At 73.8% G+C, this 57,671-nt stretch carries 51 protein-coding genes (2 of these 51 only partly in view); 20 read left to right on the plus strand and 31 right to left on the minus strand.

Going from position 1 to position 57,671, the window contains the following annotated elements; genetic code table 11:
- Both ehuB and ligD read right to left on the minus strand, forming a co-directional pair.
- A protein-coding gene (gene ehuB, locus O7602_RS20460) for an ectoine/hydroxyectoine ABC transporter substrate-binding protein EhuB (protein WP_281584238.1) crosses the window boundary here: on the minus strand, positions 1–704 show its 5' portion. 208 nt of this gene lie to the left of the window's left edge; only the first 704 of its 912 coding nucleotides appear in the window; it begins with the start codon at positions 702–704; the stop codon falls past the left edge of the window.
- Positions 705–1,254: 550 nt separating this feature from the next.
- On the minus strand, positions 1,255–2,286 hold the full coding sequence (gene ligD, locus O7602_RS20465) for a non-homologous end-joining DNA ligase (protein ID WP_281584239.1): 1,032 nt from the start codon (positions 2,284–2,286) through the stop codon (positions 1,255–1,257).
- Positions 2,287–2,333: 47 nt separating this feature from the next.
- Here ligD and msrB point away from each other — a divergent pair, with 47 nt between their 5' ends.
- The 4 genes from msrB to O7602_RS20485 all read left to right on the plus strand — a co-directional run bounded on the left by msrB (position 2,334) and on the right by O7602_RS20485 (position 4,935).
- On the plus strand, positions 2,334–2,744 hold the full coding sequence (gene msrB / locus O7602_RS20470; protein ID WP_281584240.1) for a peptide-methionine (R)-S-oxide reductase MsrB: 411 nt from the start codon (positions 2,334–2,336) through the stop codon (positions 2,742–2,744).
- A 177-nt stretch (positions 2,745–2,921) separates the two neighbouring features.
- Positions 2,922–3,182 (plus strand): Prokaryotic metallothionein, encoded by a 261-nt coding sequence (locus tag O7602_RS20475; protein WP_281584241.1) that lies wholly within the window; start codon positions 2,922–2,924, stop codon positions 3,180–3,182.
- Between the two features lie 73 nt (positions 3,183–3,255).
- A complete protein-coding gene (locus tag O7602_RS20480) occupies positions 3,256–3,699 on the plus strand; it encodes a GNAT family N-acetyltransferase (RefSeq protein WP_281584242.1) in 444 nt (147 codons plus the stop codon).
- Positions 3,700–3,804: 105 nt separating this feature from the next.
- Positions 3,805–4,935 (plus strand): lytic polysaccharide monooxygenase, encoded by a 1,131-nt coding sequence (locus tag O7602_RS20485; protein WP_281584243.1) that lies wholly within the window; start codon positions 3,805–3,807, stop codon positions 4,933–4,935.
- 99 nt (positions 4,936–5,034) lie between these two features.
- Here O7602_RS20485 and hemQ read toward each other — a convergent pair whose 3' ends face one another.
- Genes hemQ through hemE form a run of 3 tightly spaced genes read right to left on the minus strand, consistent with a single transcriptional unit; the run spans position 5,035 to position 8,242 of the window.
- A complete protein-coding gene (gene hemQ / locus O7602_RS20490) occupies positions 5,035–5,736 on the minus strand; it encodes a hydrogen peroxide-dependent heme synthase (RefSeq protein WP_281584244.1) in 702 nt (233 codons plus the stop codon).
- Entirely contained in the window at positions 5,733–7,142 is a 1,410-nt protein-coding gene (gene hemG / locus O7602_RS20495) for a protoporphyrinogen oxidase (RefSeq protein WP_281590429.1), read from the minus strand. The genes hemQ and hemG overlap by 4 nt, the downstream gene beginning before the upstream one ends.
- 8 nt (positions 7,143–7,150) lie before the next feature.
- Positions 7,151–8,242 (minus strand): uroporphyrinogen decarboxylase, encoded by a 1,092-nt coding sequence (gene hemE / locus O7602_RS20500; protein WP_281584245.1) that lies wholly within the window; start codon positions 8,240–8,242, stop codon positions 7,151–7,153.
- A 184-nt stretch (positions 8,243–8,426) separates the two neighbouring features.
- Between hemE and O7602_RS20505 the strand changes: the two genes are divergently transcribed.
- Positions 8,427–8,999: a DUF3000 domain-containing protein gene (locus tag O7602_RS20505; protein ID WP_281584246.1), complete on the plus strand. Its 573-nt coding sequence runs from the start codon at positions 8,427–8,429 to the stop codon at positions 8,997–8,999.
- Between the two features lie 199 nt (positions 9,000–9,198).
- Here O7602_RS20505 and O7602_RS20510 read toward each other — a convergent pair whose 3' ends face one another.
- Together O7602_RS20510 and O7602_RS20515 are read right to left on the minus strand one after the other, a co-directional pair.
- Positions 9,199–9,735 (minus strand): hypothetical protein, encoded by a 537-nt coding sequence (locus O7602_RS20510; RefSeq protein ID WP_281584247.1) that lies wholly within the window; start codon positions 9,733–9,735, stop codon positions 9,199–9,201.
- A gap of 473 nt (positions 9,736–10,208) precedes the next feature.
- Positions 10,209–11,621 carry a trypsin-like peptidase domain-containing protein gene (locus O7602_RS20515; protein ID WP_281584248.1) on the minus strand — a complete coding sequence of 471 codons (1,413 nt, stop codon included), beginning with the start codon at positions 11,619–11,621 and terminating at the stop codon, positions 10,209–10,211.
- A 233-nt stretch (positions 11,622–11,854) separates the two neighbouring features.
- Between O7602_RS20515 and O7602_RS20520 the strand changes: the two genes are divergently transcribed.
- From O7602_RS20520 to O7602_RS20535, 4 genes are all read left to right on the plus strand, one after another.
- The gene (locus tag O7602_RS20520; protein ID WP_281584249.1) at positions 11,855–13,171 is read left to right on the plus strand and encodes a ribonuclease D; all 1,317 of its coding nucleotides are present in this window, start codon (positions 11,855–11,857) and stop codon (positions 13,169–13,171) included.
- Positions 13,172–13,273: 102 nt separating this feature from the next.
- The gene (locus tag O7602_RS20525; protein WP_281584250.1) at positions 13,274–14,467 is read left to right on the plus strand and encodes a thiolase family protein; all 1,194 of its coding nucleotides are present in this window, start codon (positions 13,274–13,276) and stop codon (positions 14,465–14,467) included.
- On the plus strand, positions 14,464–16,521 hold the full coding sequence (locus O7602_RS20530) for a 3-hydroxyacyl-CoA dehydrogenase NAD-binding domain-containing protein (RefSeq protein ID WP_281584251.1): 2,058 nt from the start codon (positions 14,464–14,466) through the stop codon (positions 16,519–16,521). The genes O7602_RS20525 and O7602_RS20530 overlap by 4 nt, the downstream gene beginning before the upstream one ends.
- Positions 16,522–16,702: 181 nt before the next feature.
- Positions 16,703–17,431 (plus strand): hypothetical protein, encoded by a 729-nt coding sequence (locus O7602_RS20535; RefSeq protein ID WP_281584252.1) that lies wholly within the window; start codon positions 16,703–16,705, stop codon positions 17,429–17,431.
- Between the two features lie 56 nt (positions 17,432–17,487).
- Here O7602_RS20535 and O7602_RS20540 read toward each other — a convergent pair whose 3' ends face one another.
- The 4 genes from O7602_RS20540 to O7602_RS20555 form a co-directional block, all read right to left on the minus strand.
- Positions 17,488–17,874: a VOC family protein gene (locus O7602_RS20540; RefSeq protein ID WP_281584253.1), complete on the minus strand. Its 387-nt coding sequence runs from the start codon at positions 17,872–17,874 to the stop codon at positions 17,488–17,490.
- Positions 17,875–18,112: 238 nt separating this feature from the next.
- On the minus strand, positions 18,113–20,650 hold the full coding sequence (locus tag O7602_RS20545) for a malectin domain-containing carbohydrate-binding protein (protein WP_281584254.1): 2,538 nt from the start codon (positions 20,648–20,650) through the stop codon (positions 18,113–18,115).
- Positions 20,651–20,855: 205 nt separating this feature from the next.
- Positions 20,856–22,013 (minus strand): HAMP domain-containing sensor histidine kinase, encoded by a 1,158-nt coding sequence (locus tag O7602_RS20550; RefSeq protein WP_281584255.1) that lies wholly within the window; start codon positions 22,011–22,013, stop codon positions 20,856–20,858.
- Positions 22,010–22,675, minus strand: coding sequence for a response regulator transcription factor (locus O7602_RS20555; RefSeq protein WP_281584256.1), 666 nt, complete (start codon positions 22,673–22,675; stop codon positions 22,010–22,012). The genes O7602_RS20550 and O7602_RS20555 overlap by 4 nt, the downstream gene beginning before the upstream one ends.
- 160 nt (positions 22,676–22,835) lie before the next feature.
- Here O7602_RS20555 and O7602_RS20560 point away from each other — a divergent pair, with 160 nt between their 5' ends.
- Positions 22,836–24,008, plus strand: a complete 1,173-nt coding sequence (locus O7602_RS20560) for a C39 family peptidase (RefSeq protein WP_281584257.1) — start codon at positions 22,836–22,838, stop codon at positions 24,006–24,008.
- Here the strand turns inward: O7602_RS20560 and O7602_RS20565 are convergent, their stop codons facing one another.
- The 3 genes from O7602_RS20565 to O7602_RS20575 all read right to left on the minus strand — a co-directional run bounded on the left by O7602_RS20565 (position 24,009) and on the right by O7602_RS20575 (position 27,807).
- Entirely contained in the window at positions 24,009–25,298 is a 1,290-nt protein-coding gene (locus tag O7602_RS20565; protein WP_281584258.1) for a PQQ-binding-like beta-propeller repeat protein, read from the minus strand.
- The gene (locus tag O7602_RS20570; RefSeq protein WP_281584259.1) at positions 25,295–26,479 is read right to left on the minus strand and encodes a PQQ-binding-like beta-propeller repeat protein; all 1,185 of its coding nucleotides are present in this window, start codon (positions 26,477–26,479) and stop codon (positions 25,295–25,297) included. The genes O7602_RS20565 and O7602_RS20570 overlap by 4 nt, the downstream gene beginning before the upstream one ends.
- 71 nt (positions 26,480–26,550) lie before the next feature.
- On the minus strand, positions 26,551–27,807 hold the full coding sequence (locus O7602_RS20575) for a PQQ-binding-like beta-propeller repeat protein (protein ID WP_281584260.1): 1,257 nt from the start codon (positions 27,805–27,807) through the stop codon (positions 26,551–26,553).
- A gap of 140 nt (positions 27,808–27,947) precedes the next feature.
- Between O7602_RS20575 and O7602_RS20580 the strand changes: the two genes are divergently transcribed.
- Positions 27,948–29,756, plus strand: coding sequence for a hypothetical protein (locus O7602_RS20580; RefSeq protein WP_281590431.1), 1,809 nt, complete (start codon positions 27,948–27,950; stop codon positions 29,754–29,756).
- Between the two features lie 94 nt (positions 29,757–29,850).
- Here the strand turns inward: O7602_RS20580 and O7602_RS20585 are convergent, their stop codons facing one another.
- Together O7602_RS20585 and O7602_RS20590 are read right to left on the minus strand one after the other, a co-directional pair.
- A complete protein-coding gene (locus tag O7602_RS20585; protein ID WP_348651291.1) occupies positions 29,851–31,638 on the minus strand; it encodes a hypothetical protein in 1,788 nt (595 codons plus the stop codon).
- On the minus strand, positions 31,596–33,632 hold the full coding sequence (locus tag O7602_RS20590) for a hypothetical protein (protein ID WP_281584262.1): 2,037 nt from the start codon (positions 33,630–33,632) through the stop codon (positions 31,596–31,598). The genes O7602_RS20585 and O7602_RS20590 overlap by 43 nt, the downstream gene beginning before the upstream one ends.
- Before the next feature lie 159 nt (positions 33,633–33,791).
- Between O7602_RS20590 and O7602_RS20595 the strand changes: the two genes are divergently transcribed.
- Positions 33,792–34,985 (plus strand): hypothetical protein, encoded by a 1,194-nt coding sequence (locus tag O7602_RS20595; protein WP_281584263.1) that lies wholly within the window; start codon positions 33,792–33,794, stop codon positions 34,983–34,985.
- A 96-nt stretch (positions 34,986–35,081) separates the two neighbouring features.
- Here O7602_RS20595 and O7602_RS20600 read toward each other — a convergent pair whose 3' ends face one another.
- The 5 genes from O7602_RS20600 to O7602_RS20620 form a co-directional block, all read right to left on the minus strand.
- Positions 35,082–36,125 (minus strand): IS30 family transposase, encoded by a 1,044-nt coding sequence (locus O7602_RS20600; protein ID WP_281584264.1) that lies wholly within the window; start codon positions 36,123–36,125, stop codon positions 35,082–35,084.
- 239 nt (positions 36,126–36,364) lie between these two features.
- On the minus strand, positions 36,365–38,311 hold the full coding sequence (gene dxs, locus O7602_RS20605) for a 1-deoxy-D-xylulose-5-phosphate synthase (RefSeq protein WP_281584265.1): 1,947 nt from the start codon (positions 38,309–38,311) through the stop codon (positions 36,365–36,367).
- Positions 38,312–38,359: 48 nt separating this feature from the next.
- Positions 38,360–39,502, minus strand: coding sequence for an anhydro-N-acetylmuramic acid kinase (locus O7602_RS20610; protein WP_281584266.1), 1,143 nt, complete (start codon positions 39,500–39,502; stop codon positions 38,360–38,362).
- A gap of 63 nt (positions 39,503–39,565) precedes the next feature.
- Positions 39,566–40,804 carry a TRAM domain-containing protein gene (locus tag O7602_RS20615; protein ID WP_281584267.1) on the minus strand — a complete coding sequence of 413 codons (1,239 nt, stop codon included), beginning with the start codon at positions 40,802–40,804 and terminating at the stop codon, positions 39,566–39,568.
- 56 nt (positions 40,805–40,860) lie between these two features.
- A complete protein-coding gene (locus tag O7602_RS20620) occupies positions 40,861–42,909 on the minus strand; it encodes an APC family permease (RefSeq protein ID WP_281584268.1) in 2,049 nt (682 codons plus the stop codon).
- Positions 42,910–43,066: 157 nt separating this feature from the next.
- On the opposite strand from O7602_RS20620, the gene O7602_RS20625 reads away from it, so the two are divergent.
- Positions 43,067–43,732, plus strand: a complete 666-nt coding sequence (locus tag O7602_RS20625; protein WP_281584269.1) for a TrkA family potassium uptake protein — start codon at positions 43,067–43,069, stop codon at positions 43,730–43,732.
- 3 nt (positions 43,733–43,735) lie between these two features.
- Positions 43,736–44,425, plus strand: a complete 690-nt coding sequence (locus O7602_RS20630; RefSeq protein ID WP_281584270.1) for a TrkA family potassium uptake protein — start codon at positions 43,736–43,738, stop codon at positions 44,423–44,425.
- Between the two features lie 13 nt (positions 44,426–44,438).
- Here the strand turns inward: O7602_RS20630 and O7602_RS20635 are convergent, their stop codons facing one another.
- From O7602_RS20635 to dut, 4 genes are all read right to left on the minus strand, one after another.
- Positions 44,439–45,125, minus strand: coding sequence for a DUF3159 domain-containing protein (locus tag O7602_RS20635; protein ID WP_281584271.1), 687 nt, complete (start codon positions 45,123–45,125; stop codon positions 44,439–44,441).
- Positions 45,122–45,502, minus strand: coding sequence for an OB-fold nucleic acid binding domain-containing protein (locus tag O7602_RS20640; protein ID WP_281584272.1), 381 nt, complete (start codon positions 45,500–45,502; stop codon positions 45,122–45,124). The genes O7602_RS20635 and O7602_RS20640 overlap by 4 nt, the downstream gene beginning before the upstream one ends.
- Before the next feature lie 172 nt (positions 45,503–45,674).
- A complete protein-coding gene (locus tag O7602_RS20645) occupies positions 45,675–46,295 on the minus strand; it encodes a DUF3710 domain-containing protein (RefSeq protein ID WP_281584273.1) in 621 nt (206 codons plus the stop codon).
- Positions 46,296–46,320: 25 nt separating this feature from the next.
- Positions 46,321–46,818, minus strand: coding sequence for a dUTP diphosphatase (dut, locus tag O7602_RS20650; protein WP_281590432.1), 498 nt, complete (start codon positions 46,816–46,818; stop codon positions 46,321–46,323).
- Positions 46,819–46,903: 85 nt separating this feature from the next.
- Here dut and O7602_RS20655 point away from each other — a divergent pair, with 85 nt between their 5' ends.
- Positions 46,904–47,395 (plus strand): DUF3093 domain-containing protein, encoded by a 492-nt coding sequence (locus tag O7602_RS20655; RefSeq protein WP_281584274.1) that lies wholly within the window; start codon positions 46,904–46,906, stop codon positions 47,393–47,395.
- 108 nt (positions 47,396–47,503) lie between these two features.
- Here O7602_RS20655 and O7602_RS20660 read toward each other — a convergent pair whose 3' ends face one another.
- Together O7602_RS20660 and O7602_RS20665 are read right to left on the minus strand one after the other, a co-directional pair.
- Entirely contained in the window at positions 47,504–48,232 is a 729-nt protein-coding gene (locus tag O7602_RS20660; protein WP_281590433.1) for a hypothetical protein, read from the minus strand.
- 210 nt (positions 48,233–48,442) lie between these two features.
- Positions 48,443–48,739 carry a DUF4193 domain-containing protein gene (locus O7602_RS20665; protein ID WP_013284790.1) on the minus strand — a complete coding sequence of 99 codons (297 nt, stop codon included), beginning with the start codon at positions 48,737–48,739 and terminating at the stop codon, positions 48,443–48,445.
- A 437-nt stretch (positions 48,740–49,176) separates the two neighbouring features.
- Here O7602_RS20665 and O7602_RS20670 point away from each other — a divergent pair, with 437 nt between their 5' ends.
- Positions 49,177–49,692, plus strand: coding sequence for a LytR C-terminal domain-containing protein (locus O7602_RS20670; RefSeq protein ID WP_281590435.1), 516 nt, complete (start codon positions 49,177–49,179; stop codon positions 49,690–49,692).
- A gap of 79 nt (positions 49,693–49,771) precedes the next feature.
- Here the strand turns inward: O7602_RS20670 and O7602_RS20675 are convergent, their stop codons facing one another.
- Complete coding sequence (locus O7602_RS20675; protein ID WP_281584275.1) at positions 49,772–50,593, minus strand: inositol monophosphatase family protein; 822 nt, start codon at positions 50,591–50,593, stop codon at positions 49,772–49,774.
- Positions 50,594–50,879: 286 nt separating this feature from the next.
- On the opposite strand from O7602_RS20675, the gene O7602_RS20680 reads away from it, so the two are divergent.
- Both O7602_RS20680 and O7602_RS20685 read left to right on the plus strand, forming a co-directional pair.
- Entirely contained in the window at positions 50,880–52,490 is a 1,611-nt protein-coding gene (locus O7602_RS20680; RefSeq protein WP_281584276.1) for an RNA polymerase sigma factor, read from the plus strand.
- Positions 52,491–52,737: 247 nt separating this feature from the next.
- Positions 52,738–52,971: a hypothetical protein gene (locus tag O7602_RS20685; protein WP_278175105.1), complete on the plus strand. Its 234-nt coding sequence runs from the start codon at positions 52,738–52,740 to the stop codon at positions 52,969–52,971.
- A gap of 146 nt (positions 52,972–53,117) precedes the next feature.
- Here O7602_RS20685 and O7602_RS20690 read toward each other — a convergent pair whose 3' ends face one another.
- The 3 genes from O7602_RS20690 to O7602_RS20700 all read right to left on the minus strand — a co-directional run bounded on the left by O7602_RS20690 (position 53,118) and on the right by O7602_RS20700 (position 55,942).
- Positions 53,118–54,788, minus strand: coding sequence for a DEAD/DEAH box helicase (locus tag O7602_RS20690; RefSeq protein WP_281590437.1), 1,671 nt, complete (start codon positions 54,786–54,788; stop codon positions 53,118–53,120).
- A 244-nt stretch (positions 54,789–55,032) separates the two neighbouring features.
- The gene (locus O7602_RS20695; RefSeq protein WP_281584277.1) at positions 55,033–55,683 is read right to left on the minus strand and encodes a TRIC cation channel family protein; all 651 of its coding nucleotides are present in this window, start codon (positions 55,681–55,683) and stop codon (positions 55,033–55,035) included.
- A gap of 40 nt (positions 55,684–55,723) precedes the next feature.
- Positions 55,724–55,942 carry a DUF3039 domain-containing protein gene (locus O7602_RS20700; RefSeq protein WP_091070524.1) on the minus strand — a complete coding sequence of 73 codons (219 nt, stop codon included), beginning with the start codon at positions 55,940–55,942 and terminating at the stop codon, positions 55,724–55,726.
- Between the two features lie 88 nt (positions 55,943–56,030).
- Between O7602_RS20700 and O7602_RS20705 the strand changes: the two genes are divergently transcribed.
- Together O7602_RS20705 and O7602_RS20710 are read left to right on the plus strand one after the other, a co-directional pair.
- On the plus strand, positions 56,031–56,951 hold the full coding sequence (locus O7602_RS20705) for a pseudouridine-5'-phosphate glycosidase (protein ID WP_281584278.1): 921 nt from the start codon (positions 56,031–56,033) through the stop codon (positions 56,949–56,951).
- Positions 56,948–57,671 carry the 5' portion of a PfkB family carbohydrate kinase gene (locus O7602_RS20710; protein WP_281584279.1) on the plus strand. The gene runs 218 nt beyond the window's last position, so 724 of the gene's 942 nt are visible here — the first part of the coding sequence; its start codon is at positions 56,948–56,950; its stop codon lies beyond the right edge, outside the window. Before O7602_RS20705 ends, O7602_RS20710 begins: the two co-directional genes overlap by 4 nt.

The raw sequence follows: 57,671 nt of genomic DNA on the forward strand, positions 1-57,671 counted from the left end.
AATGGTTCGGTGAGCGTCAGCTTGGCGCCCTGCTCCTGCTCCAGCATGTTGCGCAGCGAGATGCTGGTCAGTGCGAAGGCCTTGATCCGGCCGGCCTTCAGGGCCGACAGCGCGTCGCGCTGGCTGGAGACCTCGACGAGCTCGGTCACCCCCTGCTTGCGGGCGTGGATGCCCTCCACCGCACCGGGCAGCACACCGAGCGGGACGCCGGCGCTCGCCACCGACTTGTAGTCGGTGATCTTCTCCGGGTTGCCGTCCGGCACCAGGAACGCTTGTGGTGCCACGTAGACGGGCTCGGAGAACTGCGCCTGTGCACACCGCTCAGGCAGGATGAACATGCCGGCGGCCACGGCGTCGAAGCGCTTCGCGTTCAGGCCGGGGATCAGCTGCCCGAAGCCGACCTGGACACCGCGGAGTTCCTCGATGCCGAGCGCCTTCCAGATCTTGCCGTGTACGGCGGGCGCCTGGCCGGTGAGGTCACCGCCGTCCTTGAAGGCGTACGGCGCCTCGCCGGCGAACCCGACGGTGAGGTAGCCGCGCTCCTTCGCCTGCGCCAGCAGGCTGCCACCGGTGTCGGTGCCGCCACCGCTCGTGTTCGTCTCCGTGCGCGAGCAGCCGAGCAGGGTGGCCGAGGTCGCCGCGACTCCCGCCGCGGCGGCGAGCTTGAACAGTCCTCGTCTCGATGTTCCTTGACTCAGAGTCACAGCTTCTTCCTTCCAGGTGATCGCCGGCGATCCGTTGGCGCCCGACGGTAACCACGTTCGAGGAAATACGCGAAAATATTTCGTGTTTTGTCATAGGATCTTCATCTCGACCCACCGGTCATGCCTCAACCGCGCACAACTCGGCGAACAGTCGAAGAGCCGCAGGTGGGCACAGGACGCCTCGGCCGTTCGCCGAAGGATTGCGCCGCGGAGCGTGTTCCCGCTCGGTCACGGACGGGTACAGCCGGGGGCGGATCCCGGCACGGTCATGGACGCTCGCGGCACACGTTCGGCACCGCGCGGCACGCAAGCGGCACGAGCCCCGCCGGGGCGGAATGTGCCGCGTCGACACGGGTGGCCCGCGTGCCTCTCACCGACCATACCGAGGTGACTGTCGTGCACCGCCGCGGCTCTGCCGGGGCGCGTCCCGCGCCAGTCCGTCCTGCCGGTCTACGTGGCCACCGCCGCCGGCCCGTCCCGGCCGAACCGACCCACACGCCGGGTTACCCCCGCCGGAGCTCGCCCCTCTGGGTGGCGGTGGCCAGCCCGCCTAGACCGTTTTCGGGCGGTCACGGTCCTTCGACGGCTGGACGCGCTTCGGCTCGCCCGGCATCTTCGGGTATTCCGGCGGGTAGGGCAGGTCGCCGAGGCCGTCTGCGGCGTCCCGCTCGGCCCACTCCAGCAGCGGCGTGATGTCCCACGGGGCGTCGTCGATCGCGGCGTGCGGGTCGCCCCGCTCGGCGAACCGGGCCGGCACGGTGCCCAGGTGGAAGTCGTCCGGGTCGACCCGGGGCAACTCGTCCCAGTCGACCGGGGTGGAGACGGTGGCGCGTGGGTTGGCCCGCAGCGACCAGGCGCAGGCGATGGTGCGGTCCCGCGCCGTCTGGTTGAAGTCGACGAAGACCCGGCGCCCCCGCTCCTCCTTCCACCAGGCGGTGGTGACCAGCTCGGGCCGGCGCCGTTCCAGCTCCCGGGCCAGCGCGATGGTGGCCCGGCGCACCTCGACGAACGTCCAGCGCGGCTGGATCCGCAGGTAGACGTGCACGCCCCGGCCGCCGGAGGTCTTCGGCCAGCCGGGCACGCCCAGCTCGTCCAGCAGCCCGCGCAGCTCGCCGGCGGCGGTAACCGCGTCGGCGAAGTCGGTGCCGGGCTGCGGGTCGAGGTCGACGCGCAACTCGTCCGGGCGGTCGGTGTCGGCGGCGCGCACCGGCCACGGGTGGAAGACCACGGTGCCCATCTGCGCCGCCCAGGCCACGTGGGCCAGGTCGGCCGGGCAGAGCTCGTGCGCCTTCCGGCCGCTGGGAAAGCTGATCTCCGCGGTCTGGACCCACGGGGGTACGCCGCGCGCCGGCACGCGTTTCTGGAAGAACATCTCCCCCTCGATGCCCTCGGGGAAGCGTTGCAGGGTGGTCGGCCGGTCCCGCAGGGCGCGGGTGATCCCCTCGCCCACCGCGAGGTAGTAACGGAACACGTCCGCCTTCGTGAAGCCGCGCTGCGGGAAGATCACCCGATCCGGGCTGCTGAGCCGCACGGCCCGCCCGGCGACCTCGATCTCCTCGACGGCGCTTCTGCTGCCCGCCATCAGGCGACCATATGCGATCCCCCCGACACCCGACGTACCGTGGAGGGGTGAGTCTTTCCGACAACGAACTGCCCCGCACCGAGGACGAGTGGCGGGTCCGGCTGAGCCCCGAGGAGTTCCGGGTGCTCCGCGAGGCCGGCACCGAGGCGCCCTGGACCGGCGAGTACGTCGACACCAAGACCCCCGGCATCTACCACTGTCGGGCCTGCGGGTTGGAGCTGTTCCGCAGCGACGCCAAGTTCGACTCGCACTGCGGCTGGCCCAGCTTCGACGACGCCATCCCCGGCGCGGTCAAGGAGATCCCCGACAACACGCTCGGCATGCGGCGTACGGAGATCCGCTGCGCGCGCTGCGACAGCCACCTCGGGCACGTGTTCGAGGGTGAGGGCTTCACCCCGAAGGACACCCGGCACTGCGTCAACTCGATCTCGGTGCGGCTGGAGCCGAGCGCCGGCTGACCCCGTCCCGCCCGCGCCACTCGCGGAGGGCTCCGGCGATCGGCGGTCACCAGGGTCGACGTACGACACGCCGGGAGCGACTCGCCGTCGGGCCGGACCAGGTTCGCCGGTTTCGGTTGCTCCCACGTGTCCGCTGCCCGACCCTGGGATGACGAGTCCGTTTTCGGGGGGTTTTGCATGGCTACCTGTGAGGTTTGCGGCAACGACTACTGGATGGCGTTCGAGGTACGCACGGTGGACGGCGCCCGGCACACGTTCGACTGCTTCGAGTGCGCGGTGCACAAGATGGCACCGGTCTGCGAGCACTGCCAGATCAAGATCGTCGGGCACGGGGTGGAGGTGTCCGGCCGCTTCTTCTGTTGCGCCCACTGCGCCCGCGCGGTCGAGGGCGACCAGGGCGCCGAGATCCGCGACGCGGTCGGTGCCCGCCCGGCCTGACCGACGCCACTCCGCCGAGGTCGCGGCTCCCACCGGTGGCGGCCACCCCGCGGTCGCGGCCTAGCCTGGTGGGATGCCCGTCGAGTCCCACCAGGCCGGTTTCGCCGAACTGGACGCCCGCACCTTCCACGACCTGCTCCGGCTGCGCATCGACGTGTTCGTGGTGGAGCAGTCCTGCCCGTACCCGGAACTCGACGGCCGGGACGTCGAGCCCGGCACCCGCCACCTGTGGCTGACCCGCGACGGCGCCGTCGTGGCGTACCTGCGGATCCTGGCCGACCCCGACGGCCTGGCCCGGATCGGGCGGGTGGTGGTGGCGCCGGCGGCCCGCGGCGCGGGCCTGGCCGGCGCGCTGATGACCGAGGCGCTGGCCGTGGTGGGCGACCGGCCGTGCGTGCTGGAGGCGCAGACCCACCTGGTGGGCTTCTACGCCGGCCACGGCTTCACGGTGAGCGGCCCCGGCTACCTGGATGACGGCATCCCGCACACACCGATGCGCCGGAAACCAACTAATTGACGTTTGTCACTTTCTGTGGCAGCGTGCGGACCGAGCCGCCACGCGGGAGAGGGCAACTCCCGACAGTCCGGGCGTCGTGCACCGACCCCCACCCGGAGGCTTCACATGTCCACTCCGTACCGCCGTCGGATCCCGCTCGGCGCGGCGATCCTCGGCGTCTGCGCGGTCGTCGCCGCGCTGCTCACCACCGCGTTCTCCGGCCCGGCCTCGGCGCACGGGTCCGTGATCGACCCGGCCTCGCGCAACTACAGTTGCTGGCAGCGTTGGGGCGCCGACTTCCAGAACCCGGCGATGGCCACCCAGGACCCGATGTGCTGGCAGGCCTGGCAGGCGGACCCCTCCGCCATGTGGAACTGGAACGCCCTGTTCCGCGAGGGCGTCGCCGGCAACCACCAGGGCGCCATCCCGGACGGCCAACTGTGCAGCGCCGGGCACACCTCCGCCGGCCGCTACAACGCGCTCGACACGGTCGGCGCCTGGAAGACCACGCCGATCTCCACCAACTTCAAGATCAAGCTGGCCGACCAGGCCAGCCATGGCGCCGACTACATCCGGGTGTACGTGACGAAGCAGGGTTTCAACGCGCTGACCACGCCGCTGCGCTGGAGTGACCTGGAGCAGGTCGGCCAGATCGGCAACACCCCGGCCAGCCAGTGGACGCCGGAGGCGTCGGGCGTGTCGATCCAGGTGCCGGCGAACGCGCCGGGCCGCACCGGGCGGCACATCGTCTACACCATCTGGCAGGCCAGCCACCTGGACCAGTCCTACTACCTGTGCAGCGACGTGGACTTCGGTGGCAGCGGCCCGTCGCCGACCGCGTCCCCGACCACCTCCCCGACCACGTCGCCGACGACCCGCCCGACGACGTCGCCCACGACCAGCCCCACCACGTCGCCCACCGGCGGCCCGACGACGCCGAACCCGGCCGGCGGCTGCACCGCGACCTACCAGATCACCGGCCAGTGGGGCGGCGGCTTCCAGGCCGAGGTGAAGGTGACGAACGGCAGCGGCTCCCCGATCCGCGGCTGGTCGGTGAGCTGGAACTACCAGAACGGCCAGCAGGTCAGCTCGGCGTGGAACGCCACGGTGAGCACGAGCGGAACGCTCGTCACCGCGCGCAACGTCGCCTACAACGGGGCGTTGTCGCCGGGCGCGAGCACCTCCTTCGGCTTCACCGGCACGTCGACCGGCACCAACCCGGTGCCCGGCATCCTCTCCTGCACCACCACCGCCTGACCCGCTCCCTCCCGCCGGTTAGGCGGGGGCCCCGCTTAACACGTGTTGTTAAGCGGGGCCCCCGCCTCTACCAAAAGCGTTAAGCGGGGCCCCCGCCTTTCACGCCAGGCAGGTGACGATGTCGGCGATCGGACGACGGCGGCCGGTGTAGAAGGGGACCTCCTCGCGGACGTGCCGACGGGCCCCGGAGGCACGCAGGTCGCGCATCAGGTCAACGATCCGGTGCAGCTCGTCGGCCTCGAACGCCAGCATCCACTCGTAGTCGCCGAGCGCGAACGAGGCGACCGTGTTGGCCCGCACGTCCGGGTAGCCCCGTGCCATCTTCCCGTGCTCGGCCAGCAACTCCCGCCGCTCGGCGTCCGGCAGCAGATACCACTCGTAGGAGCGGACGAACGGATAGACGCAGAGGTAGCCGCGCGGCTGTTCGTCGGCCAGGAACGCCGGGATGTGACTGCGGTTGAACTCCGCCGGCCGGTGCAGCGCCATCTGCGACCAGACCGGGGTGAGCGCCCGGCCCAGCGTGGTCCGGCGGAACCGCAGGTACGCGTCCTGGAGCGCGTCGCTCGACGACGAGTGCCACCAGATCATCAGGTCGGCGTCGGCGCGCAGCCCGGCCACGTCGTACGTGCCCCGCACGGTCACGTCCTTGCCGGCCAGCTCCGCGAAGAGCGACTCGACCTCCTGGCCGACGTTCTCCCGCAGCGACGGCAGCGGGCTGGTGGCCCGGTACACCGACCACATGGTGTAGCGGATGGTCTCGTTGAGTTCCCGCAGCCGCGCCGCGTTGGTCTGCTCGGTCATGCCGCCGATCCTCCCAGTGCCGTGATGATCTCTTCGGCCGCCGTCTCGCCGGAGCGGACGCAGACCGGTATGCCGACGCCGTCGTAACCGGCCCCGGCCAGCGCCAGCGTCGGGTGGGCGGCGCGCAACGCCGTCCGGGCCGCCGCCACCCGGTCGGCATGCCCCGGCCGGTACTGCGGCAACGCGCCACCCCACCGCTGCACGTGCCGGGCCACCGGTGCGGGCAGCGCCGGGCCCAGCACCGCCGACAGCTCCCGGTGCACGGCGGCGGCCAGGTCGTCGTCGGTGAGCTGGAGGGACGTCTCATCGCCGTACCGGCCCACCGAGGCGCGGACCAGCGCGATCCCGTCGGGCCGGCGCAGATGCCCCCACTTGGTGGTGAAGAACGTGGCCGCCTTGATCAGCAGACCCTCGCCGGCCGGCGCCAGGAAACCGGACAGCTCCGGCAGCTCCGGCCCGGGCAGGGCGAGCGTGACGAGCGCGACGCTCGCGTAGTCGAGCACGCCCACCGTCCCCGCCACCTCGGGTGCCGCGCCGGCGAGCAGCCGGGCCGCCGGCCGGGCCGGCACCGCCAGCAGCACCGCGTCGGCGTCGACGTGCTCGGGGTCCCGGGTCGGGCCGACGGTCAGCCGCCAGCCGGCCGGGGTGCGGCGCAGCTCGCGGACCGCCGCGCCCCGGCGGATCGTCGCGCCACTGGCCCGGGCCGCCGCGTCGACGAGCGTGGTCAGCCCGCCGGCCAGGGTGCCGAAGACCGGCGCGCCGGGCGCGCGCGGCGCGGCGGCCTGCGCGGCGCGTACCGCACCGACGAGCGTGTGCTCGGCGCGGGCCGCGCGGGCCAACGCCGGCATGGTGGTCACCAGGGAGAGATCGTCGGCCCGGCCCGCGTACACGCCGCCGAGCATCGGGTCGACGAGCCGGTCCACCACCGCGTCACCGAACCGCTCCCGGACCAGCCGGCCGACCGCGAGGTCCTCGCCGGGGGCCAGCAGCGGGCGGCCCGCGTCCCGGTCGGCGTCCGCCGCCGGCCGCGCCACCGCCGCCACCTTCGCCAGATCCCCGGGTACGCCGACGAGCGTGCCGCCCGGCACCTGGCGCAACCCGCCGTCGACGAGCAGGGCGGCCTGCCCGACGCTCGGGTGCACGATCTGCCCGGCCAGGTCGAGCCGGCGGGCGAGGGCCACCACCGCCGACTCCCCGCCGGCCGGGTCGCGCATCAGGAACGACTCCGCCCCGAACTCGACCGGGCCACCGGCCAGCGCACCGGTGCGCAGCTTGCCACCGAGGCGGCCGGACTGCTCGTACACGGTGATCTCGGTGCCGGCGGGGGCGCGGTCGCGCAACCGGACGGCGGCGGCCAACCCGGTGATCCCGCCGCCGACGACCGCCACCCGCCACGGACCCGCCACCACGCCCCCTAGCGGGCCGGGCGCGCGGACAGCTCGTGCACCAGCGCGACCACCCGGGTCAGCACGTCGGGGTCGGTCTCCGGCAGGACGCCGTGGCCGAGGTTGAACACGTGGCCGGGGGCCGCCCGGCCCTGCTCGACGATGCGCCGCACCTCGGCCTCCACCACCGGCCAGGGCGCGAGCAGCACGGCCGGGTCGAGGTTGCCCTGCACCGCCTTGTCCGGCCCGATCCGGCCGGTGGCGACGTCGAGCGGGGTACGCCAGTCGACGCCGACCACGTCGGCGCCGGCCTCGCCCATCGCGGTGAGCAGCTCGCCGGTGCCGACCCCGAAGTGGATGCGCGGCACACCGGCGTCCTGGAGCCCGCCGAGCACGTAGGTGGAGTGCGGCAGCACGAAACGGCGGTAGTCGGCCTCGGAGAGCGCGCCGGCCCACGAGTCGAAGAGCTGCACCGCGGAGACGCCGGCGTCGATCTGCACCCGCAGGAACGACAGCGTGACCTCGGCCAGCCGGGCGCAGAGCGCGTGCCACAGCTCCTCGTCGCCGTGCATCAGCGCCTTGGTCCGCGCGTGGGTCCGCGACGGCCCGCCCTCGACCAGATAACTCGCGAGCGTGAACGGCGCGCCGGCGAAGCCGATCAGCGGGGTGTCGCCCAGCTCGGCGACGAGCAGCCGGACCGCCTCGTCCACGTAGGACACGTCGTCGCGGCCGATCAGGGCGATCCGCTCCACGTCGGCGGCGGTACGCACCGGCTCGGCCACCACCGGCCCGGTCCCGGGCACGATGTCCAGGTCGATCCCGGCGGCGGCCACCGGCACCACGATGTCGCTGAACAGGATCGCCGCGTCCACCCCGTGCCGGCGGACCGGCTGAAGGGTGATCTCGGTGACCAGCTCGGGCCGGCGGCAGGACTCCAGCATCGGCACGCTGGCCCGGATCTCCCGGTATTCCGGCAGCGACCGGCCGGCCTGGCGCATGAACCAGACCGGGGTGCGCGGGACCGGCTCACGCCGGCAGGCGCGCACGAACGGCGAATCGGCCGGCCCGCCACGGCGGGGTTCTCCGTCTCGGGCGGCAGTGCCCGTGGTGTCGGTGGTCATCGCGGCAATCGTGCCACGCCCCCCACCGCCCCCCGCGCCCGCCGCCCGCATTTGTGACGTAGAAGGAGGGGGCCCCGCTTAACGCATTCGGTATAGGCGGGGCCCCCGCTTAACACCCCGGGCCGTGCGACGCGCCCGGCGCGCCGTCACCCACGGCGCGCCGGAGGCGGCATAGGCTGCCGGCATGGCCCCCCCGATCGCGCTCCCGGAAACGTTCGCTCGCGCGGTCGCGGGGTTGCGATCGGTCACACCCCGGCCGGAGATCGAGCTGGAGGAGGTCGGCGCGCCACAGCGGCTGGCCCCGTACGCGTTCGCCCTGTCCGCCGCGGTCATGCGCGACGACGACGAGGTGGCCACCGGCCGGCTGATCCTGCTGCACGATCCGGTCGGGCACGAGGCCTGGCAGGGCACCCTGCGGCTGGTCACCTACGTGACCGCCGAGCTGGAGGTCGACCTGGCCAGCGACCCGCTGCTGCCGGGCGTGGGCTGGACCTGGCTGACCGACGCGCTGAACGCGCAGGGCGCCGGGCACCGGGCGATCGGCGGCACGGTCACGCAGACGCTCTCCACCCGGTTCGGCGAGCTGGCCGGGCCGCCCGCCGCCGGCGACATCGAGATCCGCGCCTCCTGGACGCCGCTGCGGGCGGACCTGGGCCCGCACCTGCTCGGCTGGTGCACGCTGCTCGCTTCGACGGCTGGCCTGCCGCCACCCGGCGTCACCGCGCTGCCCACCCGCCGCTCCGCCGGCGCCGCCTGACCACCCCCACCCCCACCCACCCGCACCCCGGCGCCCCCGCACCCCGGCGCCCCGGCGCCCCGGCGCCCCGGCGCCCCGGCGCCCCGGCACCCCGGCACCCCGGCGATCATGAAGTTGACGGCTGTTTCGAAGATCCAGGTCGCCGCCAACCTCATGATCGACCGGGGTCGGGGATGAGGTGAGGGGTTCGGGGGGACAGTCAGAGGTAGTTCTCGGCCTCGTTGCAGACCTTGTCGAGGCCCTTGTTGGCCGCCTCGAATGCCGCCTTGTCGTTGCGCGACGCCGCGGCGAGGGCGGCGGTCAACTTGTTCAGGCAGTCCCCGATGACCTTCTTCTGCCGGGCCTGCTCGTCCCGATCGTTCTTGGTGCCGGTCAGGTCCTGCTCGGTGTCGGCCAGCCGCTCCTGGACCGTCTTCATCTCACCCTTGAGCCGGTCGATCTCCCGCTGGTTCGCCGATATCGTGCCGTCACGCTGGCTGACCTGCTGTTCCGCCTTGGTCAACTTGCTGTTGGTGGTGACGTAGAGAGTGGTCATCACACCGCTGAGGACGACGAGCATTCCGGCGACGAGGCCGAGGACAAGCGCGGTCCGGCCCCGCCCACCGCCGGCCGGCGTACCCGCCGGCGGCCCGTACCCGCCCGGCCCGTATGGGGGCACCACCCCGGGCGGCCCGGACATCGGCTGCGGGTGACCGGCGCCGGAAACCGGGGGTACGGAGACCGGTGGCGCCGACATCGGCTGTCCCGGCATGAGGACCGGGGCCGCGCCGTAGCTCCCCGATCCGGGTCCACCCGGCGCGTAGCCGCCCGACCCGACCGAGCCCGGCACGTAGCCGCCCGACCCGACCGAGCCCGGCACGTCGCTGCCCGATCCGACAGAGCCCGGCACGTAACCACCCGACCCGGGAGCGCCCGGCGAGTAACCGCCCGACCCGGTAGCGGCCGGCGAGTACCCCCCAGACCCGGCCGCGCCGGGCGGGTAACCGCCCGCTCCGGGCTCGCCCGGGGTGTACTGGCCGGGCACGGGCTGCTGGGGTCGAGCGGGCTCGGGCCGGGCCGGCTCGTACGGCGCGGGCGTGGGCCGGTTGCCGTAGACCGTGCCGCCCGGAGGCTGGGGCGGTTGGCCATCCGCTCCGGTCGGTGGCTGGGACATGTCGTTCCTCCAGATGTGCTGGTCCCCGTGGGGGCGGGCCGAGGTCGAGCCACCGATCAGCAGAGCTCGAACCGGTCGCATGCGGTCTTGATCGGCACCGCCAGGCCGATCCCTTCGGCGTCGCGGGCCTTGGCCGTGGCGATGCCGACAACTTCCTTCGACCCGTTGATCACCGGACCGCCGGAGTTGCCGGGATTGATCGGCGCGTCGAACTGGATCACCGGGCCGGAGGCCCTCTCGTCCTCGCGGAAGGCGCTCACCACACCCGTGGTGACGCTGTCCTGGAGCCCGAGCGGGGCGCCGACCACCACGATCTGCTGGCCGGACTTGACCGGCGCACGCGCCGCGACCAGCCCGCCGAACTTCGCGGTGGTGCGCAGCTGCGCCAGGTCCTTGTCCTTGTCGGTGTCGATGATGGTCGCCTCGAACCGCTGGTCGGTGCGCTCCAGGAACACCTTGCGCTCGCCCGCGGCGAAAACCGACTCCACCACGTGGAAGTTGGTGAGCAGCGTGGTGCCCCCGCCGGACGGGGCCTTGCCGATCGCGAACGCCGTACCGGTGAACTGACCGGCCCGCACCCGGAACACGCTCGGTAGCACCGCGCTCGCCACCGCCTCCGGGTTGAAGGCGGCGCCGGCCTGCTTCTCCAGGCTCCCGGCGCGCTGCTCCAGCCCGTCGAGCCGGCGGGCGTCCACGCCCTGGGCCTCCGCGGACCGCCGGTCGGCGGCGGCGAGTCGGTCGTCGAGCCGGTGGATCTGGTACGCCTGCACGCCCGTGATCACCGCCAGTACGCCGGCCAGCGCCAGCGCCACCAGCGGCAGCGCGCCACGACGCCGGGGCCGCTCGGGATGGCCGGCGAGCGGCGGTACGCCGAACCCGGATTGCCCGGGACCGCCGGCCGGTGGGCCCGGATGGGCAACACCCGGCCCCGGATGGCCCGGGTAGGCAGGGCCGGAGACCGGCTGACCCGACCCGGGCTGACCCGGGTAGGCAGGGCCGGAGACCGGCGACCCGGGGTGCGGCGCTCCGGCGGCCGGCCGCTCCGGGTACGGGGGCGCCGGTTGGGCCGGGTACGACGCCCCGGCAGGCTGCCCTGCACGTGCGGGTCCGGAATTCGGCCGGGCCGGATACGCCGGACCCGAGGACGGATAGGCCGCGCCCGGGGTGGGCTGCGACCCCGAACCAGGGGACGGCTGGGTCGGAACGACGGGCGATGCCGCGCGGGCTCCCCCGGCCGGCGGACCGGCGTGGTCGGCCGGGGCGGGATACGTCGTGCCGGGACCTCGGTGACCGGCGCCGAAGGTCGGGTGGGCGGGCGACGCGCCCGCACCGGACGCCGGTCGCCCCGGATAGCCGCCGCCCCACGCGGAGCCGGGTGGGACGATGCGCGGCGGGAGCGGCCCCGGCCGGTCTGTCCCGTCGCCGTCCTGCCCCGGCACGCCGTCAACGGTTCCGTACCCGCCTGCCATGATCGCCCGTCCTCCCCGCCGGCTCCGCCGACGTCCGACCGCTGTCCCGGCCGCCCCCGCGCTGCTCACGGCTCGATGGACCGTACCGGCGGGAACAGGGTTTGTCTTCCCCGTTGTCCGACCCTGTCACGCATGCGCAACCCGTCACGTTCCGGACAACCGACGGACATCCGTTCGACACGCGCCGGACCCGGCTGCGCGCGCCGCGTCGTCCGGCCCACTAGGGTTGTCAGGTGACCGACGAACCACCCCTGCGCCGTCGGGCCGCTGAAAGCCGTACGGGAGAGGTGTCTCCGCATCCGTCGTCGGCCGTGCCGGAGCCGGCGGACGCGGGGACCGAGACCGACCCGGGCGCAGCCGTCCCGCTGACCGCTCCGCGCGATGGCACCCCCACGCCGGTGGCCACCTCGACCGAGCTCGACGAGGTGGTGGCCCGTTTCGCGGCCGGCACCGGCCCGGTGGCGCTGGACGCCGAGCGCGCCTCCGGTTACCGCTACAGCCAGCGGGCCTACCTGGTGCAGCTGCGTCGGGCGGGCGCCGGCACCGCGCTTGTCGATCCGCTGCCGCTGCCGGACCTGTCCGCCCTGGACGCGGCGATCGCCGAGGCCGAGTGGGTGCTGCACGCCGCCAGCCAGGACCTCGCCTGCCTGGCCGAGGTGGGGTTGCGTCCGCGCCGGCTGTTCGACACCGAACTGGCCGCCCGGCTGGCCGGGTTCGACCGGGTCGGCCTGGCCGCGCTGACCGAACAGCTGCTCGGTTTCAGCCTGGAGAAGCACCATTCCGCGGCGGACTGGTCCAGCCGGCCGCTGCCGGAGTCCTGGTTGACGTACGCGGCACTTGACGTGGAACTTCTGGTCGACCTGCGCGACGTGCTGGACGCCGAACTCGAACGGCAGGGCAAGTCGGGCTGGGCGGCGGAGGAGTTCGCCGCGCTGGTGCGCAACGGCGCCCGCCCGCCCCGGGTCCGGGCCGAGCCGTGGCGACGTACGTCCGGGATCCATCGGGTACGCGGCGCCCGCGCCCAGGCCCGCGTCCGTTCCCTCTGGTACGCCCGGGACCAGATCGCGTCCCGGCGGGACGCCGCCCCGGGCCGGGTGCTGCCGGACTCGGCGATCGTGGCGGCGGCCGAGCTGGATCCGAAGGACGAGAAGGCCCTGCTGACCCTGCCCGGGTTCGGTGGTCGCTCGGTGCGCCGGCTGGCGCGTACCTGGTTGGCGGCGTTGGACGACGCACGCCAACTGCCGGACGACGCGCTGCCGGTGAGCCCGACGGTGGAGGGCCCGCCCCCGCCGCACCGGTGGGCGGAGCGCGACCCGGTGGCGGCGGGCCGGCTGGCCCGCTGCCGGGAGGTGGTGGTCGGCACCGCTGCGGCGCACCGGCTGCCGGCGGAGAACCTGATCGCGCCGGATTCGATCCGTCGGGTGGCCTGGCAGCCGCCGGAGGAGATCACCGACGACACCGTCGCGGAGGCGCTGCGTACCCTGGGCGCCCGCGAGTGGCAGATCACGCTGCTCCTGCCCGCGCTCACCGGGGCTCTGCACACCCCCTGATCCCGGGCGTGGGTGTGGGGTGGGCCACACGGGGGGTGGTGACGCCACTGGTTACTGGCGAGTAGCATCCGGGGAAATGGCAAGTGCCGAGGGAGGCTCCAAGTGCCCCGTGAAGTTCGAGATGTCGTCTTCGTCGACGGCGTCCGTACCCCGTTCGGCAAGGCGGGTGGGATGTACGGCAACACCCGCGCCGACGACCTGGTGATCCGCTGCATCCGTGAGCTGATGCGCCGCAACCCGCAGCTGCCGCCGGAGAAGGTGGAGGAGGTGGCGATCGCCGCCACCACCCAGATCGGTGACCAGGGCCTGACCATCGGCCGCACCGCCGCCCTGCTGGCCGGCCTGCCCAAGACGGTGCCCGGCTTCGCCATCGACCGGATGTGCGCCGGCGCCATGACCGCCGTCACCACTGTCGCCTCCGGCATCGCCGTGGGCGCGTACGACGTGGCGATCGCCGGCGGCGTCGAGCACATGGGCCGCCACCCGATGGGCGAGGGCGTCGACCCCAACCCACGGATCGTCGCGGAGAAGCTCGTCGACCCGTCCGCCCTGGTGATGGGCGCCACCGCGGAGAACCTGCACGACCGGGTCCCGCACGTCACCAAGGAGCGCACCGACGCGTTCGCGCTCGCCTCACAGCAGAAGACCGCCAAGGCGTACGCCGATGGCAAGCTCCAGGGCGACCTGGTGCCGGTCGCGGTGCGCGACGACGAGGGCGGCTGGGGCCTGGCCACCGTGGACGAGGCGCCCCGGGACACCTCGATGGAGAAGCTGGCCTCGCTGAAGACCCCGTTCCGCCCGCACGGCAAGGTCACCGCGGGCAACGCCGCCGGCCTGAACGACGGCGCCACCGCCGCGCTGCTCGTCGCCGAGGAGACCGCTCGCGAGCTGGGCCTGCCGGTCGGCATGCGGCTGGTGTCGTACGGCTTCGTCGGCGTCGAGCCCGAGGTGATGGGCGTCGGCCCGATCCCGTCGACCGAGAAGGCGCTGCGCATCGCCGGCCTGAGCATCGACGACATCGGCCTGTTCGAGCTGAACGAGGCGTTCGCGGTGCAGGTGCTCGCGTTCCTCGACCACTTCGGCATCGCCGACGACGACCCCAGGGTCAACGCCTGGGGCGGCGCGATCGCCATCGGTCACCCGCTCGCGTCCTCCGGCGTCCGGCTGATGACCCAGCTCGCCCGGCAGTTCGCCGAGCACCCGGAGGTCCGCTACGGCCTCACCGCCATGTGTATCGGCATCGGCATGGGCGGCACCGTGATCTGGGAGAACCCGCACTGGGAGGGCGACAAGTGAAGGCACCGAACGAGGTCGTCACCAGGGCGCTGCTGCGTCAGGTGACCGTGCCGGGGCTGGACCGGCCCGCCGCCCTCATCACCCTGGACAACGGCTTCGACCACACCAAACCGAACACCTTCGGTCCGGACGGCCTGACCAGCCTGGACGAGGCGATCACCGCCGCGCTGGCGGCGAACCCGGCGTTCGTCGCGGTCACCGGCAAGCCGTACATCTTCTGCGTGGGCGCGGACATCGTCGGCCTGCCGGCGCTGGCGAACCGCGAGCAGGCGCTGGAGATCGGCCGGCTCGGCCACCGGGTCTTCGCCCGGCTCAAGGACAGCGACGTGCCGACCTTCGCGTTCGTCAACGGTGCGGCCATGGGCGGCGGCCTGGAGCTGGCCCTGCACTGCCACTATCGGACGCTGTCCGCCGGCGCGGCGGCCCTGGCGCTGCCCGAGGTCTCGCTCGGCCTGGTGCCCGGCTGGGGCGGCACCCAGCTCCTGCCGAACCTGATCGGCATCCCGGCCGCCACCCAGGTGATCCTGCAGAACCCGCTGATGCAGAACAAGATGCTCAAGCCGAAGCAGGCCGCCGAGATGGGCATCGCGGACGTGCTGCTGGAGCCCGCCGACTTCCTGGAGCGGTCCCTGGAATGGGCCGCCGGCGTGGTCCGGGGCGAGGTCACGGTGAGCCGGCCCGAGGTCGACAGAGACATGTGGGCGGGTGTGCTCTACTTCGCCCGGCAGACCCTCGACCAGCGGCTGCACGGCGCGGTCCCGGCCGCGTACAAGGCGTTGGACCTGCTGGAGACCGCGAAGGACGCGGATTTCGCCGCCGGCACCGCGGCCGAGGACGAGGCGCTTGCCGACCTGGTCTTCTCCGAGGAGCTGCGCAGCGGTTTGTACGCCTTCGACCTGGTGCAGCGGCGGGCCAAGCGCCCGGCCGGCGCGCCGGACAAGGGCCTTGCCCGGCCGGTGACCAAGGTCGGCATCGTCGGCGCCGGCCTGATGGCCAGCCAGCTCGCGCTGCTGTTCGCCCGCCGCCTCCAGGTGCCGGTCGTGATGACCGACCTCGACCAGGCGCGCGTGGACAAGGGCGTGGCCTACGTACACACCCAGGTCGAGAAGGCCGTGAGCAAGGGCCGGATGGACAAGGGCACCGCCGCCAAGCTGTACGGCCTGGTCAGCGGCTCGGTCGACAAGTCCGTGTTCGCGGACGCCGACTTCGTCATCGAGGCCGTCTTCGAGGACCTGTCGGTCAAGAAGCAGGTCTGGGCCGAACTGGAGAAGATCGTCAAGCCGGAGGCGGTGCTCGCCACCAACACCAGCTCGCTGTCGATCACCGAGATGGCAGCCGACCTGGAGCACCCGGAGCGGGTCGTCGGCTTCCACTTCTTCAACCCGGTCGCGGTGCTGCCGCTGCTGGAGATCGTCCGCGGCGAGCGGACCGACGACGCCACGCTCGCCACCGCGTTCGCGGTCGGCAAGCAGCTCAAGAAGTCGTCGGTACTGGTGAAGGACGCCCCGGCCTTCGTGGTCAACCGGCTGCTGACCCGCTTCCTCGGCGCCGTCTTCGCCGCCGTCGACGCCGGCACGCCGCTGGACGTGGCGAACAGCGCGCTCGATCCGCTGGGCCTGCCGATGCGTCCACTCGCGCTGCTCCAACTCGTCGGACCGGCCGTGGCGTACCACGTGGGTGGCACCCTGCACGAGGCGTTCCCGGACCGCTTCGCCGTCAGCGAGAACCTCAGGCGGATCGCCGACTCCGGCCAGCCGATCGTGGTCGACGACCAGATCAACGACGAGGTAGCGAAGCTGCTCGTGGTCGGCGACCAGCCGCTCACCGGCGAGCAGGTCCGGCAGAACGCGCTCGACGCGCTGGCCGAGGAGATCCGGCTCATGCTCGACGAGGGTGTCGTCGCCGAGGCGCAGGACCTCGACCTGTGCATGATCCTCGGCGCCGGCTGGCCGTTCCATCTGGGCGGCGTCACGCCGTACCTCGATCGGACCGGCACGTCCGAGCGGGTGACCGGCCGGCGGTTCCTGCCGCGCGGGGTGGCCAGCCTGCGCTGACCCGATCCGCGACCGATCGCGGTGGCCGGGCCGTCCGGAACGGACGTGCGGCCACCGCGATCGGCGTTCCGGTCCCGGCCACGCGTCCCGGCCTGGTCACACCGGCCCTTGGGGCGGACGGCGGGCCGTCGGCGGCGGTAGCTACCATCACGCGTCCAGCATTCTCACCGGAGCCGCCCTCATGTCCCAACCGCCGTTCAATCCCTACCCCGGCACCACTCCCCCGCCGCCGCAGCAGCCCGGTGGATACCCGCCGCCGCAGCCGCCCGGTGGATACCCGCCGCCGCAGCCGCCGTACGGCGGTGACCAGCTCGGCGCCCCGCCGAAGAAGAAGTTCGGGGCCGGCAAGATCCTGCTGATCGTCCTGGCGGCCGTCCTGGTGCTCTGCCTCGGCGGCGGCCTCGTCCTCTGGCTCGTCGCCGGCGACGAGGTCAAGGACGTCGTCGCCGCCACCAGGACCCGCGTCGTCGAGCCCACGACGCTCGGCGGCCGGTCGAAGGTCAGCGAGCCCCAGCTCCAGTCCCTCGCCTCGCAGATGAAGAACGACCTGAGCAAGGACGTGCCGAACGCGACGAGCACGGCGGGCGCCTTCTACGGCGACCCGGAGAAGAAGGACCTGGTCATGATCGTCGGCGTCTCCGGCGTCATCGCCGACCCGAAGAAGGAGATGGCGGACGCCATCACCGCGATCACCCCGGAGCTGGGCGCGAAGGAGTTCAAGGCGGTCGACGCCGGGCCGCTCGGCGGCGACGCCGAGTGCGGCGACGGCAAGGCGCAGGACATCCCGGTGGGCGTCTGCGTCTGGGCCGACAAGGGCAGCCTCGGCATGGTGGTGGCCTATTTCAAATCCGCGACCGAACTCCAGTCCGAGTTCGTCGACCTGCGCGGTGAGATCGAGAAGAAGGACTGACACCGCCCGGAGCGCCGGACCCCCGCCGTCGGCGGGGGTCCGGCGCCGTTTCCGGGTCAGGCCGACGCGGCGCGTTCCGCCTCGCCGCGGCAGACGCAGAACTCGTTGCCCTCCGGGTCGGCGAGCACCACCCAGCCGGTGCCGTCCGGCCGGCGCCGGTCGGCGACCACCGTGGCGCCGAGGTCACGCAGTCGCGCGACCTCGGAGTCCCGGGTGCCCTCGGCCGGCTGCAGGTCGAGGTGGAACGCGCCCTTGCCGTGCCGCTCGCCCACCTCGACGAAGAGCAGGTCGGGGCCGTGCCCGTCGGGCGAGACGAGGACGGCCTCCGGGTCGCCCGGGAAGTCGTCGTCGGCCAGTTTGCGGTCGAGCACCCGGGCCCACCAGGTGGCCAGGGCGTACGGGTCGTCGGATTCGACTGTCACGCAGTGGATCTGTGCACGCACGGTGCTTCCTCCGGTTCGGGTGCGCCCCGCCGGAGTGCGACGGTCAGCGAGGAACGCGGGGCGCGGGACGATGCAGAACGGACATCACCCCACCCCCTTCCACCTCTCGGCTGACGACCCGATCGTGTCACCCGACACGGCCCGGTGACAAGGCGTGGGCGTGTGCGGGCCAGCGCGGGCGTTAAGAAGGGGCCCCTCCTCTACCGAAAACGTTAAGAAGGGCCCCCTCCTTACATCCTCACGGGGCGAGGAAGACCGCCTTCGCGCGCCAGTCGACGCCGTCGACGGCCGGGCCGCTGCGCACGGTGAACGTGGCGGTCGGGGCGCCGTCGGCCCACGCGGTGGCCGACAGGTCACCGGTGTTCCGGTTGACCTTGTAGAGGGTGTCGCCGGCGACGAAGACCGCGCCGGCGTCGGCGAGACCACCCGACCCGGACACCGTGAACCGGTCCGCGCCGACCGTGCCGCTGTCCGGGGTGAACCAGCGCCAGAACAGGCCGTTCTGCCCGGTGAGCGTGTAGTAGAGCCGCCCGCCGAGGTGGAACATCCCGGTCACGTTGGGGATCTCGGTGTAGAAGCTGCTGTTCACCCCGACGTACGTCTGTCCGGTCGGGCCGGAGTCGGTCTCCACCGTGTCCCAGTAGGCGTCGTGGTAGGGGTCGACCAGGGCGGGGGTGCCGAACGTGGTCCCGTCGAACGTCCGCCGCCACAGCGCGCCGTCCATCCCGTAGAACAGCGTGCCGCCGACCCAGAACGCTCCCTTCGCCGTCGACCAGGGGGTGTCGTCGGGGTTCGCCACCGGGCTCGCCGCGCCGACCGTGGTCGCCCCGTCGTACGACCGGGCCTGCACCTCGTCGCCGGTGCCGGGGGGCGGCGGGCCGGTCTTGACGATCTCGATGCCGTTGACCAGCGGGTTCTCCGTCACGTGGCGGAACTCCAGGTCGATGGCGCCGTCGCTGACCACGGTGAACTCCCGCATGGTGCCCACGTTGTGCCCGGGGTCGACCGCCAGGTCCAGGTCGTCGAGGACGGTGGTCCCTTCCAGCGCCACGTCGAAGACGCGCTTACCGGCGGTGGCGGTGCCGTCGTACCGGTTGGCCAGGTAGAGCCGCACCTGCACCTCGGTCCCGGTGGGCACCGGGAACTGCCAGGTCATCTCCGGCGCGCCGGCCCCGTCGTACCGTTCGGTGCTGTAGAGGGCGGCCGGCGTGCCGGTCGGCACGGTGGCGTCCACGGCGCCGACCGCGTTGAAGCTCGACGCGGAGCTGCCGCTGTTGTGGTACGGGCTGGGGTTGCCGCCGTCGTCGGCCGCCCAGTCCGGCCCGTCGGTGGCGGCCACGGCCGGGCCACCGGCGTTGATCCGGTAGAGCACGTTCGTCGGCTTGGGCACGCCGGCCTGGTAGACCGTGCCGGGCAGGGTGGCCGACGTGGTCGGGTGCGGGGCGGTGCCGCCGGCCAGCGGGAAGAACGCGATCCGCTCCCGCCGGTACTGGAAGTTGCCGATGAACGGGGTGTCCCCGCCGACCCAGAGCCCGGACGGGGTGACGAGCATCTCGGAGGCGCCGATGCCGCGCGGGTGCCGGCCCGGGTTCCAGGACAGCGGCAGGCCGGTCTGCGGGTCGAGCGCGGCGATGCTGGCCCGGCCGACCGCGCCGGCCCGGGCGTTGTCGCCGCCGGTGCTGTTGTTGAGCCAGCGGAAGTGGCCGCCGACGTAGACCGCCTGCTCGCTCACGGCGACCGACAGGAACGTGTCGCCGCCGGTGTAGTCGATCCAGGTCGGTTGCCGGTCCGCGCCGGTGGTGCCGGCCTCCCAGCGGGCCGCCGCGTCGCACAGCGTGCCGCCGTACGGCGAACCGGTGGTGACCACCACGAAGTAGCTGCTGTCCGGGGCGTACGCGATGTCCCGCATGTAGGAGTCGAACGCCTGCCACTTGCAGCGCGGCGTGTACCGGCTGGTGTTCCAGTCGGCCACGGTGGCGGCGGTGGCGCCCAGGTCGAGCTGGACGATCTGGTCGTGCAGCACCCCGTCGGCCTTCTTGAAGTTGCCGATCACGACGAGCCGCGTGCCGTCCGGGGAGGCGGCCATCTTCTCCACACCGACGCCGGCGTTGGATCCGCTGACCCCGTCGTAGTTGTGGTGTTCGGTGAGCGCCGTGGTGAGATAGTCGTCCACCGCGCCGGTGGTGGCGTTCAGCGAGGCCAGCCCGCCGCGCGGGTTGGGGTTGCCGGCGGCGGTGAAGATGCCGCCCACCAGCAGCCGGTCGCCGACCAGGGCGATGTCGTTGATCAGCCCGTTGAACGGCGGTGGCGTGAAGCCGGTGACGAGCGCACCGGTGGCGACGTCGAGCAGCGCCACCTTGCGCCGGGTCACCCCGTTGACGGTGTTGAACTTGCCGGCGACGAAGACCGTGCCGGGGGTCGGGCCGGCGACGACCGCGTACACCTCGTTGTCGACCGACGGCGCGAACGCGGTGTCGACGGTGCCGGTGGCCTTGTCGAAGGCGAGCAGGTAGTTGCGGGTGATGTCGGTGTCGGAGTCGCGGTTCTGCACCGTGCTGAACGAACCGGCCACGATGATCTTCGTGCCGGCGTCGTGGATCGCGTCGACGGTGCCGTCCGTGATGTCGGGCGAGGTGGCGGCGGGGGTGTCCCGGACCACTGTGGTGTGGTCGGGCGCGGCGCCGGCGGGCGCGGCCGGGGCCAGGCCGGCCACGGTGAGCGCGACGGCGGCGAGGGCCGCGAGGGCGCGGCGGCGCGGGGCCGAGGGGTGGGTCACGGGCAGCTCCATAGGATCGTCGGTGAGGCGTGTCGCACCGCTCACCCTGAGCCACGACCACACCGCCGTCCAGCGTGCGGCAAGCTTTCTGACCGACCACCGTGCCGCCGCGCCCGTCCACCCGCCGCGACCAGCCGGGACAGCCGGGTCGGGCCACACGATCAGGTGGCAGCGGGTGTACGCCCGGGCGGGCCCGGATCGGCGGTCAGGTGGCCGCCGGCGGGTCGGCTGACGGAAGGGTGACCGTCACCTCCAGGCCGCCACCGGGCTGGGCGACCGCCTTCACCGTGCCGCCGTGCGCGTCGCAGACCGCCCGCACGATGGACAGGCCGAGGCCGGAGCCACGCGCACCGGTGCGTTCCTGCCCGCCGCGCCGGAACGGCTCGAACAGCCCGGGCACCTCGGCCGGCGTGACCTCGAAACCGGTGTTCCCCACCACCAGCCAGGACCGCTGGCCGTCGGTGCCGGTGCGCACCCACATCCGGCCGTGCAGGTGGTTGTAGCGGACCGCGTTCTCCACCAGGTTGCCGGCCAGCCGGTCGAGCAGCCCCGGGTCGCCGACCACCGGCGCCGGGCGCAACGACGTGTGCACCTTCAGGCCGATCCGCTCCACCTCCCGGGACACCGCGGAGAGCGCGTTTGCGGTGCCCACGGCGAGGTCGCTCTCGGCGCGGCGGGCCAGCCGCCGGCCGGTCTGCGCCTCGCTGCGGGCCAGCACCAGCAGCGCGTCGACCAGGCCGTTGGCCCGCTCCGACGCCTCCCGCACCACGCCGGCCATCCGCCGGTACTCGCCGAGGTCCGCGTCGTCGTCGCTGAGCGTCACATCGATTTCGGTACGCATCACCGCGAGCGGGGTCCGCAGCTCGTGCGAGGCGTTCGCGACGAACCGCTTCTGCGCCTCGAACGCGGCGGTGATCCGGTCCAGCATCGCGTCGAACGTCTCGGCCAGCTCGGCCACCTCGTCGTCCGCACCGGACCAGCCGATCCGCTCGTCCAGCGTCGCCTCGCCGAGCCGGCGGGCGGTGGCGGTGACCTGGTGCAGCGGGCGCAGCGCGCGGCCGGCCACCAGGTACGCCCCGGCCACCCCGACGACGCTTATCGCCAGCAGCGCCAGCAGCCCCTTGAGCAGCAGCTCCCGCGAGGCGGCGTCGACGAGTTGCCGCTGCCACTGCCCGGCGTCGAGGGTCCGGCCGTCGGTGAGCACCACCGTGGTGCCGGGCAGCAGCTCGTCGGTGGGACGCAGCGCGTCCCGGACCAGCAGCCACGCCAGCAGCACCAGGATCGCCCCGGCGCCGACCAGGAGCACGCCGTTGAGCAGGGTCAGCCGCAGCCGCAGCGTCGGGCGTACCTTCCGCGCCGTCACTGACCGAACTCGATCCGGTAGCCCGCGCCGACCACCGTGTCGATCAGGGGTGGGTCGCCGAGCTTCTTGCGCAGGGTCATCACGGTGACCCGGACGATCGTGGTGAACGGGTCGGTGTTCGCGTCCCACACCCGCTCCAGCAGCTCCTCGCTCGACACCACCGCGCCGCGCGCCCGGAGCAGCTCGGCGAGCACGCCGAACTCCTTGTTGGTGAGGTCGAGCGGCGCGCCGCCCCGGGTCACCACCCGGCGGGCCGGGTCGAGTTCCAGGTCGGCCACCGCCAGCACCGGCGGCGCGGCCGGGGTGGCCCGCCGCCCCAGCGCCTGCACCCGGGCCACCAGCTCGTCGAAGGCGAACGGCTTGGCCAGGTAGTCGTCGGCGCCGAGCTGCAACCCTTCGACCCGGTCGGCGACCGTGCCGCTCGCGGTCAGCATCAGCACCCGGGTCAGCGCGCCGGAGGCGGCCAGGTCGGCGCAGATCTGGTCGCCGTGCACGCCTGGCAGGTCCCGGTCCAGGACCACCACGTCGTAGCGGGTGACGAACGCCGCCTCGTGCCCGGCGTTCCCGTCGTAGGCGACGTCCACCGCCATGCCGCGCTTGCGCAGCCCGCGCGCGATCGCGTCGGCGAGGTTGCGCTCGTCCTCGACCACAAGTACCCGCATCCCGGCCTCCCACTTGGTGACCTCCCACAACCTAGTGCCGGGGGCCAAACCGGCCGGCACCCGCCGCCGTTGCAGAAAACCTTCGGGTACGCGATGCTCGCCGGCAGCGAGCGACAACCGCCTCCGGCCACCGGCCGGGCCCGAGCGCAGGGGAGCCCCAATGACACTCGTCGACCCCGGCCGCGACGTCGCGTACCGCCGCTTCCGGTTCCCGGCGGACCGCGGCCTGGGGCGGGCCGACGGGCTCGGCGCCGGGCCGGACGGGCTGGCGCCGGACGGGACGGCCGGCCGGCCGACACACGCCGGCCCGTACGCCGGGAGCTGGACCTCCCCGGTCACACCGGTCGGCTTCGCCGCCACCGAGCTGGTGCCCTCCTGGACCGCCGACACACCGTCCGGCTCCTGGCTCCGGGTGGAGCTGCGGGGCTGCGATGCCGGTGCCGCCACCACCGGCTGGTACGACCTGGGCCGCTGGGCGGCCGACGACGGCACGGTGCGTCGCTCGTCGGTGCCCGGGCAGTCCGACGAACGGGCCCGGGTCGCCGCGGACACGCTGCGGGTGACGGGTGCGACGGTGACCGGCTGGCAGGTCCGGGTGACGCTGCTTCGCCGGCCCGACGCGCCGGCCGGCCCGACACTGCGCACGATCGGCGTGGTCGCCTCCGCCGACCCCGGTGCGGCCGGGTCGGCGGTGAGCGCGCCGGCCGGGTACGGCTTGGCGCGCGGACGGGTCCTCGACGTGCCGCGCTACGCGCAGCGACTGCACGCCGGCGGCGAGACCCGGTGGGGTGGCGGCGGCGACTCCTGGTGCAGCCCCACCTGCGTGTCGATGGTGCTCGACTTCTGGGGCGCCGGCCCCGCCCCGCACCGGTACGCCTGGGTCGACCCGCCCGGTCCCCGGCCGGCCGTGGTGCACGCCGCCCGGCACTGCTACGACCATGCGTACGCCGGCGCCGGAAACTGGCCGTTCAACACCGCGTACGCGGCGACGCACGGGGTGGACGCGTTCGTCACCCGGCTACGCTCGCTGGCCGAGGCGGAGCGCTTCGTGGCCGCCGGCATCCCGCTCGTCGTCTCGGCGGCGTTCACCCGGGGGCAGGTGCCCGGGCTGGACTACGACACCGCCGGGCATCTCATCGTGCTGGCCGGCTTCACCGGCGACGGGGACCCGGTGCTCAACGACCCGTACGCCGCCGACGACGAGCGGGTCCGCCGGACCGTGGCGCGCGCGCCGTTCGAGGCGGCCTGGCAGTCCGGCAGCGGTGGGATCGCGTACGTGCTGCGGCCGGAGTCGGTGCCGCTGCCCCCGGCGCCCGCCCAGGCCAACTGGTGATCACCGGTCGGCCGGCCAGATCGCCAACCCGCCCGCCGGGTCGAGGCAGACGAGCACCGCGCCCGGGTCGACGCACTCGTCCCAGGAGCCGGGCAGCACCGCCCGGATCCGGACCTCCCCCGCCGGCACGTCGAGCGCGCCGACAAGCGTCCGGTCGCCGGTGAGGTGACGTACCCCGAGCAGGCCACCGGGCTCGCGGTCGGTGCCGGTGAGACGCCAGCGCCCCAGCCGGGCGAGCACCCGGCCGGTCCTCGGGTCGAGCACCCACCGGTGAAGTTCCAGCCCGACGCCGGGCGTGGCCGCGATCAGCCGGCCACCGAACGGGAACAACCCGAACCAGCGCTCGTCCGCCCAGCCGGGCCGGCCGGTGGCCGGATCGAGGGCCCGCGCGCCGCCGATCTGGTCGCGCAGGCAGACCATGCCGGCGCAGTCGGTGAACCAGAGCCCGGCACGCGGCTGCACCGGCACGGTCCACCTGGCGTCCAGCCGGTCCAGCCCGTACGCGGTGACCGTGCCCGGCCCGCCCTCGACAAGCAGCAGGCCGGCCACCACCTGGGCGTACCGGTAGGAGACGCGGTCCGGCGCGGGCGGCACCCGGCCGGTGAGCACCGGCGCGCCCGAGTCCGCGTCGTGCACGGTCACCCGGCCGTCCGGGGTGACGAGCACGAACTGCGTCACGCCCCGGTCGTCCGTCCGGTAGGCCACCCCCTGGGTGGGCATCGGCAGTGACCAGCGCGCCGCCCCGGTCACCGGGTCGGCGGCCAGCAGGCTGCCACCGCCGGTGGCCCCGGGATTCTCGAACAGCAGCCCGCCGGACGCGGTGCGGACCGGGTAGCCGGACTGCTGCCAGCGCGCCGCGCCGGTCGCCGGGTCGAGCAACGTGGAGCGCGTGTCCCCGGCCCCGGCCGGGCTGCTCGTCACCAGAAGCCCGTCCCCCATGGCACCCAACCCGAGCACGTGGTCGCCGGCCGGCAGCGTGAACCGCCACAACTGCGCTCCGTCGGACAGCCGGTGCCCGGTGACCGCCCGGCCGTCGCGGCCGACCGTGCCCGGCCCGTCGGCCACCATCAACCGGCCGGCCAGCGCCACGAAGGCGGCGCCCTGCGGCGCGGGCACCCGGACCGGGACCGGCCGACGCGGTGGCGCGGACGCGCCGGCCGACATGAGCAGCACCAGGCAGCCGAGCGCCACCGCGCGGGCGGCCCGACCGGGTGGCCGTCGGGGCGGCGCGGGAGACTCGTCGTCGTCCTCCCCGTGCCGCATCTCGCCCAACTCGATCACCGGGGTCACGGCAGCCGCCGCGTCGCGAAGTCGCCGTCGGAGTCCCGGCAGACCAGAAGCGCCCGGCTGGCGGCGCAGTCCGTGCCGAACAGCACGCCCCGGACCGGCAGCAGGTCGCCCGACAGGTCCAGCTCGGCGAGGAGCAGCCGGCCGCCGCCAAGCGGCCGGGTCAGGAACAGTCGCTCGGCGGCCTCGTCCTGCGGGACGATCGCCCAGCCCTTGAGGTCGGCGACGAGCCTTCCGTCGGTCTCGTCGAGCACCGCCAGGCGGTCGCCGCCGGTGTCGCCGCCGACGGCGAGCAGGCGGCCCGCGTCGGCCGCCACCACGCCGGCCCACCGGCCGGTGGTCCAGCGCACCGCGCCGGTGGCCGGGTCGAGCGCCGTCATCCCCTCGCCGCTCTGGCCGGCGCAGAGCAACGCGCCGCACGGCTCCACGTGGCTCAGCGGCGGCAGCCGCGCGGTCCACCGGTGGAGCAGCGTGTCCATCTCGTACGCGTCGACCGCGTCGTCGCCCGCTCGGCTCTCCAGCAGCAGTTCGCCGGCGGCCATCATCTGCCGTGGCGCGGGTGGTTCCCCCGGGTGCAGGTCGCGGGCGGCCAGCCGAGCGCCCGTCGTCGCGTCGAGCACCACCGTCTCGCCGGTCTCCGGCGCCAGCAGGAGCCGGTCCAGCGCCCCGGACGAACGGAAGGCGAGCCGCAGGTCATCCGTTCCGGTCGCGGTCCACACCGTGCGGCCGTCGGCCACCGCCACCCGGCGCACCTCCCGTGGACCCGACCCGCGCGTCGGTTCGAGCATGAGCGCGTCGCCCGCCGGGTAGGCGAGCGCCGCCTGCCGCCAACTGATCCGGCCGGTGTCGGCGTCGTAGGCCGTGGTCTCCCAGGTTTCGTCGTCGCCTGTCGCTCCGGCGGCCAGCACCCGCCCGCCCATCTCCCACACCGAGACGACCTCACCCGGGCCGGGCAGCCGGCTCCGCCACCGCTCCCGGCCGCCCCGGTACGCCACGATCTCCCGCACCGCCCCGGGCCGCCAGTCGAGCGGCCGGACCACGTACACCCGGTCACCGGAGACGAATGCGACCACACCGGCGCCCCCGGGGAGCGTGCGCACGACGGGACGCGCGAGCGGCGCTCCGGCACTGAGCGTCACAAGCGCCACCAGCAACACCAACGCGGTGCGGAACGGCCGGCCCACGGCGCGCGGCGGACGCCCCGCCGTCGGCGTCGGGGCGTCGTCGCGCAGCTCGCCGAGATCGATGATCTGGGTCAGGGCAGCCTCCGCAGCGTGAAGTCGCCGCCCCGCTCCCGGCAGACCAGCAGCGTCCGCCCGGCGGTGCAGTCGGTGCCGGTCAGCACGTCCCGCGCCGCGGGCGGGCCGCCCGACAGGTCCGGCTCGGCGAGCAGCAGCCGGCCGCCGCCCAGCGGCCGGGTGAGCAGAAGCCCGTCGTCGGCCTCGCTCTGACCGAGCACCCCCCACCCGCCGAGGTCGGCGACCAGCCGCCCGTCCGCCTCGGCCAGCACCGCCAGCCGGGCGCCGCCGGCGTCCTCGGCACCGACCAGCAGGTGACCGGACTCGGCCCGGAGCACGCCCGTCCACCGCTCGACGGTCCACCGCACCGCGCCGGTGGCCGGGTCGAGCGCCCACAGCCCACCGGTCGACCGGCCGGCGCAGAGCAGGGCGCCACACCGTTCCAGGGCGCCGACCAACGGCAGTTCCGCGGTCCAGAGCGGCCGGAGCGTGTCCAGCTCGTACGCGTCGACGGCGTCACCCGCCTCCCGGATCTCCACCAGCAGCCCGGCGACGGCGGCCATCCGTCGCTGGGCCGGCGGTTGTCCCGGGCGCAGGTTGCGTGCGGCCAGCCGGGCGCCGGTCACCGCGTCCAGCACCACGGTCTCGCCGGCCGTCGACCGGAGCAGAAGTCGCTCCACCCCGGACGGGCCGTAACTGACCTGCACGTCCGCGCTCGTCGGCGCGGTCCACGTGGTGTGTCCGTCGGTCACCGCCAGCCGGCGGACCGCCCGTGGCGCCGACCCGCCGGCCGGGAACAGCAGCAGCCCGTCGCCGGCCGGGACGGCGATCCCCGGTTGCCGCCAGCGCGACGCTCCGGTGCCGGCGTCCAGGGCCACCGTCTCCCATTCCTGGTCGTCGCCGGTGCGCACGGCGGCCAGCACCCGGCCACCCGCCTGCCACACCGACATGACGTCGCCGATGCCGGGCAGCGGGCTGCGCCACAGCTCCCGGCCCACCCGGTACGCGACGAGTTCCCGCTCGGTGTCCGGCCACCCGTGCGGCGGTCGCACCACGTACACCCGGTCCTCGGAGAGGAAGGCGGTGGACCCGGGCCCGCCGGGGATCGCGCCCACCGCGGACCGGGCCGGCGGCGCTCCGGCGGCGAGCGTCACGAGCGCCACCAGCAGCGCCAACGCGGTCCGGAACGGCCGACCCACGGCGCGCGGCGGACGCGCCGCCGGACCGGGCGTCGGGGCCTCGTCGCGCAGCTCACCCAGATCGATGACGGTCACGACCACCCCTTCCCCGCGCCGCCGGACCGCCGCCCGGCCGTGACCGGACCGATGCCGGGCCGCCTGTACGATGGCCCGTCGTGGCCGTGCCCGTGGTGGACCCCTCGTTGAACCCCTCGTCCGTCGAGACGGACGCCGTCGTGGCGGATCCGCCGCGCCGGCCCCGTCGCCGGCCGGCCCGCGCCGACGTGCTGGCCATCGGAGCCTATGCGTTGCTCGGCGTTCTCGTCTGCCTCAACTACTGGGGCGACGTGCAGCACCGGGTGTCGTCGCACCTGCCGACCGACCACAGTTGGTTCGAGTGGCTGTTCGCACACGGCGCGTACTCGGTGCGCCACCTGGAGAATCCCCTGTTCACCGCCCGGCAGAACGCGCCGGACGGGGTGAACATGATGGCGAACACCTCACTGCTCGGGGTGACGCTGCCGCTGGCGCCGCTGACCATGCTGCTCGGCCCGCAGGTGATGTACGCGCTCTACCTCGGCGCGGCGTTGTCGGCGACCGCCGCCACGTCCTACTGGACGCTCTCCCGGCATCTGGTCCGGTCCCGGGGGGCGGCGTTCGTCGGGGGCGCGTTCCTCGGTTTCGCCCCCGGCATCGTGCACCACGCCAACGGGCAGCCGAACTTCGTGTCGAACTTCCTGCTGCCGCTGATCGTGTCCCGGGTGCTGCGCCTCGGCGAGCCGGGCCGCTGGCGGCGCAACGGGGTGGCGCTCGGGCTGCTGGTGGCGTACCAGATCTTCATCAACGAGGAGATGCTGCTGCTCACCGCGCTCGCGTGCCTGGTCGTCGTGGCGGCGTACGCGGTGCAACGGCCACGCGCGGCGCGGGAGCGGGCCGGCGCCTTCCTGGCCGCGATCGGGGTCGGCGGCGGGGTGGCGCTGCTGCTCGTCGCGTACCCGATCTGGTTCCAGTTCAACGGCCCGCAGTCCTACCGGGGGTTGCAGGGCGGGGTCTTCCACAACTGGGGCGAGGACCTGATGGCCTTCGTCACGTTCCCCCGGGACAGCATCGCCGGGAACGAGGCGGTGGAGAAGACGATCGGGCTGACCGAGCAGAACACCTGGTTCGGCTGGCCGCTGGTGCTGGTCGGGCTGGTCGCGCTGGCGCTGCTGGTCCGCCGGTCGGTGCCGGCCCGGATCCTGGCCGTGCTCGTGGTCCTGTTCACGATCGCCTCGATCGGGCCGGTGGTGCGCTTCGACGGCGCGGAGACCGACGTGGCCGGGCCGTGGGCGTACGTGCCGGACGACCTGCCGCTCGTCGAGATGATGATGCCGACCCGGTTGAGCCTGGTGGTGGTCGCCGCGGTCGGCGTGCTGCTGGCCCTGGCCTGGGACACGCTGTCCCGCACCGGCCGGCGGCCGGTGCCCGCCCCCCGCAGCGGCGACGACGACACCGACGCGGGCCGGACCACGGCCGGCCGGCGGCGGGCGGTGCGCCTGGTCGGGTACGCCGCGGTCGTGGCCGCCCTGCTGCCGCTGTTCCCGCGCCCGCTGCCGGCGCAGCACATCGACCCGCCGCCGCACTTCATCACCGCCGGTGGCTGGCGGCCGTACGTGCCGGCGGGCCGGACGCTGGTGCCGGTGCCGATCCCGAGCAACGTGCACGGGTTGCCGACGCTGCGCTGGAGCGCGCTGACCGGGCAGGAGTTCCCGATCCCGGCCGGCTACTTCATCGGCCCCAACGACCTGGGCGAAGGGGTCTTCGGCGCGCCGAACCGCCCGACCAGCACGCTTATCTACTCCACCATGGACGCGAACAAGGTCCCGGAGATCACCCCGGAGAACCGCCGGCAGGCCGTCGAGGACCTGCGCTTCTGGCGGGCGTCAGTGGTGGTGCTCGGCCCGAACCCGCGCGAGGCGGTGCTGCGCGACCTGATGACCGCCCTGCTCGGCCCCCCACAGCGGGTAGACGACGTCTACCTGTGGGACGTCCGCGACCGGGTGTAAGGCGGGGGCCCCGCTTAACGTTTCCGGTAGAGGCAGGGGCCCCGCTTAACAGCAAGTGTTAAGCGGGGCCCCGCCTAACACCCAAGCCGGTCGGTCAGCCCAGCAGGGGGCGGACGTCCCACAGGTACCCGCCGGCGACGTCCCGGCCGGGGCCGAGCAGCGCGTCGAGCGTGGCGCGCACCGGGTCGCCAGGTGTCGAGTCGGCCTGCACCAGCGCCGCCGCCCGCCAGTGCCGCAGGTCCGCCATGGCCTGCCGGCGTTCCACGTCGCCGATCGGCGGCACCTGACCGGTCTCCGCGGCCCGGCGCAGCAGCAGCGAGGTGGGCCGGTCCGGCGCGCCCCACCGGGCCGTCGGGTCGGTGGCCGAGCGCGGGCCGATGAAGTAGCCGCCGGGCGCGTCGAAGGCCAGCCCGGTGCGCGCCGACCAGAACATGGCCGGGCTCTTCGCCGCGCCGGTGACCGGCGGCACCGGCACCAGCGTCCGGCCCGGCGGGACGTACGCCCGCCAGCCGCCGCCGCTCACCACCGCCGGCACCGGCGGGACCGGCACGGTGCGGATCGGGGTCGGGGTCAGCGGCAGCAGCGCGGCGGTGACCGCGCCGGCCCACGGTGCCCAGCGGCGGACGTCGCCGCCGGAGACCCGGTCCACGGCCAGCGCCAGCAGCACCCCGAGCACCGGTACGCAGACGAGCGCGAACCGCGCCGGCACCACCAGGTCGAGCAGCGGCACGTCGGCGAGCAGCCGGTACGGGCCGGGCAGCCCGGTGTCGCGCCGGTTCACCACCACCGTGGCGCCGAGCGACAGCGACGCGAACAGCAGCCCGCACGCGGCGAGCGCGCGCACCAGGGGTCGCCGCCACAGCCGCACCACCACGACCAGCGCCAGCAGCGGCAGGATCGGCCCGAAGAACGAGTTCTGCTCGGTGGGGTTCGGCGAGAGCAGCCCGGCGCGGTGACCGTCCCCGGCGACGGTCTGCCGGGCGGCGGCGGTGAACGAGGCCAGGTCCAACCGGTAGCCGACGGTGTGGAACGGCATCCCGGTGTAGTGGCCGGGCCCGACGAACTGGAACCACAGCGGGTACGCCAGCAGCACGCCGGCGACGAGCGCGCCGAGTCCGGCCCGGCGCGCCACCGCGGGGGCCAGCCGGCGCGCGGCGGGCCGGTCGGCGAGCGCGTACGCCCCGGCCAGCACCCCGGCGGCGAGGGCCGTGAAGACGAGCACCTCCTCGCCGAGGAACACCTGGTACGCGACCACGAGTCCGAGCAGCACGCCGTCGCGACGGACCCGGTCGGTGGCCGGGCGGAACAGCAGCGCGAGGATCACCGGCACCAGGAACTGGGCGGCCATGTGCAGGTGCGCCCCGGCCTGCGCCACCATGCCGGGGGCGAAGCCGCAGCAGAGTCCGCCGACCGCGGCGGCGGCCCGGGAGCGGACCAGTCGGCGGGCCAGCAGCGCGTACCAGGCGGTGGCGGTGCCGGCGAGGCTGAGCGCCACGGCGACCAGGAACGCCGCCTGGGAGCCGAACGCCACGGTGACCGGGGTGAGCGGCACGCCCAGCCCGAGCACCGACGTGTTGGCCATCAGGTTCACCCCGTCCGGGGCGTTGAGCGCGGCGCTGTGCAGCGGGTTCCCGCCGTCGGTGACCGTGCGTGCGGCCCGGGCCAGCATCCACTCGAACAGCATCTGGTCGCCGGCCTGGTGGAACAGCCGCTCCGGCCGGCGCCACTGGTCGGCGGTGAGCAGCACGGCCAGCGCGAGGTAGCCGGCCACCACGAGCGCGTCCACCGGCCGGGGCCGCCACCGACGCGGGGGCGTGGCCCCGGGGCGGTCCGCCGCGGTCAGGCGGACCGGTCGGTAAGTGTCCGTACGTCCCACACCCACACGTCCAGCTCCTGCCGGCCGGGTCCGACCAGTTGCTCCACGGTCCGGCGCAGCGGCTCGGCGTTCTGTTCGTCCAGCGGCAGCACCACCACTGCCGCGTTCCAGTGCCGCAGCTCGTCCAGGAAGCGGCGACGCTGCCGGTCGTCCAACTTCGGCGTACGCCCGGTGGACGCCACGTCGGCCAGCAGCTCGCCGATGCCGCTGCGCCGGCCGCCGAAGCGCCCCGGGTCGCCGGTGACGCCGTTGCGCGGGGCGAGGAAGTAGCCGCCGGGGATCTTGAAGTCGAGGCCGGTGCTTGCCGCCCACCGCATCGGGTCGGTGTTGCCCATCGCCGGCACCGGCACGGACACCAACGTCTGGTCCGGGCCGACGTACTGCCGCCACCGGTCGGCGGTGATGAACTCCGGCACCGGCGGCCGGGTGGTCACCCGCAGTGGCATCGGCGCGATCGGCAGCAGCGCGAAGACCAGGCCCGCGGCGGTCAACGTCCGCGCCGTGCGCCGCTCCACGCCGTGCAACACCCAGGCCCGACGCACCGCGTACGCCAGCAGCACCGCGACCGTCACGCTGGTGATCAGGCCGAACCGGGTCGGCACCACGGCGTCGAGCAGCGGCAGCCGCACCAGCAGGTCCCACGGCCCGGTGATCAGGTCCCGGTCCCACCAGGAGATCCGCTCACCGAGGGAGAGCACGGCGAAGAACAGCCCGGTGGCGGCGAGCGCCCGGACCATCACGTCCCGGCGCAGCCAGATGACGATGCCCACGGCCAGCAGTGACAGGCTCCAGCCGAAGAAGGCGTTCTCCTCGGAGTAGTTCGGCGCGAGGTTGACGTTTGCCCGCTCGTTGCCGCCGAACGTGGGCGACCCGGGGGCGAAGAACGCGGCGATGTCGTTGCCGTAGTCGCGGACCGCGTCGCTGAGCCCGTGGTACGCCATCGGCCCGGCGAACTGCACCCAGAGCGGGTACGCCAGCAGCGCGCCGGTCAGCACCGCGCAGACCGCCAGCCCGACGCCGAGCGGTCGGCGGGCGACCGCCCACCGCTCGCGCTGCTGCACCAGCACGGCGAGCAGGAACACCCCGAGCGCCATCGCGGTGAAGAGCAGGATCTCCTCGTTGATGAACGCCTGCACGGTGACCAGCAGGGCGAGCAGCGCGCCGTCGCGTACCGGGCGGGTCGACCGGGTCAGCACCAGCACCCGCCAGACGATGAACGGCAGCAGGAACTGGCTGATGATGTTCGGGTGCCAGTTGGCGTGCGACAGCATCGCCGGGGAGAAGCCGCAGAACCACGCGCCGACCGCGGCGGCCGGGCGGTGCCGGACGAGGTGCCGGGAGAGCACCCGGTACCAGGCCGCGGCGGTGCCGGCCAGGCCGAGCGTGACGAGCGCGACGAAGGAGACCGCCGGTCCGAACAGGAGGGTCACCGGCACCATCGGAATGCCGAGCGCCAGGATGGCGGTGTTCGCCATCAGGTTGACCCCGTCGGGATAGTTGAACTGCTCGGTGTAGAACGGGAACTCGCCGTGCAGCACCACCCGCACCGAGTGGGCCAGGAAGAACTGCACCTGCGCCGGGTCGCTGCTGTAGAGCGCGGCCACCCGGCCGGCCGGGTCGGCCCAGATGCCGCTCGTCACCCAGATCGCGGCGAGCAGGAATCCGGCGTACACGACGAGGTCGATGCGGCGACGCGTCCACCGCCACCGCCAGCGGCGCCCGGCCGGCGCGGCGTCCTCGGTCCCCGCTGCGGCGTCCTTGACGGCCCGGACGGTGTCCTCGGCGGCCGGGGCCGGGGCGGTGCCCTCGGCCGCCGGCACGGCGGCCGGGGCGCTTGCCCCGGTGGCCTGGACCATGTCCTCGGTGGCCGGAGCGGATGCGTCGGCGGCGGGGGTCGGCGAGGGTTCGGGCCGGGTGACCTGTGGTGAGCCTTCGGTGACGGAGCGAGAGCCCGTCGGGGCGTCGGCGGCCGGCGTCGAGGCGCGGGTCTCGGCAGGCATCACAGTCGGCGGAGTCTACCGGAGCCGGATATTGATACCCGAATCGCGCGTCACGTTCCGCGACGGCCGCTCGGCCCAACCGGTGAGCCGGGCGCGGCCGAAAGACCGACCGTCTCGTACCATGTGGGCTTCCGACCGACGACCGGCGAGGGGATCAGTGTGGCTTCAGCCCGCCGAGGCGCGGTGACGGGCACCGCGCTGGCCGCCCTACTGCTGGTCACTGTCGGTTGCGGACCGGTCGCGGAACGGCAGTCGGCGGGCCTGCGGGTCGGCTACGACAGCCTGGACGGCGCGCTCCCGGTCTGGCCGCCGCGCGGCAGCCTGGCCCGTGACGCCGCCGTGACCGCCGCGATCACCGACGCGGTACGCGACTGGCGCTCCCCGGTGGACGACCGTGTCCACCTGCCCTCGTCCGGGATCCTCTTCTCCGGCCAGGTCGGCGACGCCCCGCTGGCGCTCGTGGCCGCCGACGTGCCCGGCGAGGCCGCCTCCTGGCTGCTGCAACTCGACCGGGACGGGCAGCGGTGGCGGGTGGCGCACGCCACCGAGTACACCGACCCCGGCTACCTGGTCTACTCCGACGTGTTGCCGGTGCGGGAGCCCACCGGCCGGCGCTATCTCACCTCCGCCCGGGTGGAACGCCTGCTCGGCCCCGACGGCGGCACGGTGGCCAGCACCGACGGCGTCACCGAGCCGGTCGCCGTGCCGGCCTGCCAGGCCGTCGAGCTGACCGCGACGCTGCGGCCCACGCCGTCGCTGCCGCGCGGCCGGGCCGCCGACCGCGTCCTCGACCTGGGTACGGCCACCGGGGCCCCCCGCTATCCGCTGGTACGCGACGAGACCGGCGCCGGCCGGCGCGCCCTGACCGGCCTGGACACCTGCGTCCTGGCCGGGGAGCGGGGCCCCTTCGGCAGCCTGCCGCGCCGCATCGGCGACCGCGAGGCGCCCCGCTCCGCGCCCGAGTCCTGGCCGATGGCGAAGATCGCCACCCGATCGCTCGGCGAGGTGGCGCTCGGCGGCGGCGAGCCGGGCGAGTTGGAGCAGCTCACCTGGGAAACGGCCACCGGCACCATGACCGCCGTGCTCTACCGCCCGGCCGGCGGCGGCACCCCGGTGGTCTCCCCCGCCGACCGGTCCACCACGCTCCAGGCATACCACCTGCCGGTGCCGGGGCAACCGCTCGCGGTGCTGACCTGGCGGACCCGGGACGCCTCCTTCGCCGCCCCGCCCGGCACCACCCGCCTGGTCGACCGTCCGGGCCTGGTGGTGGTCGAGCAGACCGACGCCAAGCAGACGTTCAGCCTGGCCGGCACCGAGAAGACCTGGTACCGCTCCCTGACTCCCCCAACCTGACCCCGCCCTCCGCCGGTCCCGCCCCAGTCAGACCTTGACGGGTGACATCGACGCCAACAGCCGAGATCTTGGAGGGAAATGGCCCCTGGCTTGGAGTCAAGGGGTGGTTGCATCGGTGCTGGTGAGGAATTTTTGGAGTTTCTCTGCGGGGGTGCGCCAGTTGAGGGTTTGGCGGGGGCGGTTGTTCATCTGGATGGCGGTGGTGTCGAGGTCGTGTTGGTTGATGGTGCGGAAGTCGAAGTGGCCTTTGGGGTAGTACTGGCGTAGCAGGCCGTTGGTGTTTTCGTTGGTGCCGCGTTGCCAGGGGCTGTGCGGGTCGCAGAAGAACACGGGGCAGTTGGTGGCCAGGGTGAACGTGGCGTGTTGGGCCATTTCGGCGCCTTGGTCCCAGGTCAGTGAGCGGCGCAGGATGGTCGGTAGTCGGCTCATGGCGGTGGTGAGTTGGCTGACGACGTGGGCGCTGACGCGGCTGTCGGGCAGGGCGACCAGGATCAGGAACCGGGTGGCGCGTTCGACCAGGGTCGCCACCGCGGAGGTGCCGTTACGGCCGATGACCAGGTCGCCTTCCCAGTGCCCGGGTACCGCCCGGTCGATGGCCTCGGCGGGACGCGCGCTGATGTTCAACCCCAGCCAGGGCCGCTGCGATCGGATCGCGGCGCCGGCGGCGGGCCGGCGCTGCCGGGTGGCGCGTCCGGACCGTAGCGCGACCTGCCGCGTCAACTCGGCCCGCAGGTTTCCCCGGGCTTGCAGGTAGATGGCCTGGTAGATGGTCTCGTGGGACACGTGCATCTCCGGTCGGTTCGGGAAGTCGGCGCGCAGCCGCACCGCGATCTGCCGCGGCGAGTGCCGCTCGGCCAACCGGGCCAGCACGACCTCCCGTAACGGCCCAGGCCGCGCCAGACACCCCGCACGACGTCGTGGCCGCCGAGCCGCCGACACCCGCTCCGCGCGCACCGCCCGATACGCCATCTCCGGCCGACCGTAGACGACCGCGTGGGCGTGCAACGAGTTACGCCGTACCTCCCGCGACACCGTCGACGGCTGACGACCCAACCGTCGACCGATCCCGGCCATCGACTCACCCCGAGCCAACCCGACCGCGATCTCCTCACGCTCACCCAACGACAACCGCGCAGCCATCACACCACCCCACCAAGATCACCGGAAACGATGCAACCAACTATTGACCCCGCCTGGAGGGGCACTAAGCTTCCAAGATCTTGCCGCTCCCGGAATGCGAGAAGAAGAGCCCGCCATGTGGGAGCGGCGCGATGGGTGGGACGGCCTGGATGTCAGCGGGTCGCGACCGTCCACGACGGCGCGCCGCACGTGCTTGTGCGGCGCGCCGATGGCCGCCGTCCAGCCGTCCCGTAACCGGATCAGTTCTGCGCGCGGGCCCCGTCGGTGGCCGGATCGACCGGGGCGGCGTCCAGGCCGGAGATCCAGCCGGTGACGTCGCGGGCCACGTCCTGTGCGGTCAGTCCCAGGTCGGCGAGGATCTGCGCGCGGGTGCCGTGCGGGTGCCAGTCGGCCGGTACGCCGAGGTCCCGGACCGGCACCCGGACGTCGGCGTCGCGCATCGCCTGGGCCAGCGCGGAGCCGACGCCGCCGACCCGGACGCCGTCCTCGACGGTGACCACGAGCCGGTGCCCGGCGGCCAGTTCGACCAGCTCGGCCGGGATCGGCCGGACCCAGCGCGGGTCGACCACGGTGACGCCGTAGCCCTGCTCGGCGACCCGGGCGGCGACCTCCATGCCGAGGCCGGCGAAGGAGCCGACCGCGACCAGCAGCACGTCGGTACGCGCGGACTCGGCGAGCACGTCGACCGGGCCGACCCGGCGCACGGCCGGCAGGTCGGCGGCGACGGTGCCGCTCGGGAAACGCAGGATGGTCGGGCCGTCGTCGACGGCGATCGCCTCGCGCAACTCCTCGCGCACCGTGGCCGAGTCGCGGGGCGCGGCGATCCGCAGGCCCGGCACCACGCCGAAGACCGACATGTCCCAGATGCCGTAGTGGCTGGGCCCGTCGGGGCCGGTGATGCCGGCGCGGTCCAGCACGAACGTGACCGGCAGCTTGTGCATCGCCACGTCCAGCAGGACCTGGTCGAAGGCGCGGTTGAGGAACGTGGCGTAGACGGCGACCACCGGGTGCAGGCCGCCCATGGCCAGGCCGGCGGCGGAGGTGGCCGCGTGCTGCTCGGCGATGCCCACGTCGTAGACCCGCTCTGGATGCTTGCGGGCCAGCGTGGCGATGCCGGTGGGCCCGGCCATCGCGGCGGTGATGCCGACCACGTCGGGACGCTCGTCGGCGATCCGGACCAGCTCGTCGGCGAAGACGTGGGTCCACTTCACTGACGGCGCGGCGACCAGTTGGCCGGTCTCCACGTCGAAGGCGCCACCGGGGCCGTGCAGGCAGTCCGCCTCGTCGTCCTCGGCGGGACGGTAGCCGTAGCCCTTGCGGGTGACCGCGTGCACGATCACCGGGCCGCCGAAGTTCTTCGCCGCGCGCAGCGCCGCCTCGACCGCGGGCACGTCGTGGCCGTCGACCGGGCCCACATATTTGATGCCCAGGTCCTCGAACATGGCCTGCGGGGCGACCGCGTCCTTGATGCCCTTCTTGACCGCGTGCAGCACCTCGAACATCGGCTTGCCGACGAACGGGGTGTTGCCGAGCGCGTCCTTGACGGTGTCGAGCACCTTCTCGTAGCCGGGGTTGAGCCGCAGCGACGACAGGTGGTCGGCGAGACCGCCGATGGTGGGCGAGTAGGACCGGCCGTTGTCGTTGACCACGATGACCAGCGGGTTGCCGGCGGTGGCGATGTTGTTCAGCGCCTCCCAGCACATGCCGCCGGTGAGCGCGCCGTCGCCGACCACGGCCACCACGGACCGCTTCTCGCCGCGCAGCGCATACGCCTTGGCCAGGCCGTCGGCGTAGGACAGCGCGGTGGAGGCGTGCGAGTTCTCAATCAGGTCGTGCTCGCTCTCCGCCTGGTTGGGGTAGCCGGAGAGACCACCGCGCTGGCGGAGCTTGTCGAAGCCCTCCTGCCGGCCGGTGAGGATCTTGTGTACGTACGCCTGGTGACCGGTGTCGAAGAGGAGCCGGTCGCGCGGGGAGTCGAACACCCGGTGCATGGCCAGCGTGAGCTCGACGACGCCCAGGTTGGGGCCGATGTGCCCGCCGGTGCGGGAGACCTTCGCGATCAGGAAGTCACGGATCTCGGCGGCGAGGATGTCCAGCTGCTCGGCGGTCATCCGCTTCACGTCCTGCGGCCCACGGACGGTGCCCAGCAGCCGACCGTGGTTGGCCGTGCCCTCTTCAACACTCATGACCGGAGAGTCTATCGGCCGTGGCACAGTCCGCAGCCGAGCCGTGGCTCAGGACGCCACCACCAGCCGGCGCGGCGGCGTCGGTGTCGACGCCTTGAACGGCGGCCCGGACGGGGTCCAGGAGCCGAGCACGGCGGGCCGGGACGCGCCGGTCACCGAGGGCACCGCCCCGGGCAGCCCGTGCCAGCTCAGCCAGCCCAGCAGCGCGAACGCGTACGCCTCCTTGGCCTGGGCCGGCACGCCCAGCTCGTCGGTGACGCGCAGCCGCCAGCGCCCCGCCCCGAGCGCGGCCAGCCGTGTCCGAAGTGTGGGATTCCGCACTCCCCCACCGGCGGCCACCACCTCGGTGACCCGGTGCCGGTCGCAGGCGTCGGCGACCGTGCGGGCGGTCAGCTCGGTGAGCGTGGCCAGCACGTCGTCGGCGGTCACCGGCTCGCCGACGCCGGCCAGCGCGGCGTCCAGGTAGCCGCCGTGGAACAGCTCCTTGCCCGTCGACTTGGGCGGCGGCGCGGCGTAGTAGGGCTCGGCGAGCAGCCGGGCCAGCAGCGCCCCGTGCACCCGGCCGGCCGCGGCCCGCGCCCCGTCGACGTCGCACGGCCGGCCCAGGAAACGCCGGGCGGCGGCGTCCAGCAGCGCGTTGGCCGGGCCCACGTCGTACCCGAGGACCGGCGCCCCGGGCGCGACCACGGTGAGGTTCGCGATGCCGCCCAGGTTCAGCGCGGCGCGCGGGGAGGTGCCGGCGTCCAGCAGCAGCGCGTCGAACGCCGGGACCAGCGGCGCGCCCTGCCCGCCGGCCGCCACGTCCGCGGAGCGCAGGTCGTGCAGCACCGGTACGCCCACCCGCGCGGCCACCCGGGCCGGCGCGCCGAGCTGGAGGGTGCCCCGCGCCCGGCCGCCCTCGACCCAGTGGAAGACGGTCTGCCCGGGCGAGACGACCGCGTCGGCCGCGCCGCCGGCCAGCTCGACGCCGAGCGCCGCCGCCTCGGCGAACACCTCGCCGAGCCGGTTGTCCAGCCGGCAGACCGCCTCGATCGTGGTGGCCGCCGGCGGCAGCAGCGCCTCGATCTCGCCCCGCAGGTCGTCCGGGTAGGCGAGCTCGCGGTGCCCGAGCGCCCGCAACCGCAACGTCTCCCCGTCGAGGCGGAACTCCCCCGCGACGACGTCGACGCCGTCACACGACGTCCCCGACATCAACCCGACGATGCGCAAGGAGGGGCCCCCTTTTAACGTTTCCGGTAGCGGAAGGGCCCCTTCTTAACACGCCGGGGGCAGGAACAGGCCGACCAGCTCGACGTGCTGGGTCATCGGGAACAGGTCGAATCCGCGCAACTCGGTCAGCCGCCAGCCCGCCTCGGCGAACGTGCGCACGTCCCGGGCGAACGCGGCCGGGTCGCAGGCCACGTACGCGACGGCCCGTGGCCCGGCGGCCACCACACCGCGTACCACCGCCGCGCCCGCGCCGGAGCGCGGCGGGTCGAGCACCACCAGGTCGACCGGGCCGGTGATCCGGCGGCGGGCCAGCGCGGTCTCCACCCGCGCCGCGACCACCTCGACGCCGGCCAGGTCGGCCAGGTTCGTCCGGGCCGCGGCCACCCCGTCCGGGGCCGACTCGACCACCGTCAGCCGGGCCCCGTCGACCCGGCCGGCGAGCGCGGCGGCGAACAGCCCGGCCCCGCCGTACAGATCCCAGGCGGTCTCGCCGGGCCGCGGGTCGAGCAGGTCGAGCACGGCGCCGACCAGGGCGTCCGCGGCGGCCGGGTGCACCTGCCAGAAACCGGACGCGGGCAGCGTGAACGACCGCCCGGCCGCCGCCTCCCGGACCCGCTCCGGCCCGCGCACGGCGGTGGCGACCCCGTCGGCGTACGCGACGACGGCGACGTCCCCGCCGCTGCTGGCGACCGCCTCCACCGCGTCGGCGTCCGGCCAGCGCGCCCCGGTGGGCGGCAGCACCGGCAGCTCCTGGATCGCCGGGTGGGCGATCAGGCAGCGGTCGATCGGCACCACCTCGTGCGAGCGGTGCTTGAGCAGCCCGGCCCGGCCGGTGGCGTCGACCGCGTAACGGACCCGGGAGCGCCAGCCCAGCGGCCCGCCGGGCAACGCCTCGACCCGGACGCCGAGCGCGTCCACCGCCGCGTCGGTGAGGCCGCCGAGCCGGATGAGCTGCTCGCGCACCACCGCGACCTTCCAGTCGAGCTGGGCGGCCGGGGCGACGTGCTGGAGGTCGCAGCCGCCACAGGCGCCCGGCCGGGCGTACGGGCAGGGCGGGGTGACCCGGTCCGGCGCGGCGGTGACGATCTCCACCGCGTCGGCCCGGGCGAAGCCCCGGTGCAGCTCGGTCACCTCGGCCACCACCCGCTCGCCTGGTAGCGCGTGCCGGACGAAGACCACCTGGCCGCCGACCCGGGCCACGCAGTGCCCGCCGGGGGCGACCGCGTCGACGGTCAGCTCGACCCGCTCGGCCTCCTCCAGCCCGGGACGTGGATCCGCGGTCACAGCGTCTCCTTTCGTTCGCGACTGCGGGGCTCGCAAAACCGGCTCACTCCTCGCGCTCACGGCCGGTCTCCCGGCTCGCCGGGAGGCGTGGCGTCGACCGGCGGCGGCAGGGTGCTCTGCGGCGCCACCCGGGGGCCACGGGCCGGACCGCGGCTCAGCGTGGCGTCGAGGCGGTCCAGGTTCTTGCTGGCGGTGGACGCGAGCTGCCACGGCACGCTCGTCACCATCACCCCCGGCTCGAACAGCAGCCGGCCCTTGAGCCGCAGCGCGCTCTGGTTGTGCAGCAGGTTCTCCCACCAGCGGCCCACCACGTACTCGGGGATGAAGACGGTGACCACGTCGCGCGGTGAGTCACGGCGGACCGAGGCGACGAAGTTGAGGATCGGCCGGGTGATCTCCCGGTACGGGGAGTCGATCACGGTCAGCGGCACCGGCAGCTCCCGCCGCTCCCAGTCGGCCTGGAGGTCCCGGGTGTCCTGCTCGTCCACGTTGACGGTGACCGCGGTGAGCGTGTCCGGCCGGGTGGCCCGGGCGTACGCGACGGCCCGCAGCGTGGGCTTGTGCAGCTTGCTGACCAGCACGATGGCGTGGTTACGGGCGGGCAGCACGGCCCGCTGCTCGGTCGGCTCCAGCTCGGCGGCGATCCGGTCGTAGTGGCGGCGGATGCCGAGCATGACCACGTACATCACCGCCATGGCGACGATCGCGATCCAGGCGCCGAGCAGGAACTTGGTGACCAACACGATGATCAGCACCACGCCGGTCATGGCCATGCCGAACGCGTTGATCGCCCGGGAGCGGACCATCCGCCGCCGGGCCTCCGGGTCGCGCTCGGTGCGCAGGTGCCGGTTCCAGTGCCGGATCATGCCGGCCTGGGAGAGCGTGAACGAGACGAACACGCCGACGATGTAGAGCTGGATGAGCCGGGTCACCTCGGCCTGGAAGCCGACGATCAGCACCACCGCGGAGACCGCGAGGAAGACGATGCCGTTGGAGAACGCCAGCCGGTCGCCCCGGGTGTGCAGTTGCCGGGGCAGGTAGCGGTCCTGCGCCAGGATCGAGCCGAGCACCGGGAAGCCGTTGAACGCGGTGTTCGCGGCCAGGAACAGGATCAGCGCGGTCATCCCGGCCACCACGTAGAGCAGCACCGAGCCGCCGCCGAACACGGTCTCGCCGAGCTGCGCGGTGACCGTCTTCTGCACGTACCCGTCCGGGCCGGAGACGATCTGGCTCGGGCTCTCGACGAACTGCAGGCCGGTCCAGCGGGCCAGCAGGATGATGCCGACCAGCATGCTGACCGCGATGGTGCCGAGCAGCAACAGCGTGGTCGCCGCGTTCTTCGACTTCGGGGTCTTGAACGCCGGCACCCCGTTGGAGATCGCCTCCACGCCGGTGAGCGCGGCGCAGCCGGAGGAGAACGTGCGCAGCAGCAGGAAGATCAGCGCGAACCCGGTCACGCTGTGCTCGGCGTGGATCTCCAGGCCGGCGCTGGGGGCGCGCAGGTCGTCGCCGAGCACGAAGATCCGCACGAACCCGGTCAGCAGCATGCCGCCGATGACGATGACGAACCCGTAGGTGGGGATGGCGAACGCGGTGCCCGACTCGCGCAGGCCGCGCAGGTTCATCGCGGTGAGCAGCACCACCGCGCTCACCGCGATGAGCACCTTGTGGGTGGCCACGAACGGCACCACCGAGCCGAGGTTCGCCACCCCGGAGGAGACCGACACCGCCACGGTGAGCACGTAGTCGACGAGTAGCGCGCTGGCGACCGCGAGGCCGGCCCGCGGCCCCAGGTTGACGGTGGCGACCTCGTAGTCGCCGCCGCCGGAGGGGTAGGCGTGCACGTTCTGCCGGTAGCTCGCCACCACGGTCAGCATCACCACGACGACGGCGAGGGCGATCCACGGCGAGAAGAAGAACGCCGAGGCGCCGGCGATGGAGAGCGTCAGCAGGATCTCGTCCGGCGCGTAGGCCACGGACGACAGCGCGTCGGAGGCGAAGACCGGCAGCGCGATGCGTTTCGGCAGCAACGTGTGCTGGAGGCGGTCGGACCGGAACGGTCGACCGAGGAGGAGTCGCTTCAGCAGCGAGGTGGGGCTGGCCACAACCGACAAGCGTACGGCCACCGCAGGCGGGACGGTGGGGTGGCTGATCACCCCCGCGCGCGCCCGCACGGTACGGTCGGTGCCCCGTCGGGGGCGGGGACGTGGCAGGCTCGCAGACGACGGGTCGGCGGGCGGCACCGTGGGAGGAGCGGACACCGTGCATGTCGTGATCATGGGCTGTGGCCGGGTCGGGTCGACCCTCGCGCAGAGCCTGGAGTCCCGGGGGCACTCGGTGGCGGTGATCGACCAGGACGCGGACGCGTTCCGCCGCCTCGGGCCCGACTTCGCCGGCATCACGGTCACCGGCGCCGGCTTCGACGGCGAGGTGCTGCGCGAGGCCGGCATCGAGCGGGCCGACGCGTTCGCCGCGGTCTCCAGCGGCGACAACTCCAACATCATCTCGGCCCGGCTGGCCCGGGAGACGTTCGGCGTGTCCCGGGTCGCGGCCCGCATCTACGACCAGCGGCGCGCCCAGGTCTACGAGCGCCTCGGCATCCCGACCGTGGCGACCGTCAGGTGGACCGCCGACCGGATGCTGCGCCACCTGGTCCCCGAGGGCAACGTGGAGATCTTCCGGGACCTCACCAGCACGGTGTCGATCATCGAGGTGCCGGTGCACAAGGACTGGATCGGCCAGCCGTTGCGGCTGCTGGAGGAGTCCGCCGGCGCCCGGGTGGCCTACCTGACCCGGTTCGGGATCGGCACCCTGCCCACCGCCTCCACCGTGGTGCAGGAGGGCGACCAGGTCTTCATGCTGGTGACCGACGACATCGTCGCCTCGGTCACGTCGGTGGCGGCGGCGCCGCCGGAAGGGGGGCTCTGAGCCATGCGGATCGCCATCGCCGGCGCCGGCAACGTGGGCCGCTCGATCGCCCAGGAGCTGATCGACAACGGCCACCAGGTGATGCTGATCGAGCGGCAGCCCAAGATGCTGCGGCCCGACCGGGTGCCGACCGCCGACTGGGTGCTCGCCGACGCGTGCGAGCTGGCCAGCCTGGAGGAGGCCGACGTCGCCGGCTGCGACGTGGTGGTGGCGGCCACCGGCGACGACAAGGTCAACCTGGTCGTCTCGCTGCTGGCCAAGACCGAGTTCGCGGTGCCCCGGGTGGTGGCCCGGGTCAACCGGGCGGAGAACGAGTGGCTCTTCACCGAGCAGTGGGGCGTGGACGTCGCGGTCAGCAAGCCACGGGTGATGGCGGCGCTCGTCGAGGAGGCGGTCACCGTCGGCGACCTGGTCCGGCTGATGACGTTCCGGCAGGGCGAGGCCAACCTGGTGGAGATCACCCTGCCACCGACCGCGCCGTACGTCGGGCAGCCGATCCACGCGGTGCCGATCCCCCGGGACGCGGCGCTGGTGGCGATCCTGCGCGGCAAGCGGGTGCTGGTGCCCACCCCGGACGACCCGATCGAGGCCGGCGACGAGTTGGTGTTCGTCTGCACCGCCGAGGTGGAGGACGAGGTGCGCGCGGTGATCCTCGGCCCGGAGAGCACCGAACGGCAGCGCGGACGCGCCTGACGAACGGCGGGGCTCAGGCCCCCGGCAGCGGCGTGACGGTGGTGGTGCCCTCCCGGGTGACCCGGCGCACCACCCAGACCGTGATCAGCAGCAGCAGCGCGTACGGCGGGTAGCCCAGCGCGAGCCGGGCCACGCCGAGCGCGGTGTCCTGGTGGGCCAGGTAGAGCCCGGCCTGCACGCCGACCTTGGCCAGCCACACCACGCCCCAGAGCACGGTGAGCTGGGTGAACGTGCGCACCAGCTTCGGGTCGTCGCGCCACTCGGAGCGCCCCTTGGCCACCAGCACCGACCAGAGCCAGCCGACCAGCGGCTGCCGGAACGCCGCCGACAGCAGCAGCGCCAGCCCCAAGCCGATGCCCTGCACGATGCCCGGCAGGTAGAAGTCGCGGGCGTTACCGGTCTTCAGGGCGATGGCCGCGCCGATGGCGATGCCGATCAACCCGTTGACCGCGTGCCGCACCGGCCGGCGCTGGATCAACCGCACCGCGGCGATCAGCAGCGTCACCGCGATGGCGGCGATCAGTGCGGGGCGCAGCTCGCCCACCATGTTGGCGATCACGAAGACCACCACCGGGATGCTCGACTCGACCAGCCCGCGCCAGCCGCCGAGCTGGTCGGCCATCTGCTCGGCGATGCTGGGCAGCCGCTCCTCGTCCTGCGGGTCGAGTCCCGACGGAGTGTGCTGCTGTCCGGTGGTCACTTCGGCGGCTCCAGCTCGTAGTGCGGGTTGTAGATCACCTTGCGGTCGTCCCGGACCGCCACCCGGCCGTGCGCGGTGAGGTGCCGGCCCGGCTCGACCCCGGCGATGTGCCGCCGGCCCAGCCACACCAGCGTGACCACGTCGTTGCCGTCGTAGAGGTCGGCCTCAAGCGTGGGCAGGTTGGTGCGCGGCGTGTAAACCACCGTGCGCAGCCGCCCGGACACCGAGACCACCTGACCCCGGCTGCACTGGTGGGTCGGGGTGCCGCCGGACTCGGCGCTCTCCCGGCGCAGCTCCTGCGCCTCGATCTCGGCCTCGCTCGCGGTGAGCCGTCGCAGGAGCCGCCGCAGCGACACCCGACCCTGGTCGGTCGTCATGACCTCCGCGTCACCCTCTCCACCGGCGGGGGCTCCGCAGGGGGCGGAACCGTCCCGCCAGCGTACGCCGATCCGGCCCGCCGGCGGCACCGGCGGCCCGCCCCGGGGGTGGACGTGCGACGGGCCCGGTCCGGCGGCGGAGGCCGACGGACCGGGCCCGGCACGACGTGGCTCAGACCTCCTGCGCGCCGGCCTCCTGCTGCTCGGCGACCTCGCGGGGCAGCCGCAGCGGCAGCGGTTCGCGGACCGGCTTGGCCTCCTGGCCCCGGTCCACCACCAGGCCGTCCAGGCAGGCCGCGAGCGGCCCGGAGGCGGCCGGGTCGGTGGCCGCCTGGCCCTGGAAGACGCCGCGCACCATCCAGCGCGGCCCGTCGATGCCGACGAAACGCAGGTCGGTCACCCCCTCCGGGGTACGCACCCGGGCGCGCAGCTCGGCGCCGCGCTCCCCCTCGACCTCCTGGGCCACCGCGCCGTCGTTCGCCAGCGACGTGCGGATCTCCTCGCGCACCTCGTCCCAGATGCCCTCGGAGCGGGGCGCGGCGAACACGCCGAGCTGGAGCGCGTTCTGCCCGTGCACCAGCACCACCTGCTGGATCACGCCCTGCGGGTCGGCCTGCACCCGCACCTCCACGTCCGGCACCGCCGGGATCTGGAGGCTGCCCAGGTCGAGCCGGGGCGCGTCGGGCGCCTCGCTGACGTCGTACGGGCCGCGGGCCGGCGCCGCCGGGGTCTCCTCGGCGTCGAGGACCCCGTTGTCACGCGCCTCGTCGGCCCGCTTCCGAGAGAAGATCACTGCGCCCACCCTCCGCTGTTCGCACTCACCCTGCCACCTCTTCGCTCTGCCCGCCGGCCGGAGCCGGAACCAGCCCGGCGTGCCCGCCGGTGGATCCGTGCCCGCCGGTCCCGCGTCGGGACGCGGGCAGCTCGGCCACCGGCGCGAACTCCGCCCGGGCGACCCGCTGGACCACGAGTTGCGCGATCCGGTCGCCCCGGCTGATCCGCGCCGGCGTGTCCCGATCATGGTTGATCAGGTTGACCAGGATCTCACCCCGGTAGCCGGCGTCGACCGTACCGGGCGCGTTGAGCACCGTCACGCCGAGCCTGGCGGCCAGTCCCGACCGGGGGTGGACCAGCCCGACGTACCCCTGCGGCAACGCCACCGCCACCCCGGTGGGCACCAGGGCCCGGCCGCCGGGTGGCAGCTCCACGTCCGCGGCGGCCATCAGGTCCGCGCCGGCGTCGCCGGGATGGGAGTACGCCGGCAGCGGCAACTCCGGGTCGAGCTGCCGTACGGGCACGGGCACCACATCTGTCACGGTCATCCTCTTCCGTCCGGTCCTCGCGGGGTGACCCTGCCATCCTGCCGGTTGACCGGTCGGCGGCGCGCCGTACCCTCGCAGGGTGCGTCAGTCGTCGTCCCCGGCCGCCCCGACGGCCGCCCCCGCGCCCTACGCGGAGCGTCTCGGGCTGCCCTGGTGGGCCTGGCCCGCGGGGCTGGCCGTGGCCGGGTTGCTCGCCGCCGAGCTGTGGCTGGGCGCGACCGGCCTCCGGGCCTGGCTGCCGTTCCTGCTGCTGGTCCCCGGCACGGTGGCCGCCCTGTGGTGGTTGGGCCGGATCCCGGTCGCCGTACGCGACGGCGAGCTGCGGGTCGACGACGCCCACCTGCCGGTGCGGTACGTCGCGGACGCGGTGCCGCTGGACGCCGCCGGCCGGCGCGAGGTGCTCGGCGTCGGCGCCGACCCGCTCGCCTTCGTGGTGCAGCGCCCGTGGATCGGCGGCGCGGTCCAGGTGGTGCTCGACGACCCGGCGGATCCCACCCCGTTCTGGGTGGTCAGCACCCGACGCCCGACGGAGCTGGCCGCCGCGCTGCTGGCCGCCCGCGACGCGGCCTGAGCCCACCCCACCCACGGCCGACCTTGCCGGCGATCATGAAGTTAGCGCGTGGGAGAGCGCTCCCCGCCGCCGCCAAGTTCATGATCATCCCCTCGAAGGTGGGGGTGGTCAGGTCGGCTTGCCGGGGAGCCCTCGGGCGGCGTGCCGCAGGTCCTTGCGCAGATGCTCGCCGAGCGCCCGGGTGGCCCGCCGGTTGAGGTAACCGGCCACCGCGGCGCCGGTCAGGAACGGGCCGAGCGTGGTGAGGTTGCGGCCGAATCGACGCAACAGGCTGTCCCGCAACTCGCGGCGGGCGGCGGTGCCCAGCACGGCGCTCACCCCGACGCCGGGCATCATCGGGTTGATCCCCCGTTGGCCGGCCCAGGACTGCACGAGCGCCACGGTGCGCGCGGTCCCACCGGTGGGCAGCGGCATCCGGTGCAGTTCGTGCAGTTCACCGATCAGCTTCAGCTCGATCGCCACCACGGCGACCGTCTCGGCGGCCAGCAGGACCGGCGCGGAGAGCAGGGTAGGCGTGACCGCCCATTCGACCGCCGCGACGCCGCCGCCGGCCGCGCCGATGCCGGCGGTGGCCCGGGACGCGTTGCGGACCAGTCGGTCGGCGAGCGCGTCGTCGTCCAGGCCGGGGAAGTGCCGCCGCAGCGTGGCGAGGTCACGGATCGGCACGTGCGGCGCGACCTCGGCGACGGTGTCCGTCATCCAGCGCAGCGCCGCTCTGGGCTTGAACAGGTCGGTGAGGCCGCGAGCGCGGGCCTGGCCGACCAGCCGGACCAGCAGTTGCCGGCGGCGGGCCGGAGCGATGTCGTCGGCGGTCAGGGCGGCGACCGTGGCACCCAGTTCCGCGCCGGACGGTGCCGGTCCCGGCTCCGGGGCCGGCGTCCGGTCGGTCTCGTCGGCCCGCTCGCTGCGCTCGCTCACCCGTCCGCCCTCCTCCGCGCGGCGTGGCAGCCGCCCGTACGAGTCAAGCAGCTTCCCGCCACCGTCGCACGGCAGCTCGAACAGCGGCGGCCTCGTCGACGAGGCCGCCGCCGGTGTCCCGGCTCGGGATCAGACGCACTCGCGGCAGATCAGGTCGCCGTTGCGCTCGACCGCCAGCTGGCTGCGGTGGTGGACCAGGAAGCAGCGGGCGCACCTGAACTCGTCCTGCTGCATCGGGAGCACCTTGACCGTGAGCTCTTCGTCGGCCAGGTCGGCGCCGGGCAGCTCGAAGCTCTCGGCCACTTCGGCCTCGTCGACGTCCACGGCGCCCGACTGTGAGTCGACCCGCCGGGCCTTGAGCTCTTCCAGGCTGTCCTCGCCGAGGTCGACCTCGTCGCGACGCGGGGCGTCGTAGTCGGTGGCCATCGGTTTCACTCTCCAATATCGATATGGTCGCTGCCGGTTGTAACGCCGGACGACGCCGTTTCGGTTCCCCTGGCCGGCCACCATCTGTGTCGGGCACCCGACCCGACGACCGTTGGGTCGGGTTCGCCGGAGCGGAACCCCCCGGCGAGCGCGGAACCTTACCCCCCCTTGGGCGAGGCATGTATACCGCCCTCGCGGGAGAGATGTACGCCCCAAAGCCCGAAGTTGTTCCCAATGTGACTCAGGCGACACGAAGATAGGGGTAGTCCTACCCGTTCCTCCGGTGGCGCGCCGGCATGTCGGACTGTTTCCACGCGGGAGCCGGACAAGGGTTAACCTCAGCGGCGTACTTCGACGGCCGACAGACGCGGCCCGACCGCGGCGGCCGCCGCCACCCAATCACTGTCCGGGGAGCGCCCAGGATGAGTTTTGCGCGAGTGCGGGCACTCGTTGTCGTCGGACTGCTGGCGGTCATCGCCCTGGTCTTCGTGTTCATCGCCGTCCTCCGCGACAGTCAGGGCGAGGCCGGCACCGCGGCCGGCTGCCCGGACGGCTGGCCGCTTGTCGACCTGCGGCTGCGCGAGCAGAAAGACGTGAAGATCAACGTCTACAACGCCACCGACGAGGCCGGCCGGGCCAGTGGCGTCGCGGACGACTTCCGCAACCGAAAGTTCCAGGTCAAGAAGGTCGGCAACGAGAAGAAGGAGGTCGACGGCGTGGCGGTGCTGCGCTTCGGCCCGAAGGGTGTCGGCTCGGCCCACCTGCTGCGGGCCTACTTCCTCAACAACGCCGAGCGGGTGTTCCAGCCGGACCGCAAGGACGACACCGTCGACGTGGTCCTCGGCAACGGCTTCCAGCAGCTGGCCACCACCACCGAGGTGAACCAGTCGCTCGGTGACCTGGGTGCTCCCGAGGCTCCGCCCGAGACGTGTCCGATGCCGGTCGAGAAGTGACCGCCGGGCCGGTCCGCCGGCCCCGATGACGACGCGGCCCCCGGACGTTTCAGCCGGGGGCCGCGTCGGCGCATACCGGTCAGGGGCCGCCGGAGGCGTCCAGGTCGGCGAGCCGGGTGTGCAGCGGCGCGTGCAGCGCCGGCGGCGCGGCGAGCACCAGGTCCGGTCCGGCCGGCCGACCGGACAGGCCGGTCACCAGCAGTCCGGCCTCCCGGGCGACCAGCCCGCCCGCGGCGAGGTCCCAGGCGGCCAGCCCCTTCTCGAAGTAGGCGTCCACCCGTCCCTCGGCGGCCAGGCAGAGGTCGAGCGCCGCCGCGCCCATCCGGCGGATGTCCCGCACGTGCCCGATCAGCTCGGCGACCACCCGGGCCTGGTGCGACCGGCGACCGGCGTCGTACCCGAAACCGGTGGCGACGAGCGCCTGTCCCAGGTCGGTCTCGGCGGAGCAGCGCAACCGACGGTCGTCCCGCCAGGCCCCGCCGCCGGCGGTCGCCGTCCACTCCTCGCCGGTGAACACGTTGCGCACCACGCCGGCGACGACCTCGCCGGCCACCTCGGCGGCGAGCGACACCGCGCAGTAGGGCAGGCCGTAGAGGTAGTTCACGGTGCCGTCGATCGGATCGACGATCCACCGCACCCCGTCCGGCGCGGCCGGGCCGGTCACCCCCGCGCCGTACTCCTCGCCGAGCACGGCGTCGCCGGGCCGCCGCTCCCGCAGCGCGTCGCGCACCTGCCGCTCCACCGCCCGGTCGGCGGCGGTGACCACGTCGGTCACCGTGCTCTTGGTCGCGGCCACCGAGACGCCCTCGGCGCGCATCCGGTGGGCGGTGGCGGCGGCGTCCCGGGCCACCTCGACGGCGATCGTGAGCAGTTCCCGCGGCGTGGGCGCCGAGGTGATCATGTTTGTCCCCTTCCCGCGCGATCGGGTCCGCCCGGTCCGCGCGTGGTTATCATCCTTACAAAGTCCACATCTGCGCCGATTCGGCGGTCCCGGACCGGCGGTACGCCGTGCGGCGCGGGATGATCGCGGCAGACGGCGTTACAATTCACCCTGCCCACGCGCCACGGACCGCCAGCGACCGGACGGACCGGGACACGGGGGTTCCTCAAAGACTCGCCCGGCACGGCCGTTCGTGCTGCGCCGGACGACCCGGCCGTGCTCGCTCTTCGCCTCCGGAAGGTCATTCGTGACAGAACCCCGCCAGACCGGCGCCGACGTTCGCTCGCTCACCGACACCCTGATCGCCCACGCGCAGAGCGCCGGCGGCCAGCTCACGTCGGCCCAGCTCGCGCGCACCGTCGAGTCCGCCGAGGTGACCCCGGCCCAGGCCAAGAAGATCCTCCGCGCGCTCTCCGAGGCGGGCGTGACGGTGGTGGTGGACGGCTCCGCCAGCACCCGTCGCCGGGTCGCCGCGGCCCGGTCCGCCACTCCGGCTTCCCGGGCCACCACCGCCAAGACCACCAAGAAGGCCGCCGCGCCCGCCCCGAAGCAGGCGCCCGCCGCCGAGGAGGCCCCCGCTCCGGCGCCACGCAAGGCGACGGCGCGCAAGGCCGCCGGCACCACCGCCGAGGTGGCCGCCAAGGCCGCCGCCCCGGCGAAGGCCACCAGGACGACCCGGGCCACGAAGGCCACCGTGGCCGCCAAGACCGCCGCGGCCAAGCCGGGCAAGGCCGGCGCCAAGGGCGAGGGCGCCGAGGGCGAGGTCGATCCGGAGGAGCTGGCCGCCGAGATCGAGGACGTGGTGGTCGAGGAGCCGGCCGAGCTGGCCCAGGCCGCCGCGGCGGACGCGGCGAGCTCCGCCACCGACAACGACTTCGAGTGGGACGACGAGGAGTCCGAGGCGCTCAAGCAGGCGCGTCGCGACGCCGAGCTGACCGCCTCCGCCGACTCGGTCCGGGCCTACCTGAAGCAGATCGGCAAGGTCCCGCTGCTCAACGCCGAGCAGGAGGTCGAGCTCGCCAAGCGGATCGAGGCCGGCCTCTACGCCGCGGAGCGGCTGCGCGCCGCCGACGAGGGCGAGGAGAAGCTCGTCCGCGACATGCAGCGTGACCTGATGTGGATCTCCCGGGACGGCGAGCGGGCCAAGAACCACCTGCTGGAGGCGAACCTCCGACTGGTGGTCTCGCTGGCCAAGCGCTACACCGGGCGGGGCATGGCCTTCCTCGACCTGATCCAGGAGGGCAACCTCGGCCTCATCCGCGCCGTCGAGAAGTTCGACTACACCAAGGGCTACAAGTTCTCCACGTACGCCACCTGGTGGATCCGCCAGGCCATCACCCGCGCCATGGCCGACCAGGCCCGCACCATCCGCATCCCGGTGCACATGGTCGAGGTGATCAACAAGCTCGGTCGGATCCAGCGCGAGCTGCTCCAGGACCTGGGCCGCGAGCCCACCCCGGAGGAGCTCGCCAAGGAGATGGACATCACACCCGAGAAGGTGCTGGAGATCCAGCAGTACGCTCGGGAGCCCATCTCGCTCGACCAGACCATCGGCGACGAGGGCGACAGCCAACTCGGCGACTTCATCGAGGACTCCGAGGCCGTGGTGGCGGTCGACGCCGTGTCGTTCTCGCTGCTCCAGGACCAGCTCCAGCAGGTCCTCCAGACGTTGTCCGAGCGTGAGGCGGGTGTGGTGCGCCTGCGCTTCGGTCTCACCGACGGCCAGCCCCGCACCCTGGACGAGATCGGCCAGGTGTACGGCGTGACCCGGGAGCGCATCCGGCAGATCGAATCCAAGACCATGTCCAAGTTGCGGCACCCCTCGCGTTCCCAGGTGCTCCGCGACTACCTGGACTGACCGCGCACGTCAACCAGTCGTGTCGGTTTGATCACCAGCCGTAGAACACCGATAGTTGATCCGTCGGTTGCCTGTTTGTGATCGTTGACGTGGCACCCTTGGTGCACGGCACACTGTCTTCCACGCCAGGTGTGACCTCGGTCCCCCGCGGGCACACAGGGAAGGCAGGGCCCGAGATGGGTGTTGCACGATAGGTGAGCAACGACCGACGAGTGTGTTCATCGGTGACGACCAGAGGAGGAAGGCGATGACCCCGACCCTCACGCCGCCGCCCGAGACGGTGAGCCCCCCGGCCGCCGATGAACGGTGCGACCGCTGTAATGCTGCCGGCAAGCTCCGGATCACCCTGTCGGGTGGGAGTGAGCTGGTGTTCTGTGGGCACCACGCGAACAAGTACGCGGAGGATCTCGTGAAGATCACCGTGCGCTACGCGACGGACCCGGAGTTCAGCTGGCGGGGCGCCGATCTGATGGCGAACTGAGCCGACAAACAATCCGCAACGCGACATAACCGGCCGGAGGCACCCACCGCGGGTGCCTCCGGCCGGTTCGTCGTGCCCAGGGCGTGACAGGTGTGCGTTAAGCGGGGCCCCCGCCTCTACCGGAGGCGTTAAGCGGGGCCCCCGCCTTACAGGGTCTGCACGGTGGCGATGCGTTCCTCCAGCTGCTCTATCGTCGCCTGGGCGCTGGGCGGGCCGCCGCAGAGCCGGCGCAACTCGGCGTGGATCTTGCCGTGCGGCTGGCCGGTGTGGTGGTGCCGGGCGGCCACCAGGGCGTTCAGCTGCCGCCGTAGGGCCACTCGACGCTGGGCCGCACTCATCGGAGGGGGCGCCGCCACGGGGGCCGCAGCGGCCGGCTCAGCGGTCCGTTGGGCTGCCCGGCGGCGCTGCGCGGCGAGCTGATCGGCCTGCCGCTTGGTCAGCAGCAGCGAAACCTGGTCGGCGGTGAGCAGACCGGGCAGACCGAGATATTCCTCCTCCTCCGGCGTGCCCGCCTGGGCGGCGGTGCCGAACGACGCGCCGTCGAAGATCACCTGGTCCAGCTCGGCGGTCGCGGAGAGCGCGGCGAACCGCTTCTCCAGCTCGCCGCTGGCGCCGTCGTCGCGCTGGGCGCGCTCCAGCAGGTCGTCGTCGAAGCCCTCGCGGTCCTTGGGCTTGCCGAGCACGTGGTCCCGCTCGATCTCCATCTCGCTCGCCAACCCGAGCAGGTGCGGCACGCTCGGCAGGAACACCGAGGCGGTCTCGCCCGGACGGCGGGCCCGGACGAACCGGCCGATCGCCTGCGCGAAGTAGAGCGCGGTGCTGGCGCTCGTCGCGTACACCCCGACGGCCAGCCGGGGGATGTCCACGCCCTCGGACACCATCCGCACCGCCACCAGCCACCGCTGCTCGGACTCCGCGAACGTCGCGATCCGGGCGGACGCGCCCTGGTCGTCGGAGAGCACCACGGCGGCCTTCTCGCCGGTCACCTGCTCCAACAGCTTCGCGTAGGCGCGGGCCACCTGCTGGTCGCTGGCGATCACCAGGCCGCCCGCGTCCGGCATCCCGTTGGCCCGCAGCACGCTCAGCCGGGCGTCGGCGGCGCGCAGCACCTGCGGCATCCAGTCACCGGCCGGATCGAGCGCGGTCCGCCACGCCTGCGCGATCAGGTCCTGCGTCATCGGCTCGCCGAGCCGGGCGGCCAACTCGTCGCCGGCGTTGGTGCGCCACCGGGTCTCCCCGGAGTAGGCCAGGAACAGCACCGGCCGGACCACGCCGTCGCGCAGCGCGTCGGCGTAGCCGTAGACGGAGTCGGCGCGGGACCGCAGCAGCCCGTCCCCGCCCCGTTCGTAGCTGACGAACGGGATCGGGTTGTCGTCGGAGCGGAACGGCGTGCCGGTGAGCATCAGCCGGCGTACCGCGGGCTCGAACGCCGCCTTGACGCCGTCGCCCCACGTCCGGGCGTCGCCGGCGTGATGGATCTCGTCGAGGATGACGAGGGTCCGGCGGGTCATGGTGCGCCGGCGGTGCACCTGCGGCGCCATGCCGACCTGGGCGTAGGTGACCACCGCGCCGTGGAAGTCGGCGGCGGAGTGCAGGTCGGCGTTGCGGAACGCGGCGTCCAACTGGATGCCCACCCGGGCCGCGGCCTGGGCCCACTGGGTCTTCAGGTGCTCGGTCGGCGCGACCACGGTGACCGCCTCGACGGTGCCGTCGGCGAGCAGCTCGGCGGCGATCCGCAGGGCGAAGGTGGTCTTTCCGGCGCCGGGCGTGGCGACCGCGGTGAAGTCCTCGGCCCGGCGGCGCAGGTATTCCACCATCGCCCTGCGCTGCCACGAACGCAGGGGCGGGAACGTGTCGAGCACCGGCAACCGGGGTGGCACGGTCAGCTCCTCTCCGCCGCGGACGGCGACGGGCCCGACCGGGGCCACCGGGGGCCGCCGCCCATCAAAACGCCCTCGCGCATCCCGTGCCGCGAAGGCCGACTCAGCATAACCAGCGGGGACGTTCCGCCCCACCCGACGCCACGCCTGGCACATCCGCCCACCCCCGTGCGGGAGGGTTCTACCGCTCCGGCCCGCGCGCGCCGGTGCGTGGTGGGCGCAGCGTCGCCACCGGGGCGGACCAGCGCCGGCGCAGCGAGATCAGGCGCAGCCCGAAGACGAAGACCGCCGCTCCGGTGAGCGTCGGCGCGGTGGCCTGTCCGTACGTCGACAGCAGTGCCACCACGATCGAGCCGGCGAGCGCGGCCACGGCGTAGATCTCCCGGCGCAGCACCACCGGGATCTCACCGGTGAGCAGGTCCCGGCCGAGGCCACCGCCGATCGCGGTGAGCATGCCGATCATGCAGGCGCCGACGGCCGGCACGTGCGCGTCGAGCGCCTTGAGCGTGCCGGTGACGGTGAACAGGGCCAGCCCGGCCGCGTCGAGCACCAGCACGGTGGTGCGCAGGCGGGCGAGCTGGGGATGCGACCGGAACACGACGGCGGCGACGACCGCCGCGGTGACCGCGTACCGCCAGTCGGCGAACGCCAGCGGGGGCACCTCGTCGATGACCAGGTCGCGGAAGATCCCACCGCCGAGGGCGGCGACCACGCCGACGAAGACCACCCCGAACAGGTCGAGCCGTTTGACCACCGCCGCGGAGGCGCCGGAGGCGGCGAAGACCGCCACGCCGGTGAGGTCGGCGAGGAGCAGGGCGGTGGAGGTGGTCACCGCCGCAGGTTACGTGGGCGGGCGGCGGAGCCGCCCGCGGTCACTCGCCCCAGGACTCGTAGATCTCCTTGCACTTCGGGCAGACCGGGGAACCGGGCTTGGCGGCCTTGGTCACCGGGAAGGTCTCCCCGCACAACGCGATGACGTACGTGCCCATGACCGCGCTCTCGGCGATCTTGTCCTTACGCACGTAGTGGAACATCTCGGGGCCGGTGTCGGCGTCCTTCTGCTCCGGGCGTTCGAGAATCTCAGTGCTCACGTCCCCACCTCCGGCTTCCCAGTTTTGCAGGCCGGCCGGGTCGGGTCCACCACAGGCCACCCCGCGGGCGGCCCGTACCGTAACGGACGTGACCAACTTTCGCATCAGCCTCGGTGGTGAGGTGGCCGACGCCCTGCGCGCCGGGCGTCCGGTCGTCGCGCTGGAGAGCACCATCGTCTCGCACGGACTCCCCCGACCGGACAACCTGCGCGTGGCGCGGCAGATCGAGCAGGCGGTCCGCGACGCGGGCGCGGTCCCGGCCACCATCGGCATGGTCGGCGGCGAGCTGCGGGTCGGCCTGGACGACGCCCAACTCACCCGCCTCGCCACGGTCGACGGAGTGAGCAAGCTCTCGGTCCGCGACCTGGCACCGGCGGCGGCGACCGGCGCGGACGGCGCCACCACGGTCGCGGCCACCAGCGCGGTGGCGGCGGCGGCCGGGATCGACCTGTTCGCCACCGGCGGGCTGGGCGGCGTGCACCGGGAGGCGGCGCAGACGTTCGACGAGTCGGCCGACCTGGTCACGCTGGCCCGTACCCCGATCACGGTGGTGTGCGCCGGGGTGAAGTCGATCCTCGACACCGGCGCCACCCTGGAACGGCTGGAGACGCTCGGGGTGGGCGTGGTGGGTTACCGCACCCGCCGGTTCCCCGGGTTCTATCTCACCGACTCCGGCTTCGACCTGGACTGGTCGGTGGACTCCCCGGAGCGGGTGGCCGACGTGCTGGCCGCCCGGGCGGCGCACGGCGTGCACCGGGGTGGGCTGGTGGTGGCCAACCCGCTGCCGGCCGACGAGCAGCTCGACCCGGCGCTGCACGACCGCACCCTCGCCGACGGGCTGGCCGCGCTGGCCCGCGAGGGGATCACCGGCAAGGCCGTCACCCCGTTCCTGCTGGCGCACTTCCACTCCGCCACCGAGGGCGCCAGCCTGGCGGTGAACGTCCGGATCATCCTGCGTAACGCCGACCTAGCGGCGCGGATCGCGGTTGCCGCGGCCGGCACCCCATGAGCGGACGCACCGAGCGCCGTGAGCCCACTCCCGGTCTTCCGGGCGCGGGTTCCCCGCGCGTCGTCGTGGTGGGCGACGTGATCACCGACGTGGTCGCGATGCTGTCCGGGCCGCTCGCGACCGGCTCGGACACCGCCGCCGGGATCCGGTTCAGCGGCGGCGGGCAGGCGGCCAACACCGCGGCCTGGCTCGCCGGCCAGGGCGCGGCCGTGACGCTCGTGGCCGCCGTGGGCGACGACGAGACCGGCCGGGAACGGGTCGCCGAGCTGACCCGGGTCGGCGTGGAGTGCGCGGTGGAGCGGCACGAGGGCTACCCGACCGGCACGGTGATCGTGCTCGCCCACGACGGGGAGCGCACCATGATCAGCCAGCGGGGCGCGAACCTGCGGCTGACCGCGGCGCACGTGGACACCGCCCTGGCCGCGGCGCCCGACGCCGGGCATCTGCACCTGTCCGCGTACACCCTGTTGGACGTCGGGTCGCGCGGCGCGGGCCTGCGCGCGCTGGCCGCCGCCCGCGAACGCGGGCTGACCGTCAGCGTCGACGCGGCCTCCGCGGCGCCGTTGCGGCGCGTCGGCGGGTCGTTCCTGACCTGGGTACGCGACGTCGACCTGCTGCTTGTCAACACGGACGAGGCGACGGTGCTGGCCGGCGGCCTGGACCCGGCGGCGCAGGCGCGGGCGTTGACCTCGGTGGCGCACCGGGTGGTGGTCAAACGCG

Source organism: Micromonospora sp. WMMD1128 (assembly GCF_027497235.1).
In the GTDB taxonomy this organism is placed as follows: Bacteria; Actinomycetota; Actinomycetes; order Mycobacteriales; family Micromonosporaceae; genus Micromonospora.

Excerpts from the sequence above, each read along its gene's own strand:
- hemQ (WP_281584244.1), bottom strand. The coding sequence starts at position 5,736 with ATGACCGAGCAGACCAACGCGGCGCGGCTGCGGGAACTCAACGAGACC.
- O7602_RS20630 (WP_281584270.1), top strand. The coding sequence starts at position 43,736 with ATGCGGATCGCCATCGCCGGCGCCGGCAACGTGGGCCGCTCGATCGCC.
- ligD (WP_281584239.1), bottom strand. The coding sequence starts at position 2,286 with ATGGCGGGCAGCAGAAGCGCCGTCGAGGAGATCGAGGTCGCCGGGCGG.
- hemE (WP_281584245.1), bottom strand. The coding sequence starts at position 8,242 with ATGACCACCGACACCACGGGCACTGCCGCCCGAGACGGAGAACCCCGC.
- O7602_RS20610 (WP_281584266.1), bottom strand. The coding sequence starts at position 39,502 with ATGTCGGGGACGTCGTGTGACGGCGTCGACGTCGTCGCGGGGGAGTTC.
- O7602_RS20515 (WP_281584248.1), bottom strand. The coding sequence starts at position 11,621 with ATGGCAGGCGGGTACGGAACCGTTGACGGCGTGCCGGGGCAGGACGGC.
- O7602_RS20600 (WP_281584264.1), bottom strand. The coding sequence starts at position 36,125 with ATGGCTGCGCGGTTGTCGTTGGGTGAGCGTGAGGAGATCGCGGTCGGG.
- dxs (WP_281584265.1), bottom strand. The coding sequence starts at position 38,311 with ATGAGTGTTGAAGAGGGCACGGCCAACCACGGTCGGCTGCTGGGCACC.
- O7602_RS20685 (WP_278175105.1), top strand. The coding sequence starts at position 52,738 with ATGACCCCGACCCTCACGCCGCCGCCCGAGACGGTGAGCCCCCCGGCC.
- O7602_RS20555 (WP_281584256.1), bottom strand. The coding sequence starts at position 22,675 with ATGCGGGTACTTGTGGTCGAGGACGAGCGCAACCTCGCCGACGCGATC.
- O7602_RS20590 (WP_281584262.1), bottom strand. The coding sequence starts at position 33,632 with ATGCCTGCCGAGACCCGCGCCTCGACGCCGGCCGCCGACGCCCCGACG.
- O7602_RS20665 (WP_013284790.1), bottom strand. The coding sequence starts at position 48,739 with ATGGCCACCGACTACGACGCCCCGCGTCGCGACGAGGTCGACCTCGGC.
- O7602_RS20485 (WP_281584243.1), top strand. The coding sequence starts at position 3,805 with ATGTCCACTCCGTACCGCCGTCGGATCCCGCTCGGCGCGGCGATCCTC.
- O7602_RS20535 (WP_281584252.1), top strand. The coding sequence starts at position 16,703 with ATGTCCCAACCGCCGTTCAATCCCTACCCCGGCACCACTCCCCCGCCG.
- O7602_RS20640 (WP_281584272.1), bottom strand. The coding sequence starts at position 45,502 with ATGACGACCGACCAGGGTCGGGTGTCGCTGCGGCGGCTCCTGCGACGG.
- O7602_RS20675 (WP_281584275.1), bottom strand. The coding sequence starts at position 50,593 with ATGATCACCTCGGCGCCCACGCCGCGGGAACTGCTCACGATCGCCGTC.
- O7602_RS20690 (WP_281590437.1), bottom strand. The coding sequence starts at position 54,788 with ATGGTGGAATACCTGCGCCGCCGGGCCGAGGACTTCACCGCGGTCGCC.
- O7602_RS20560 (WP_281584257.1), top strand. The coding sequence starts at position 22,836 with ATGACACTCGTCGACCCCGGCCGCGACGTCGCGTACCGCCGCTTCCGG.
- O7602_RS20510 (WP_281584247.1), bottom strand. The coding sequence starts at position 9,735 with ATGTCGGCGCCACCGGTCTCCGTACCCCCGGTTTCCGGCGCCGGTCAC.
- O7602_RS20505 (WP_281584246.1), top strand. The coding sequence starts at position 8,427 with ATGGCCCCCCCGATCGCGCTCCCGGAAACGTTCGCTCGCGCGGTCGCG.
- O7602_RS20475 (WP_281584241.1), top strand. The coding sequence starts at position 2,922 with ATGGCTACCTGTGAGGTTTGCGGCAACGACTACTGGATGGCGTTCGAG.
- O7602_RS20480 (WP_281584242.1), top strand. The coding sequence starts at position 3,256 with ATGCCCGTCGAGTCCCACCAGGCCGGTTTCGCCGAACTGGACGCCCGC.